The 56,270-nt window shown below is 58.1% G+C and carries 54 protein-coding genes and 2 pseudogenes (2 of these 56 only partly in view); 31 read left to right on the plus strand and 25 right to left on the minus strand.

The window, feature by feature from the left end; translation table 11 throughout:
• The 3 genes from abgT to AC1UKS_RS03675 all read right to left on the minus strand — a co-directional run.
• Window positions 1–1,210: the 5' portion of a p-aminobenzoyl-glutamate transporter gene (gene abgT / locus AC1UKS_RS03665; protein ID WP_265909576.1), read on the minus strand. Its footprint begins 323 nt before the window's first position; the window shows 1,210 of its 1,533 coding nt (coding positions 1–1,210); it begins with the start codon at window positions 1,208–1,210; its stop codon lies beyond the left edge, outside the window.
• 86 nt (window positions 1,211–1,296) lie between these two features.
• Entirely contained in the window at window positions 1,297–2,745 is a 1,449-nt protein-coding gene (locus AC1UKS_RS03670) for a M20 family metallopeptidase (RefSeq protein ID WP_482435814.1), read from the minus strand.
• Entirely contained in the window at window positions 2,745–4,061 is a 1,317-nt protein-coding gene (locus AC1UKS_RS03675; protein ID WP_482435816.1) for a M20 family metallo-hydrolase, read from the minus strand. The genes AC1UKS_RS03670 and AC1UKS_RS03675 overlap by 1 nt, the downstream gene beginning before the upstream one ends.
• Before the next feature lie 270 nt (window positions 4,062–4,331).
• On the opposite strand from AC1UKS_RS03675, the gene AC1UKS_RS03680 reads away from it, so the two are divergent.
• Window positions 4,332–5,255 (plus strand): LysR family transcriptional regulator, encoded by a 924-nt coding sequence (locus AC1UKS_RS03680; protein ID WP_482435818.1) that lies wholly within the window; start codon window positions 4,332–4,334, stop codon window positions 5,253–5,255.
• Between the two features lie 93 nt (window positions 5,256–5,348).
• Here the strand turns inward: AC1UKS_RS03680 and ftnA are convergent, their stop codons facing one another.
• Window positions 5,349–5,858, minus strand: a complete 510-nt coding sequence (gene ftnA, locus AC1UKS_RS03685) for a non-heme ferritin (RefSeq protein ID WP_482435820.1) — start codon at window positions 5,856–5,858, stop codon at window positions 5,349–5,351.
• Between the two features lie 289 nt (window positions 5,859–6,147).
• Window positions 6,148–7,047 carry a sugar-binding transcriptional regulator gene (locus AC1UKS_RS03690; protein WP_265909572.1) on the minus strand — a complete coding sequence of 300 codons (900 nt, stop codon included), beginning with the start codon at window positions 7,045–7,047 and terminating at the stop codon, window positions 6,148–6,150.
• 269 nt (window positions 7,048–7,316) lie between these two features.
• On the opposite strand from AC1UKS_RS03690, the gene AC1UKS_RS03695 reads away from it, so the two are divergent.
• The 7 genes and pseudogenes from AC1UKS_RS03695 (at window position 7,317) to AC1UKS_RS03725 (ending at window position 12,462) form a co-directional block, all read left to right on the plus strand.
• Complete coding sequence (locus AC1UKS_RS03695) at window positions 7,317–8,258, plus strand: tagatose-bisphosphate aldolase (protein WP_265909571.1); 942 nt, start codon at window positions 7,317–7,319, stop codon at window positions 8,256–8,258.
• The gene (locus AC1UKS_RS03700; RefSeq protein ID WP_482435822.1) at window positions 8,251–8,844 is read left to right on the plus strand and encodes a P-loop nucleotide/nucleoside kinase family protein; all 594 of its coding nucleotides are present in this window, start codon (window positions 8,251–8,253) and stop codon (window positions 8,842–8,844) included. Before AC1UKS_RS03695 ends, AC1UKS_RS03700 begins: the two co-directional genes overlap by 8 nt.
• 229 nt (window positions 8,845–9,073) lie before the next feature.
• On the plus strand, window positions 9,074–9,517 hold the full coding sequence (locus AC1UKS_RS03705; protein ID WP_482435824.1) for a PTS sugar transporter subunit IIA: 444 nt from the start codon (window positions 9,074–9,076) through the stop codon (window positions 9,515–9,517).
• A 12-nt stretch (window positions 9,518–9,529) separates the two neighbouring features.
• On the plus strand, window positions 9,530–10,522 hold the full coding sequence (locus AC1UKS_RS03710; protein WP_482435826.1) for a 6-phosphofructokinase: 993 nt from the start codon (window positions 9,530–9,532) through the stop codon (window positions 10,520–10,522).
• A gap of 10 nt (window positions 10,523–10,532) precedes the next feature.
• Complete coding sequence (locus tag AC1UKS_RS03715; protein WP_013203800.1) at window positions 10,533–10,832, plus strand: PTS sugar transporter subunit IIB; 300 nt, start codon at window positions 10,533–10,535, stop codon at window positions 10,830–10,832.
• A gap of 48 nt (window positions 10,833–10,880) precedes the next feature.
• Window positions 10,881–12,125, plus strand: a pseudogene (locus AC1UKS_RS03720) (PTS sugar transporter subunit IIC); the annotation flags it as partial.
• Window positions 12,126–12,156: 31 nt separating this feature from the next.
• Window positions 12,157–12,462: a hypothetical protein gene (locus AC1UKS_RS03725; RefSeq protein ID WP_482435828.1), complete on the plus strand. Its 306-nt coding sequence runs from the start codon at window positions 12,157–12,159 to the stop codon at window positions 12,460–12,462.
• A 200-nt stretch (window positions 12,463–12,662) separates the two neighbouring features.
• Here the strand turns inward: AC1UKS_RS03725 and AC1UKS_RS03730 are convergent, their stop codons facing one another.
• Window positions 12,663–12,881 (minus strand): helix-turn-helix domain-containing protein, encoded by a 219-nt coding sequence (locus tag AC1UKS_RS03730; protein WP_013203797.1) that lies wholly within the window; start codon window positions 12,879–12,881, stop codon window positions 12,663–12,665.
• 125 nt (window positions 12,882–13,006) lie between these two features.
• Between AC1UKS_RS03730 and AC1UKS_RS03735 the strand changes: the two genes are divergently transcribed.
• Window positions 13,007–13,219 (plus strand): helix-turn-helix domain-containing protein, encoded by a 213-nt coding sequence (locus AC1UKS_RS03735; protein WP_013203796.1) that lies wholly within the window; start codon window positions 13,007–13,009, stop codon window positions 13,217–13,219.
• 79 nt (window positions 13,220–13,298) lie between these two features.
• On the opposite strand, the gene AC1UKS_RS03740 is transcribed toward AC1UKS_RS03735, so the two are convergent.
• On the minus strand, window positions 13,299–14,513 hold the full coding sequence (locus AC1UKS_RS03740; RefSeq protein WP_482435830.1) for an MFS transporter: 1,215 nt from the start codon (window positions 14,511–14,513) through the stop codon (window positions 13,299–13,301).
• A 96-nt stretch (window positions 14,514–14,609) separates the two neighbouring features.
• Here AC1UKS_RS03740 and AC1UKS_RS03745 point away from each other — a divergent pair, with 96 nt between their 5' ends.
• Window positions 14,610–15,545, plus strand: a complete 936-nt coding sequence (locus AC1UKS_RS03745) for a LysR family transcriptional regulator (RefSeq protein WP_346595819.1) — start codon at window positions 14,610–14,612, stop codon at window positions 15,543–15,545.
• 32 nt (window positions 15,546–15,577) lie between these two features.
• Here AC1UKS_RS03745 and AC1UKS_RS03750 read toward each other — a convergent pair whose 3' ends face one another.
• The 8 genes from AC1UKS_RS03750 to AC1UKS_RS03785 all read right to left on the minus strand — a co-directional run bounded on the left by AC1UKS_RS03750 (window position 15,578) and on the right by AC1UKS_RS03785 (window position 24,380).
• A complete protein-coding gene (locus tag AC1UKS_RS03750; RefSeq protein WP_482435832.1) occupies window positions 15,578–17,239 on the minus strand; it encodes a methyl-accepting chemotaxis protein in 1,662 nt (553 codons plus the stop codon).
• Window positions 17,240–17,302: 63 nt separating this feature from the next.
• Window positions 17,303–19,930, minus strand: coding sequence for an insulinase family protein (locus tag AC1UKS_RS03755; protein WP_482435834.1), 2,628 nt, complete (start codon window positions 19,928–19,930; stop codon window positions 17,303–17,305).
• Window positions 19,930–21,069 carry a pyrroloquinoline quinone biosynthesis protein PqqE gene (gene pqqE / locus AC1UKS_RS03760; RefSeq protein WP_265909561.1) on the minus strand — a complete coding sequence of 380 codons (1,140 nt, stop codon included), beginning with the start codon at window positions 21,067–21,069 and terminating at the stop codon, window positions 19,930–19,932. The genes AC1UKS_RS03755 and pqqE overlap by 1 nt, the downstream gene beginning before the upstream one ends.
• A complete protein-coding gene (gene pqqD / locus AC1UKS_RS03765) occupies window positions 21,056–21,340 on the minus strand; it encodes a pyrroloquinoline quinone biosynthesis peptide chaperone PqqD (RefSeq protein ID WP_013203789.1) in 285 nt (94 codons plus the stop codon). The genes pqqE and pqqD overlap by 14 nt, the downstream gene beginning before the upstream one ends.
• A complete protein-coding gene (gene pqqC, locus AC1UKS_RS03770; RefSeq protein ID WP_265909560.1) occupies window positions 21,340–22,107 on the minus strand; it encodes a pyrroloquinoline-quinone synthase PqqC in 768 nt (255 codons plus the stop codon). The genes pqqD and pqqC overlap by 1 nt, the downstream gene beginning before the upstream one ends.
• Window positions 22,108–22,117: 10 nt before the next feature.
• Entirely contained in the window at window positions 22,118–23,029 is a 912-nt protein-coding gene (gene pqqB, locus AC1UKS_RS03775; RefSeq protein ID WP_265909559.1) for a pyrroloquinoline quinone biosynthesis protein PqqB, read from the minus strand.
• A 55-nt stretch (window positions 23,030–23,084) separates the two neighbouring features.
• Window positions 23,085–23,156 (minus strand): pyrroloquinoline quinone precursor peptide PqqA, encoded by a 72-nt coding sequence (gene pqqA / locus AC1UKS_RS03780; RefSeq protein WP_071822147.1) that lies wholly within the window; start codon window positions 23,154–23,156, stop codon window positions 23,085–23,087.
• 183 nt (window positions 23,157–23,339) lie between these two features.
• Window positions 23,340–24,380 carry a dipeptidase gene (locus AC1UKS_RS03785; protein WP_482435837.1) on the minus strand — a complete coding sequence of 347 codons (1,041 nt, stop codon included), beginning with the start codon at window positions 24,378–24,380 and terminating at the stop codon, window positions 23,340–23,342.
• A 162-nt stretch (window positions 24,381–24,542) separates the two neighbouring features.
• Between AC1UKS_RS03785 and AC1UKS_RS03790 the strand changes: the two are divergent.
• Window positions 24,543–24,988 (plus strand): annotated as a pseudogene (locus AC1UKS_RS03790) (dienelactone hydrolase family protein).
• A 16-nt stretch (window positions 24,989–25,004) separates the two neighbouring features.
• On the opposite strand, the gene AC1UKS_RS03795 reads toward AC1UKS_RS03790, so the two are convergent.
• Complete coding sequence (locus tag AC1UKS_RS03795; protein WP_482435839.1) at window positions 25,005–25,976, minus strand: AraC family transcriptional regulator; 972 nt, start codon at window positions 25,974–25,976, stop codon at window positions 25,005–25,007.
• A 110-nt stretch (window positions 25,977–26,086) separates the two neighbouring features.
• Between AC1UKS_RS03795 and AC1UKS_RS03800 the strand changes: the two genes are divergently transcribed.
• Window positions 26,087–27,283, plus strand: coding sequence for an MFS transporter (locus AC1UKS_RS03800; protein ID WP_482435841.1), 1,197 nt, complete (start codon window positions 26,087–26,089; stop codon window positions 27,281–27,283).
• Between the two features lie 41 nt (window positions 27,284–27,324).
• On the opposite strand, the gene AC1UKS_RS03805 is transcribed toward AC1UKS_RS03800, so the two are convergent.
• The gene (locus AC1UKS_RS03805; protein WP_265909555.1) at window positions 27,325–28,539 is read right to left on the minus strand and encodes an MFS transporter; all 1,215 of its coding nucleotides are present in this window, start codon (window positions 28,537–28,539) and stop codon (window positions 27,325–27,327) included.
• A gap of 213 nt (window positions 28,540–28,752) precedes the next feature.
• Entirely contained in the window at window positions 28,753–29,034 is a 282-nt protein-coding gene (locus AC1UKS_RS03810; protein ID WP_482435843.1) for an Rdx family protein, read from the minus strand.
• Window positions 29,035–29,297: 263 nt separating this feature from the next.
• Between AC1UKS_RS03810 and AC1UKS_RS03815 the strand changes: the two genes are divergently transcribed.
• From AC1UKS_RS03815 to AC1UKS_RS03835, 5 genes are read left to right on the plus strand one after another with little or no spacing between them, the layout of a single operon-like run.
• Entirely contained in the window at window positions 29,298–31,697 is a 2,400-nt protein-coding gene (locus tag AC1UKS_RS03815) for a TonB-dependent receptor domain-containing protein (RefSeq protein WP_482435844.1), read from the plus strand.
• Window positions 31,698–31,754: 57 nt separating this feature from the next.
• Entirely contained in the window at window positions 31,755–32,789 is a 1,035-nt protein-coding gene (locus AC1UKS_RS03820) for a hemin-degrading factor (RefSeq protein WP_482435845.1), read from the plus strand.
• On the plus strand, window positions 32,786–33,604 hold the full coding sequence (locus AC1UKS_RS03825; protein ID WP_482435847.1) for a heme/hemin ABC transporter substrate-binding protein: 819 nt from the start codon (window positions 32,786–32,788) through the stop codon (window positions 33,602–33,604). The genes AC1UKS_RS03820 and AC1UKS_RS03825 overlap by 4 nt, the downstream gene beginning before the upstream one ends.
• Window positions 33,605–33,636: 32 nt before the next feature.
• Window positions 33,637–34,602: a FecCD family ABC transporter permease gene (locus AC1UKS_RS03830; RefSeq protein ID WP_422570714.1), complete on the plus strand. Its 966-nt coding sequence runs from the start codon at window positions 33,637–33,639 to the stop codon at window positions 34,600–34,602.
• A complete protein-coding gene (locus AC1UKS_RS03835) occupies window positions 34,595–35,374 on the plus strand; it encodes a heme ABC transporter ATP-binding protein (RefSeq protein WP_482435849.1) in 780 nt (259 codons plus the stop codon). The genes AC1UKS_RS03830 and AC1UKS_RS03835 overlap by 8 nt, the downstream gene beginning before the upstream one ends.
• Window positions 35,375–35,411: 37 nt before the next feature.
• Here the strand turns inward: AC1UKS_RS03835 and AC1UKS_RS03840 are convergent, their stop codons facing one another.
• The 3 genes from AC1UKS_RS03840 to AC1UKS_RS03850 form a co-directional block, all read right to left on the minus strand.
• Window positions 35,412–37,565: a putative bifunctional diguanylate cyclase/phosphodiesterase gene (locus tag AC1UKS_RS03840; RefSeq protein ID WP_482435850.1), complete on the minus strand. Its 2,154-nt coding sequence runs from the start codon at window positions 37,563–37,565 to the stop codon at window positions 35,412–35,414.
• A gap of 189 nt (window positions 37,566–37,754) precedes the next feature.
• Window positions 37,755–39,650: a penicillin-binding protein 2 gene (gene mrdA, locus AC1UKS_RS03845; RefSeq protein ID WP_482435851.1), complete on the minus strand. Its 1,896-nt coding sequence runs from the start codon at window positions 39,648–39,650 to the stop codon at window positions 37,755–37,757.
• Between the two features lie 167 nt (window positions 39,651–39,817).
• A complete protein-coding gene (locus AC1UKS_RS03850) occupies window positions 39,818–40,330 on the minus strand; it encodes an SRPBCC domain-containing protein (RefSeq protein ID WP_482435852.1) in 513 nt (170 codons plus the stop codon).
• A gap of 136 nt (window positions 40,331–40,466) precedes the next feature.
• Between AC1UKS_RS03850 and AC1UKS_RS03855 the strand changes: the two genes are divergently transcribed.
• Together AC1UKS_RS03855 and AC1UKS_RS03860 are read left to right on the plus strand one after the other, a co-directional pair.
• Window positions 40,467–41,360, plus strand: a complete 894-nt coding sequence (locus AC1UKS_RS03855) for a LysR family transcriptional regulator (protein WP_482435854.1) — start codon at window positions 40,467–40,469, stop codon at window positions 41,358–41,360.
• 145 nt (window positions 41,361–41,505) lie between these two features.
• On the plus strand, window positions 41,506–42,606 hold the full coding sequence (locus AC1UKS_RS03860) for an NADH:flavin oxidoreductase/NADH oxidase (RefSeq protein ID WP_482435856.1): 1,101 nt from the start codon (window positions 41,506–41,508) through the stop codon (window positions 42,604–42,606).
• Between the two features lie 96 nt (window positions 42,607–42,702).
• On the opposite strand, the gene AC1UKS_RS03865 is transcribed toward AC1UKS_RS03860, so the two are convergent.
• The 3 genes from AC1UKS_RS03865 to AC1UKS_RS03875 form a co-directional block, all read right to left on the minus strand.
• Entirely contained in the window at window positions 42,703–42,966 is a 264-nt protein-coding gene (locus AC1UKS_RS03865; protein ID WP_265909539.1) for a hypothetical protein, read from the minus strand.
• Between the two features lie 558 nt (window positions 42,967–43,524).
• The gene (locus AC1UKS_RS03870) at window positions 43,525–43,866 is read right to left on the minus strand and encodes a hypothetical protein (protein WP_482435857.1); all 342 of its coding nucleotides are present in this window, start codon (window positions 43,864–43,866) and stop codon (window positions 43,525–43,527) included.
• Between the two features lie 108 nt (window positions 43,867–43,974).
• Window positions 43,975–44,895 (minus strand): DMT family transporter, encoded by a 921-nt coding sequence (locus AC1UKS_RS03875; RefSeq protein WP_482436874.1) that lies wholly within the window; start codon window positions 44,893–44,895, stop codon window positions 43,975–43,977.
• 256 nt (window positions 44,896–45,151) lie between these two features.
• On the opposite strand from AC1UKS_RS03875, the gene AC1UKS_RS03880 reads away from it, so the two are divergent.
• Genes AC1UKS_RS03880 through AC1UKS_RS03890 form a run of 3 tightly spaced genes read left to right on the plus strand, consistent with a single transcriptional unit; the run spans window position 45,152 to window position 47,688 of the window.
• Window positions 45,152–45,991 (plus strand): ABC transporter substrate-binding protein, encoded by an 840-nt coding sequence (locus tag AC1UKS_RS03880; protein ID WP_482435858.1) that lies wholly within the window; start codon window positions 45,152–45,154, stop codon window positions 45,989–45,991.
• Between the two features lie 9 nt (window positions 45,992–46,000).
• Window positions 46,001–46,705, plus strand: a complete 705-nt coding sequence (gene pxpB, locus AC1UKS_RS03885; RefSeq protein WP_482436876.1) for a 5-oxoprolinase subunit PxpB — start codon at window positions 46,001–46,003, stop codon at window positions 46,703–46,705.
• Window positions 46,702–47,688, plus strand: a complete 987-nt coding sequence (locus AC1UKS_RS03890) for a 5-oxoprolinase subunit C family protein (protein ID WP_482435859.1) — start codon at window positions 46,702–46,704, stop codon at window positions 47,686–47,688. Before pxpB ends, AC1UKS_RS03890 begins: the two co-directional genes overlap by 4 nt.
• Window positions 47,689–47,747: 59 nt before the next feature.
• Here AC1UKS_RS03890 and AC1UKS_RS03895 read toward each other — a convergent pair whose 3' ends face one another.
• Window positions 47,748–48,950 carry a pyridoxal phosphate-dependent aminotransferase gene (locus AC1UKS_RS03895; RefSeq protein ID WP_482436877.1) on the minus strand — a complete coding sequence of 401 codons (1,203 nt, stop codon included), beginning with the start codon at window positions 48,948–48,950 and terminating at the stop codon, window positions 47,748–47,750.
• A gap of 353 nt (window positions 48,951–49,303) precedes the next feature.
• On the opposite strand from AC1UKS_RS03895, the gene nac reads away from it, so the two are divergent.
• The 9 genes from nac to AC1UKS_RS03940 all read left to right on the plus strand — a co-directional run.
• Window positions 49,304–50,227 (plus strand): nitrogen assimilation transcriptional regulator NAC, encoded by a 924-nt coding sequence (gene nac / locus AC1UKS_RS03900; RefSeq protein ID WP_482435860.1) that lies wholly within the window; start codon window positions 49,304–49,306, stop codon window positions 50,225–50,227.
• A 103-nt stretch (window positions 50,228–50,330) separates the two neighbouring features.
• Window positions 50,331–50,762 (plus strand): acetyl-CoA carboxylase biotin carboxyl carrier protein, encoded by a 432-nt coding sequence (locus AC1UKS_RS03905; protein WP_482435862.1) that lies wholly within the window; start codon window positions 50,331–50,333, stop codon window positions 50,760–50,762.
• Window positions 50,759–51,556: a LamB/YcsF family protein gene (locus AC1UKS_RS03910; protein WP_482435863.1), complete on the plus strand. Its 798-nt coding sequence runs from the start codon at window positions 50,759–50,761 to the stop codon at window positions 51,554–51,556. The genes AC1UKS_RS03905 and AC1UKS_RS03910 overlap by 4 nt, the downstream gene beginning before the upstream one ends.
• A gap of 117 nt (window positions 51,557–51,673) precedes the next feature.
• Entirely contained in the window at window positions 51,674–52,426 is a 753-nt protein-coding gene (locus AC1UKS_RS03915; protein WP_134822715.1) for an SDR family oxidoreductase, read from the plus strand.
• A 26-nt stretch (window positions 52,427–52,452) separates the two neighbouring features.
• Complete coding sequence (locus AC1UKS_RS03920) at window positions 52,453–53,148, plus strand: amino acid ABC transporter permease (RefSeq protein WP_482435864.1); 696 nt, start codon at window positions 52,453–52,455, stop codon at window positions 53,146–53,148.
• A gap of 4 nt (window positions 53,149–53,152) precedes the next feature.
• Window positions 53,153–53,902, plus strand: coding sequence for an amino acid ABC transporter permease (locus AC1UKS_RS03925; protein ID WP_265909529.1), 750 nt, complete (start codon window positions 53,153–53,155; stop codon window positions 53,900–53,902).
• Window positions 53,903–53,915: 13 nt separating this feature from the next.
• Window positions 53,916–54,653: an amino acid ABC transporter ATP-binding protein gene (locus AC1UKS_RS03930; protein ID WP_013203754.1), complete on the plus strand. Its 738-nt coding sequence runs from the start codon at window positions 53,916–53,918 to the stop codon at window positions 54,651–54,653.
• 180 nt (window positions 54,654–54,833) lie between these two features.
• Window positions 54,834–55,922, plus strand: a complete 1,089-nt coding sequence (locus tag AC1UKS_RS03935; RefSeq protein ID WP_053144682.1) for an ABC transporter substrate-binding protein — start codon at window positions 54,834–54,836, stop codon at window positions 55,920–55,922.
• 83 nt (window positions 55,923–56,005) lie between these two features.
• Window positions 56,006–56,270, plus strand: partial view of an ABC transporter permease gene (locus AC1UKS_RS03940; RefSeq protein ID WP_482435866.1) — the 5' portion only. Its footprint extends 1,505 nt past the window's final position; 265 of the gene's 1,770 nt are visible here — the first part of the coding sequence; the start codon lies at window positions 56,006–56,008; its stop codon lies off the right edge, out of view.

Genomic DNA, 56,270 nt, shown 5'->3' on the forward strand with positions numbered 1-56,270 from the left:
CGCTGGCGATAAACATGCACAGGAACGCCGACAGGAACATCAGCCCGATAAAGGCCGGCGCACCGGTCATCCCGGCGGACTCCAGAATATCGGTCAGCCCCACCGCCATAAACTTGCCCATGTTGCTCCAGTTAAAGAACGCCACGAACTGCGACAGCGGGAACACCATCACGATAAAGCCTGCCATGCTCTTCATCGGTTCGATCAGCTGCTGCGGAATATCGTCCGGGCGCTGGATCTGTTTGGTCACCACGCCGTAGGTAATCGCCACCACAAAAAAGAACAGAATGATCAGCGGTACGATGCCCTGAATAAACGGCGACGGGATGATTGAGCCGGTGCCCGGCTGACGCAGCGGCGAGCCTTCCGGCACCACCAGCAGCGCCACCAGTGCAACAAAAATTAGCCCGGCGATGCCGCTCATCATCAGCCCGCGATTCTGGATCGGCGTCAGCGTGGCCAGCTGCTCATTGCTGTTGCCTTTCCATGCCGGCAGGCGCGGTTCAACAAACTTATCGGTCAGCAGACCGCCGGCAAGGGTCAGCACCACCACCGATGAGGCCATAAAGAACCAGTTATCGACCACGCTGACGTGCACCGTATCACTGACGGCTTTGGCCGCTTCGGTGCTGATGCCGGAGAGCAACACGTCGGTAGTGACAATCAGCAGGTTGGCGGTAAAGCCGGAGGCCACACCGGCAATGGCGGCCAGCAGGCCAGCCACCGGATGACGACCCACCGCGATAAACATCAGCGCGCCCAGCGGCGGCATCACCACCAGCGCGGCATCGGAAGAGATATGGCTGAAGAAGGCGATAAACAGCACCATATAGCTGGCATAACGGGCGCTGACAAATGACGCCATCTTATGCATCAGCGCCTGCAACAGGCCGACTTTTTCCGCCAGTCCGGCACCGATCATCAGCGCCAGAATCGATCCCAGTGGCGCAAAGCCGCTGAAGTTTTTGATGATATTCGGCAGGATCCACTGGATCCCCGCGACGCTTAACAGGTTCTTAACGTGGATGATCTCGCCGTTGGCCGGGTTCTTCACCGACACGCCCAGCCAGGAGATGACTGCGGTCGACACCATCAGCACTACGATCAGGTAAACGAACAGCAGGAAGGGATTCGGGATCTTATTGCCGACCCGCTCAATCCAGTAAAAAATCTTGCCTGGGCTTTTCCCCGGGCTGGTTGCTTCACTCATGCTTTACCCTCGGTCTTGGTTGTGTTTGCTTAGGCTTATAATTTTTGGGCTGGGATCGAGCCCAGCCTCAGGGTCGGACGGTGGAACTAAGCCAGGGGTGAGGGTTTCACACCCGCCGGGATCGGACAGTGGTAAGGTTGTTGTTCGCGCGCCTGGCGGAACTCCTGTTGTGCGTTTTCCAGCAGCGCGCTATCGCTGAGCAACGCAATCGCGGTAGCGGCCAGGGTTTTACCTGCAAGACACATGCCTTTATGGGCAATCGGCGTGCGGCCTTGCGCCACCAGCTGCCAGGTGTGCAGCGGCGTACCCAGCGCAAAACAGGGGGTGAAGCACTGCGCGGTTGGCGCAATCCAGCTGACGTCACCGACATCGGTTGAGCCGTACATCACCTCGTCGGATTCACAGTAAGGTGCCACCTCGTCCATTAGCTGCTTGTCACCCAGCGCCGCCACCCAGTCCTTGCCTGCCGCGCCGCCGGTGCGGGCGATGTTCAGCTTAGCGTTCTGCAAATCTTCCTTGCTGAGGGTCTGACGGATCTGGTGCGCGAACTGCCGCTCGCTGGCGCTGTAATCAGGAATGCCGTACTCGCACAGGTAACCGTACATCACCCTTTCCAGCGCCCGGTTGGGCACGTAATTCGAGCAGGCTTTATCAAAGCGCAGGGTCAGGGTGGTGTCGGTCATCAGCGCCGCGCCCCTGGCGATATTGATCACCCGCTGATAGATGTTTTCTGCCTGATCAAGCTCGGGCGCGCGGATCAAATAGAGCACTTCGGCATCGGCCTGCACCACATTGGGGGAGCTGCCGCCGGTATTGGTCACCGCATAGTGCAGTCGGGCTTCCTGAATGATGTGCTCGCGCAAGAAGTTCGCGCCGGTGTTCATCAGCGTCACCGCATCCAGCGCGCTGCGACCGAGGTGAGGGGAGTTAGCCGCGTGGGCGGCGACCCCTTTGAAGTGGAAGGCGGCCTGAATATTGGCCAGCGTGCTGGTATTGAACATGCCGCTGAAGCCTTCCGGGTGCCAGGTCAGCGCAGCATCGACGTCATCAAACAGCCCTTCGCGCACCATAAAGGTTTTGCCGGAACCGCCTTCTTCACCCGGACAACCGTAGAAGCGCACGGTGCCCGGTATGCCTTGCTGGGTCATCCAGGCCTTGACCGCAAAGGCACCGGCCAGCGCGGCGGTGCCCAGCAGGTTGTGACCGCAGCCGTGACCGTTGCCATTTTCGACCAGCGGATCGGGCGTGGCGCAGCCTGACCGCTGGCTTAATCCGGCCAGCGCATCGTATTCGCCCAGCAGCGCAATCACCGGCTTGCCGCTGCCAAAACTGGCGATAAACGCGGTGTCGATGTTGCCCACGCCGCGCGCGACGGCAAAGCCTTCCTCTTCCAGCGCCGTCGCCAGCAAATTAGACGAGAAGGTTTCGGTAAAGCGGGTTTCGGGATGATCCCAGATGGCATCGCTCAGGGCGGTGAAGCGGGACTGGTTGCTGTCGATATAGTGCGCGACAAAGGCGCTGAATTCGTCAGACATTACGCCTCCTCCCTGAAGTCCTGAATATTGAGCGCCAGCGCGGCGAGGGTTTTCACCGCCGTGGCCATCACCTGCTCGTTAAAGTCGAATTTCTCGTTATGGTGCCCGGCGCTCAGTTCGGTGCCGAAGATGATGTAGGAGGCCTGGCCGCCCAGCGCCTTTACGCGCTCCATCATATAGGTCGCGTCTTCGGATCCGGCGGCCTGCCCGCGCTGGTCGACCAGCGAGGTCAGTTCAGGAATGCGGCTGGCCTGCTGGCGAATATAGTTGACCCACGGCTGGGTCGGCTTGCTGCTGCGGGCCGCACCCATCAGCGTCACCTCGTGCTGCACGCCATACATCGCCGCCGCGCCCGCCAGTGCCTGCAGGGTTTTCTGGTAGATAAAGTCGTTAATGTCGTTGGTTGCGCCACGGGTTTCCACCTTCATAAAGGCGCGATCGGCCACCACGTTACGGCCGGTGCCGCCCTGCAGCACGCCGACGTTGATGCGCGAGCTGCCGCCGCTGTGCTGCGGTAAGGTATGCAGCGCCAGCGTGGCCTGAGCCGCCGCCAGCAGGGCATTGTTCCCTTCTTCCGGCCGTGCACCGGCGTGGGAGGCGACGCCACGGAAGGTGACATCGAGCTTGGTAGTGGCCATAAAATTATCGCTGCCGCAGACCAGCTCTCCGGCCGGGACGCCGGTGCCGATATGGATGGCGGTAAAGAAATCGACGTCATCCACCACGCCGGCCGCAACCATCGATTTCGCACCGCGCGTGCCTTCTTCGGCCGGCTGGAAAATCAGCTTGATGGTGCCGCACAGCTGGGACTCAAACTGCTTCAGCACCTGAGCCAGCCCCAGGCCTATCGAGGTGTGACCATCGTGGCCGCAGGCATGCATCATGCCCTCGTTGCAGGAGGCAAACCCGTCGGCGAACGGGCGGTGTTCTTCCGCCTGCAGCTCAATCACGTCCAGCGCATCCATATCCACCCGAAAAGCCATCACCGGACCTGGGCGGCCGGTGTCTAAGGTGGCGACGATGCCACAAAAGCCGCCGGAAAAATGTGACAGCCATTGCGGCAGGGCGCCCTGGCTGAGCGCCCGCTGCTCCTGCTGCGCCAGCACCTCGGCAGACGGCAGGCCCATGCGGGCGTCAGCGTCGATCACCTCTCTGCCCAGCTTGAGCGGGTATCCCAGCCGGTGCAGCTCTTCGGCCACCAGGGTGGCGGTGCGGAATTCTAACCAGCCGGACTCGGCATATTTGTGCAGGTCGCGTCGTCGGGTTTGCAGGGTGGGGGCGATTTCACGGACGAAATCAGCAACAGCTTGTTCCATTTTCTCTTCCTCAGAATGACAGGATAAATTTTGCAGGCAGCAAAACGGGCCCGAAATTTATCAGGGACGGGTAAACAGGTGTCTGGATACGGGCGCAAAAAGCCGCGCCGGGTCAGTCAAAAACGATGTTGCCGGGGGTACCAAATGGCCAACAGAAGGGCCGGGTGGAGAATGTGTCTTTTTTTTGACTGTACACATTGGCAGCAGGGGGAAGAAGATGCCAATATCTTTGCCTTGATAAACACCGGTTATCACCACTGTCGAGGTTTTATGCCTGCTTCCATTAAGCTTCATCAGCTCCGTGCCTTTGTCGATGTCACCCGGTCGGGCAGTATCCGTGCCGCCGCCCGCGCATCCAATTTGTCTCAGCCGGCGTTAACTAAATCGATTCAGGAGCTGGAGGAAGTCCTTGGTGCGCGGCTGTTTATCCGCCGCAGGCAGGGGGTTGAGTTGACCGATGTCGGCGATAATTTCTTTCAACATGCCAGCCTGATCCTCGAAGAGTTACGGGTGGCGCAGGAGGATATTCAGCAGCGGCTGGGCCATGCCGGCGGGTCGGTCAACATTGGCGTGGGCGGAAGTATTGCCCGCACCATTATGCCGCAGGTGATAACTCAGTTTCATCGCCAGTACCCCAAGGTGAAGGTCAGAATTGTTGAAGGTCAGCTGGTGTCGATGATCCCCGAACTGCGTCAGGGCGAGCTGGATTTCACCATCAATACCTATTATCAGAGCCATCTGGATAATGAACTCAGCTACGAGCGTCTTATGGAGCGGGAATATCGGGTGGTGGTGCGCAAAGGGCATCCGCTGGAACACGCTACCTCGCTGGCGGAGTTGCAAGATTGCGACTGGACAATGCCGACGCCGAAGGGCAGTTACTACCGCTTGCTGCACGAGCTGTTTACCGATATGGGCATGGCCCCGGCGATCAGCGTCACCTGCGAAACCTTTATGGCCTGCACCAGCCTGGTGGCGCAAAGTGACTTTGTCAGCATCCTCTCGCTGGATGTGATTTCCGATCCGATCCTCGGCAATCATCTGGTGGCACTAAAGATTAAGGAGCCGCTGCCCAAAGCGACCTTCTATTTAATTCAACGCAAGGACACCACGCTCACCCCAATGGGCGCGCACCTCGCCAGGCTGTTCAGGATGCATTGCCAGGGCGTCAAATTCCCGCTTGAAGAGCAGTAAGCCCCGTTTTCCCTGCCGCTGAAAAGCAAAACGCCTGACAAATGCTGTCAGGCGTTTTTTTAGCTTGGGCTATAGCGCCCAAACTGACGCGGCTTAAGCCTGTGGGGTGCTGGTGGTGCTCATCTTCATCAGATCTTTATCAACGAAGAACATGCCCTGTCCACCGGTGCCAACCAGCGCCAGTTTATCCAGCACGGATTTGAACAGCTTCTCTTCTTCGTGCTGCTCGGAAACGTACCACTGCAGGAAGTTAAAGGTTGAGTAGTCCTGAGTGGTCATTGAGGCGTGCGCCAGCTCGTTGATCTTGCCGGTGATCAGCTTCTCGTGCTCGTAAGCCTGCTCCAGCACTTCGTTCAGCGAGTTAAAGGTTACCGGCGGAGCCGCAATGCTGCCCAGTACCGGCATCGCGCCGGTGTCGCTCAGGTAGTTAAACAGACGCTGCATATGCTGCATCTCTTCTACGGAATGTTCACGCATAAAGGCCGCAGCCCCTTCAAAACCTTTGTCAGCACACCAGGCGCTCATCTGCAGATACAGATTGGCAGAGTAGAACTCCAGGTTTAATTGATCGTTCAGTTTGGCGGTCATGTCGGCAGTCAGCATAAAGGCTCCATTAGCGATGATGGGATATTATTAGAAGTGTCATTGGGCGCAATTATGCACGCATGTTGCCTAAATAAAAACCGTTACTTGCGGCTTTTATCTTATTATTTGCTGTTCGTAACATTATGATAGTTAAGTGATAACTATTCTCGCCTTAATACCAATTATTCAATTTTCCAAATGGTTTTGATAACCATTCTTATTGTTATTTGCGCGGAAAGATAATTCTGAAAAACGCATAACATGCTGATAAAAATAACGCCCCCGAATAAATCAGGGGGAATTATTATCACTCCACCATCAAGCGGTCGAGGATTGCCTGGGCGGTGGTGACATCGGTCACCAGCGCGTTGATCATCCCGGAGCGCACCGCGCCAATGATGCCAGCCGCTTTTTCCGGCGTGGCCGCCACGCCAATACTCAGCGTGGTATTGCGCAGCTGGGCGGTGGAGGCGGCGATCATCCGCTCTTCGCCATCCCAGTGCAGGATCTCACCGCTTTCGGTGACGTAATGCCGCAGCACGTCGCCCGCCGCCTGGCTTAGCGCCTGCTCATTGGCAGTGGCAGTGGTGGTTTCTGACGGGGCGGGCAGATGATGGGTTAAGCCCACGCCGACAATCGCCACGTCGAGATTATCCCACAGTGAAATAATTTGCTGTACGCCCGCATCAGCCAGAAATGCCTCCCGCAACATTGGCGAGGTCAGGTAAGGCGCATGCAGGAAATGCGGCACGCCGCCCATCTGTTCCGCCGCCTGACGGACAAATTCATTGATCTGAAAATGTGCCGCCGCCTGCTGCATCCCGCCATTCATCGCGACCGTCATCACGCCAGGGATTTTGGGCAGGCCGCCCATCGTCACTTCCCGCACCGCGCGGCCCCAGCCAATGCCAATCACCGAACCGGCCGCCAGATCGGCCTGCTGCAGCAAGCCCGCCAGCGGCGTGGCCAGCGAGCCGAGGATATTGGTCGGCGGTGGCTCCACCACGGCGGCGCTTTTCAGCCCCAGCCGCTGGATAAGATCGGCGGTGATCTCTTCAGGCGACGTCAGTTCCACCACCTCGATCCGCACGATCCCCGCCGCGCGGGCTTTGTTCAGCAGCCGCGAGATGGTGGCGGTCGATACGCCCAGTTTTTTAGCAATGTCCACCTGAGCCATGTCTGACTGATAGTGCAACTTTGCCACCATATGCATCATCGCCCGCGTTGTCGCGGCGTCTTGTAAAAGAGGTTCTTTCAGCTTGAAATTCCTTTCTGCAATGTATTACACTCAGTTCATCGATTGAAGGATTATTGCGCAACACCCCACAAATTGCAATGCGTATACCCGGCAACAACCCTGACAGGACGCCGCATCAGCACTGATGCTACAGGGGGGATCGGGTATGAAGTCGCACACTGAAAAATGAGGCTGTAACCGTGTTCTAAAACTGAAAAACTGTCCAGGAGACAAAAATAATGTCACATATGTCAACGTCAGAACTGCGTGGTTATCAACAGATCTGCGGCAGCAACGGCGCAATGCTGGTCATTGCCTGCGATCAACGTGGTGCAATGCGCAGCCTGCTCTCATCCGACCCGGATCAGCAGAAAGCCATTTCCGAACAGCAGCTCGGTCGCATCAAGGCGGATATCACCCAGTATCTGGCAAGCCAGGCCTCATGCGTGCTGGTGGATCCGGTCTGTGCGGTCCCCGATTTGGTAGATGACGGCATCATTGCCCGCGACACCGCGCTGCTGATTGGGCTGGATGCCTCAGGCTGGGATACCACCGCCGAAGGCTACCGCAATTCACGTCTGGTGGAAGGCATCAACGCCCGCCGCGTGCGTGAACTGGGCGGCAACGGTGGCAAAATCATGGTCTACCTGCGTGCCGATCGTCCGGAGGCCAACGACCACAACCTCGCTATTCTCCGCCATTGTATTGAAGACTTCAGCAAAGAAGATCTGCTGCTGGTGGTCGAGTTTCTTACCTATCAGTTAGAAGGCGAGAGCGATGCGGACTATAAAAGCAAGGTCCCGTCGCTTATCTTTGAAGGCACCAAACTGTCGCTGGATTGCGGTGCGAAAGTGCTGAAAATTCCTTACCCAGGATCGCCTGCCGCCTGTGCCGCCATCACTGAAATTTCCGGCGATGTGCCGTGGGCCGTGCTCTCCGCCGGTGTTGACCACGCAACCTTCCTCGGCCAGGTGGCCGATGCCATGAGCAATGGGGCTTCCGGTGTGATTGCAGGCCGTGCATTATGGAAAGATTGCATCTCGCTGGACCGCACGGTGACCCGTGAAAAGCTGGAAACCTTAGCGGTGCCAAGACTGCGGGAGATTCAGGCGGTTATCGGGAAATATTTTACCGCCGCCCCGGCGGAAGTAAAAAGCGAGGAGCAGGTCAATCATGTCTGATGGAAGGGCAACCGCCAGCCACGCCGCCCCGGTCAACACCGGTAAACGCGTCGTGATGGTTAACGGCATCCCCGCTTCGGGAAAAAGCAGCATCGCGCGGGCATTATCGCAGGCAACCGGCTGGCCCGTGTTGTCGGTGGACGGCATTAAAGAACCGTTTATGCAGCAGTTCGAACAGCTGGATCGTCCGCTTAATCGTCGGCTGGGCATTGCCAGCTATCAGGCCATTTGGTCTGTGATTGCCGCAGCGCCACAAGGCTGCACCTTTATTGTTGATGCGTGGTTTGGCTTCCAACCCAAAGAGAGTCTGGTGAATTACTTACAGCAGGCGAACGTCAGATCCCTGGCCGAAATCTGGTGTCAGCTTCCCGGCGAACTGGCGGCGCAGCGTTATGCGGCCCGGTTGGGCGATCGTTTACCCGGTCATCCCGGCGCCGAATATATTCCTGAATTGATTGCTCTGGCTGAACGTGCCGGGCCGATGCAGTTAAGTCCGGTTTATATTGCCGACCAGAGTAAGGTTATCAACAATGAAAATATTATTGCCTGGACCAGAGAGGTTTTAACCACAGTTAATTATAACTGATAACTTTTCCGCCGGAATTAATGGCAGGAACGATCTCAATATCATTTATTATAAATGAAACTTCACTGGTTTTTATTAAATTACCAGCGTGATCTTATTGCTTTATTTTTCAATCTCTCTTTAGGCTAAATTATTTTTATTTAATTTTAAAATAGGTGACTGGATCACGTTTTAACCCCTGGCTGGAAAGTATATTGAATTAACGCTTATTTTCTAAATAAGGAACACTATGCTGACTGACTGGATTAACGAAAGTAATCTTTCACTGTTCACCCATGTTAATGATTGGCAACACGCGGTGAAAATGGCCGTGCAGCCGATGGTGGACAACGGTTCCGTAGAGCCGCGCTACCTGAACGCCATCTATGATATGCATCGGGAAATAGGGCCCTATTATGTGTTAGGTGAAGGCATCGCAATGCCCCATGCCAGACCGGAAGAGGGCGTGATTAAAACAGCACTGTCGCTAATCATTATTTCCGAAGGCGTCAGTTTTAATAGCCCTGATAACGATCCTGTTTATGTGGTATTTGCCCTGGCGGCCATCGACAGTCATTCACATATTGAAATGATTGCCAGCCTGTCCCGGCTTTTTTGCGAGGACGACGTGCTGGATAAATTAAAGAATGCCCGAAGTAAACACGCCGTACTGGATATTCTCAGCCAGTTTTAAAAGAGCCCGATCATGAAGCGAAAAATTGCACTGATTGCCAGCGGCGGAGATGCCGTAGGGATTAATTCGGCTATTTTGCCGCTGGTTCAGCACGCGGAATCATTGCTGGCGTTTCATGGCGGCTATGACGGCATTATTCATCACGCGCCTTTTATGCTGAATGAAACCGAGGTCAGGCTGGCGGTCGCCAGCAACCGTAACGTTTTACGCAGCGCCCGCAGTCAGCTTGCCTGGCAACCGGCGGGAAGGGCCAGCATCCGCAGGCGGTTACGGGAACTTGATGTGGATCTGCTGCTGGTGTTCGGCGGCGGCGGTTCGCTGCAGGCGGCAAGGTGTTTGCAGGAAGAGGGGCAGCCAGTCCTGCTGATTCCGATGACGGTAGACAATGACATCCCCGGTCTGGATGACACGCTGGGCTTTAGCAGCGCGGTGGGGGTGATTGCGCAGGCGCTGGACCAGCTGCACGGTACGGCGCACAACATGCCGGGGCGGATTTATCTGCTGGAAGCGTTCGGTGCAGGCTGTGGGCATCTGGCGCTCAGCGGCGCATTGGCCGGCGCGGCACATGCGGTGTTAATCCCGGAGATCCCGCCGGATATGCACTGGTTGCAGCAGCGCTTACGCCACTGTCTTAGCGCGCCTTTCGGCTACGGCATCGTGGTGTGTGCCGAAGGCGTGGCAGGCAGCGAAAGGGTCATGGCAGGAAGCCAGGGTGGTGCGGTGGCGTTAGGGCAGCAGCTTGAAGCGACGCTCGATCTGCCGGTGCGTTACACCCTGCCGGGATATTGTCAGCGCGCGGCGACGCCGGTGACAGCCGACCGGTTACTTGCCTCCGCTTCAGGTCAGCAGGCCTTGCAGCTTATTCAGCAAGGTGAAAGCGGGCTGGTGATTGGCATGGCACGGGGACAAACAACATGTATCAGGCTGCAGGCGATCGCAGCAGGTAAAAGACAACCCGATCCGCGTTTAGTGGTAGCGGCAAGAAACTTACAGATGATCAACTAAGGAATACCTGATGAAAAAGTTATCTATTCTTGCAGTGTGTGGCGCAGGGCTGGGCAGCAGCTTTGCGTGCGAAATGAGTATTGAAGCGGCCTTAAAGGATCTGGGCATTGAAGCCGATCTCTCGCATTGTGATATCTCCAGCGCCACCTCCTCCCGCGCCGACATTATTATGACCGGTGAGAACTTCCGTTCACAGTTTCAGCATTACACCATTAACGCGACCGTTATTTATCTGAAGCGTCTGGTCGATAAAAATGAAATTAAAACCAAGCTTGAGCCGATACTAAAAGAAAAAGGCTACATGCTCTGATCCATTTTTAATCCTATCCGTTTACTGTGACAGAAACAGGGGACTACCATGTCTTTCCTTAACTTTATTGTCCATGATGTGCTGGGACAAGCGTCAATACTGATCTCATTGATCGCCATGATCGGTCTGATCTCGTTGAAGAAAAGTCCGGGCCAGGTGATTACTGGCACCTTAAAAACCCTCTTGGGCTTTTTGGTCATTCTGGCGGGTGCCAATATTATTGTCGGCACCTTAACCTTCCTGGGTGAGATATTCCAGAAAGGCTTCCATATGCGCGGTGTGGTTACCGACGTCGGTTCGATTGCCGGTATCGCCCAGCAAACGCTGGGCAGTGAGACCGCATTGATTATGGTGATCGCCTTTATCGTCAATATCGCCATTGCCCGTTTCACCCGCTACAAATATATCTTTCTGACCGGGCAGGCGTCGCTGTGGATGGCGACCGTCTGTTCGGTAATTGGGTATATGGGCGGACTGCGTGGCGTCGAGCTGATCGTGTTGGGCGGGGTGATTGCTGGAATGATGGCGGTGTTTATGCCGGCGCTGGCTCAGCCGATTGTCCGCAAGATCACCGGCGGCGATGATTTCGCGCTCGGCCATTTCTGTACCGTCGGCTATATCGTGCAGGCTGGCGTGGCCAAAGTGACCGGCGACGTCAGTAAAAGTACCGAGGATCTGGAACTGCCGCAGGCACTCTCTTTCCTGCAGGATACCTACCTGTCGATGATGGTGGTGATGATCCCGATCTACCTGATCCCGGCGATCGTTGCCGGCCCGGAAGTGGTCGCCGCCTCATCCAATGGCGTTAACTTTCTGGTCTATTCCTTCCTGCAGGCGATTCAGTTTGTGGTTGGGGTATATGTGCTGCTGTCCGGGGTGCGTTTACTGCTGGCCGAAATTGTTCCGGCGTTTCGCGGCATCGCGCTGCGTATCGTACCGAATGCCGTTCCGGCTCTTGACTGTCCGGTACTGTTCCCGTATGCGCCAAACGCGGTGATTATCGGCTTTATCTCCACCACCATTGGCTCGGTGATCGGCATGCTGCTGTTCCCGTGGGTCGGTCTGGCGATGATCCTGCCGGGCATGTTAACCAACTTCTTTGCCGGCGGGACTGCCGGGATCTTTGCTAATGCGGTGGGCGGACGTCGCGGGGCGATCATCGGTGGCGTTTTCCACGGGCTGTTTATCACCTTACTGCCGGCGCTGCTGCTGCCGCTACTGGGGCAATACGGTATGGCCAACGTCACCTTCAGTGACTCCGATGTGATCAGCGTCGGGCTGATCTTTGGCCACATTCTCAACTTCTTCCATTAACGGAGGCGTTATGGACCAGGCAATAGACGACATCATGCAACAGGGACTTCCGGCGAAAGAGTGCGCCACTGCGCTTAACGAGTTGGGGACACGTTTCCTGCAACAGCAGGACAGCGACCGCGCGATTGCCTGTTGGGAGCAAAGCGTGACCTGTTACGGTAAACCCGGTTTTGCTCAGGCACAGCTGATGAAAGCCTACAACGTGAAACGTCGGGAATGTTCACAGGCGGGAGACGGGGCCGGTGTGGAGTTGTATTCATTGAAGATAGATGGATTAATGCAGCAAAGTAAGGATGCCATTCGCTACGGATTTTAGAGCTGACAGAACGAGCGGCCAGCGTGCCGCTCAGTTTTTTAAAAAAAGGTGACGGGTAAAATCCGAAAAAATTAATTCTTTTCGTGAGTAAAAACTGAAAAAGGCTTTTTTAACGTTTTAGAAATGTTTTATTTTGGTGCTGACTTGCAACCGGATGAAATAGCTCAGTATAAAAAATAAAAAATATTTTACTTATGCGATTAAAACTCAATCAAATTTTTAAGTTCAATTCCCAAACCTTTCGCCAGTATGGCAATCACTTCCAGCGTCGGGTTGCGTAAACCTCGCTCAATTCCAGACACATAGGTGCGATCCAGCCCGCATTTATGTGCGAATGCTTCTTGCGACAAGCCTGCCTGCAGTCTGAGTTGTTTAACTCTTTTTCCAAAAAGAACTTTAGTGGTGTTTAGCTTTTCCATACGCTCAGCATTACGCTTTGCGGTCTATTAGTCCACGGACTATTAGTCACATTAGGAAAATAACGTGATATGATTGTGACTCATCGTCTACAAGTGAGACTTTTATCTGCAGGTTGGGGAAGGCAATGAACAAAGATGATTGGCATCCCGCAGACATTATTGCGGCGTTAAAGAAAAGAGGCACGAATTTGTCGGCTTTATCCCGGGAATCCGGACTGGCCTCTTCAACCCTCTCCAATGCCCTGCGCCGTCCCTGGCCCAAAGGCGAGCTGCTGATTGCCGCCGCCCTGGATGCCCGGCCTGAGCAGATCTGGCCCACGCGTTACCGAAAGAAATAACGACCAGCGTTTTCTTACTGACCGCTTCATTTTTACCCGCAGACGATGCCTGCGAGAAAGGCTCGTCCTGAATTTGCCCTCAGTCCGCCTTTTGATGTAAGCCTTTACTCATCCAGCGCACCACCATGCTGCCCAATCCGGCCAGGGTTAACAGCGCGACCACGCCCTGCCAGCCCGCATGTTCCAGAATCACACTGCCCAGCGCCGAACCCACCGCCATGCCGATAAACACCCCGGTAAACATCAGCGCATTCAGCCGACTGCGTGCTGCCGGTTCAAGACTGAAGATAATCGACTGGTGAGACACCAGCGTCGACTGCACGCCAAAGTCGAAGCCGATGGCCGAGATCACGATCAGCGCCAGCTGATAAGGCGCAGGCAACAGCGGTAGCAAAAACATCAGCGCGAACGAGACGGTGGCAAGCCCGGTGCCGATGCGGGTGACCAGCTCCGGGCCACGGCGATCTGCCAGCGAACCGGCTAACGGCGCGGCCAGTGCACCGGCGGCACCGGCCAGACCGAACATGCCGGCGGTGGCACTGCCCAGCTGATAGACGTCATGCAGCATCACCGCCAGCGTCGACCAGAAGGCGCTGAAGCCAACGGACAACAGCGCCTGTGCCAGCGTGGCTCTGCGCAGCGGTTTGTATTCGGTCCACAGATGACGCATCGAGGCCAACAGCGCCGGATAGCTCATGGTGGTGCTGGCCGGGATGGCAGGCAGGCTGCGCCAGATCACCAGCGTAATTGCCACCACCATCACCGCCGCCGCGCCAAACATGCTGCGCCAGCCGAAGTACTCCGCGACGAAACCGCTCAACACCCGGGATAGCAAAATGCCCAGCAGCAGGCCGGTCATCACCGTGCCGACCGTTTTGCCACGCTGGGCCGCAGGCGAAAGCGTGGCGGCGGCCGGCACGATATCCTGCGCCATCGTCGCCGCGATGCCCACCGCCAGGCTGGCAACCAGCAACATGCTGATGCCGCCACTGAAGGCGCTCAACAGCAACGCCGCCGTGAGCAGCATGCCTTTCAGAATAATGATCTGACGGCGATCGTGGCGATCGCCCAGCGGGGCCAGCAGCAAAATGCCCAACGCATAGCCAATCTGGGTCAGCGTCGGCACCAGCCCGACGGTGCTGACGCCCGCATGCAGTTCGTTAACCAGGATGCCGAGCATCGGCTGGCTGTAATAGATAGAGGCGACGGAAAAGCCCGCGCCGGTGGCGAGCATCAGGACCGTGCGGCCGGTGATGCCTTTTTCGTGGGTGTTGGCAGTCTGTGTTATGGACATGTTGTTAGCTCTGTTGTGCGATGATGATCACATTTTTACCGGATTGGTGATCAAAGGGTAGTCTCCCGATCGGTAAAACTGTTATACGTTTAACGTATGAAAGAATCCCTTCTGTCAGGCATTGACCGTATAGAGTTAATGCACACCTTTGTGCGCATCGTTGAATCAGGCAGTTTGTCTGCGGCTGCGCTGCGTCTGAGCACCACCCAGCCGACCATCAGCCGCCGGCTGCAATCCCTTGAGCGACTGCTCGGCGTCAAGCTATTGCAGCGTACCACCCATGTGATGAAGCTGACCGACGACGGCGAGCGCTGTTTTGCTCACGCGCAGGAACTGGTCGAGCGCTGGCAGGCGATAGAGGACGACCTGCGCGGCGCGGCGGAAGAGCCGAAAGGCGTGCTGCGGGTGCTGGTGCCTCATGCCTTTGGTCAGGATCAAATGATCGCGCCGCTGCAGGACTATCTGCAACGCTATCCGAAAATGACCATCGAATGGATGCTCAGCGATCGTCGCCCGGACTTTATCGCCGAAGGGATCGACTGCGCGGTGCACGTTGGCGCGCTGACCGATCCGTCGGTGGTGGCGCTGTTAGTGGCGGAAGTGCCGCGTATTGTGGTGGCCTCCCCGGCGCTTGCAGGTCTTGCATCCGACACCGACTCTCCGGCGGCGCTGGCCGAATTACCCTGGGTGGCGTTAAGTACCTTTTACCGTCAGGAAGTGGTGCTGAATAGTGAACAGGGCAATACGCAGCGCATAGATATTCGTCCGCAGCTGCTGACCGACAGTTTATATGCCTTACGCAATTCGGTGCTGGCAGGAATGGGGGTGGGGATTGCCTCGTCATGGGCGGTGAAAGAGGATATTGAACAGGGCCGCTTGCGCCATCTCTGTCCGGACTGGCACGCGGCGCCGCTTCCGGTGTATCTGGTTTACCCGTATGCGCGCTTTTATCCCGCCAAGCTGCGGCAGTTTCTGGCGCTGATGCGCGAGGTGCTGCCGGTAATTGGCGGCACGCAGCGCCCGGCAAAATAACCGGCCCCGGAGTGAGGCCGGACTGTCACAGCTTAAAAGGTTTCCCAATTACCCTGATCGCTGCTGACGCTCAGCGCCTTACGGGGCAGGGTGGCTATCGCTTTCACCGGCTGGCTGACGGCGGGCAACAGCGTTTGCTGACCAATTTTAAACACCGCAACCGCCTGAGACAGGCGGCTGGCCTGCTCTTCCAGCGAAGCGGACGCCGCCGCAGATTCCTGCACCAGCGAGGCGTTCTGCTGCGTCACCCGATCCATCTCGGTTACCGCCAGACCAATCTGATCGATACCGCGACTCTGTTCATCGGACGCCGAGGCAATTTCCCCCATAATGTCGGTGACGCGAACCACCGCGTTGACGATATCGTGCATGGTTTCGCCGGCCGTTTCGACCTGCAAAGAGCCTGCATTGACGCGGTTAACCGAATCTTCGATCAACGTTTTGATCTCTTTCGCCGCCTGGGCGCTGCGCTGGGCAAGGTTACGCACTTCGCCGGCCACAACCGCAAAACCGCGCCCCTGTTCGCCGGCGCGCGCCGCTTCCACCGCGGCGTTCAGCGCCAGAATATTGGTCTGGAAGGCGATACCGTCGATCACGCTGGTGATATCGGCGATCTTCTTCGAGCTTCCGGCAATTTCGCTCATGGTTTTCACCACGCCATCGACCACCTTGCCGCCTTTTCCGGCGGTTTCGGAGGCGCTTTTCGCCAGCTGTGACGCCTGACGGGCATTCTCGGCATTCTGTTTCACCGTGGCGGTTAACTGCTCCATGCTGGCTGCGGTTTCTTCCAGTGACGCCGCCTGCTGCTCGGTACGGGAAGAGAGGTCGTTGTTGCCGAGCGAGATTTCGCTGGCCCCGGTGAAGATGGCGTTGGAGCTGTCGCGCACGTGGCCGACGGTGACAATCAGTGACTGCTGCATCGCCGTCAGATTACTCGCCAGCATCCCCATTTCGCTGCGGCCTTCCACCACCAGGGTTTCAGACAGATCGCCCGCCGCGATGCGCTGGATATGCGCCAGCACCTGTTTTAGCGGCGTCAGCAGCACGCGTTTAATTACCACCCAGACCGCCACAACCAGCAGCAGCAACACCACCACCACGGTCGCCAGCGTCCACATCATATGGCTGAAGCCCTGCTGGTTTTCGATCATACCCACCGCCAGCAGCTGGCGGTTCTGCGTACGCCAGCTCTCGTAACTGTTTTCCAAATCGTCCTGGGCTTTCTGCGCATCCAGATTGCCGTAGGCTTCATAATTATTGGCACCCAGATACTGGATCGACATTTTCATCGTGTCGTACATCTGCTGATAATTATTGGCCACGGTGGTGGCGAGCTCGGCATTCTGACCGCTCTGCTGAGGGGCTTTTTTATAATTGGAAAAATGATACGCCGCATCGTCCAGCGTCTCGCTGGCGGTGGCCAGCAGCTTGGTGATCCCCGCCAGTGACGCCGGATCGGTCTGTTTTTTCAGGATGCGGATGGCGGCACGGTTAATGGTAACGCGGGTTTTAATCAGCGTCTGCCAGGCATCGCTCAGCTGCCCCTGTTGCTCGGTCAGCACGCTGGCGCGGACGAAGTTATCTTTGTCCTGGTGAATGGCGTTAAAGGAGAGTCCGCTGGAGAGCAGCAGTAACGCACTGAATACAATCAACATAATGATGATGCTGGTGACGACCTTAATATTTTTAAGCATAGCGCGCACTCTGTAGGGAAGATAAGCCTGGTAAAAGGGTTATCGGTACAAAGTGAGTTAACTTTAAGCAGCCCCTGACGCGTTGTCAGAGGCTGAGGGGAAGGGACTGTTATTGAGCCAGAACCAGCGGTGATTTTCGGTGGCGAGCGCGAGGTAATACTGTTGCATTTTTTCCACTGACAGGGCGGCGAAAATACCCGCCGTCAACGGCGGTAAATTCAGTTGCTGCTGCTGCCAGCGATCGAACACCTGAGTATGCGACTGCGGGGCGCTGGCGGGCAGTGCGTCAATCAGCATGGCGGATTTCTCCCGCACGTCATCATCGGTTATTTTATCGATAACGTCGGCCATATCGGCAATAAAATCGACGATATGCTGTGAAAGCTGTTGATGGCTTAAGGTCGGCGATTGCAGGGCAAACAGCATCCCGGCCACGCCAGCAGACTGATGAAAACGGCAGCTCACCACATAGCCGATATTCAGCTCTACGCGTAGCTTCTGGAAGAAGCGCGGTTCAAAAAGCGACGCCAGCCATTGCCAGGCGGCCAGGCAATCCGCGCTGTTTTCTGCCAGCGGACAGAACAGCAATAATGCCGCCTCGTCACTCTCAGTTGGGAAGGAAAAGGGCGGGCGTTGAGGCAAAAGGCCCGGCTTGAGCCCGCCATCAGGGCACGGCATGAGCCTGCCATCAGGGTACGGCATGATCCCGCCAGGCCAGAGAGACAGAAGCTGAGACAGCGCCAGCTGCAGACCGTTATCGCCACCGTAAAGCGTTGCCTGCCACGGCGTACCGCCGAACCCCGCCGTGGCCGCCTGCCACTGCGGGGCACTTAACCGGTCAACTGCGTCCAGCGTCAGAGACGAGCCGTTCAGCCCTTCCGTTGATGTCAGCGGCTCAGACTTGGAGCCGTTCAGCACCTCTGGCAGCCGTCCCAGCAGCACGCGGATGGCAATCTCCGCACGCTCTGAACGCAGCGCTTTACGGTACAGCCGGTCGCCTTGCGCGATAACCGCCGCGGTCGGTGAGCTAAGCGCCTCAATCATCGCCGCCACGCGATTCTGCATCAGGCTGGCGCTGCCGCTAAGCTGGATCAGCCAGATGCCCTGGCGTTGCGTCAGGCTTAGCTCGCCGCCAAGATGTTGGCAAAGGCCGATAACCGGTTGCAGCGCGGCTTCAAGCAGCGCCGCATCCCGGCGGGAAAATGGCTGACCGGCCTGCGGGATCAGCAACAGCAACGGCGCGCAACTGGTGTTAATCCGTTGCAGCGCAGCCGTTTCAACCGGCAGTGCCGGCAGGCTGAGCGGCTGGCCGGGGGCGTAAAAGGTCATCTGCGCGGCGTCGCAAGGCGCTTCAGGCCAGCTGAGTTCGCTGGTGTCCAGCGTGAATCCCTGCACCGCTTTACGACTGACTTCGACCCCAGGCGTCACCCACAGCCGGGTGAGGGCTGCCGGTTGCATCGCCGCGCGTAACGCCCGCCAGCCTTCCAGCAGGTTTACCGACCGCTCAGCAGGCGCAAAACCGAAGGCACGCGCGCGGAGCCGATCGAGGCCGGAAAGCTGATCGACATGCCGCTGGGCCAGCCTGGCATAATGCGCCAGCGCGTCATGACTCAGGCTGGCCGACTGGCGTAGCCACTGACTGAATACCGCTTCAACCCTCGCCGGACTGGCCGATTCGCACAGTTCGAACTGCAATGAAATCAGCGACTGCTGCGGGCTGCGATAGGGCTCCAGCAACGAAACGCCATCGCACAGGTTGAGTTTGCTGAGCGTCGCCAGCAGGCTGCCTGCCGCTTTATCGGTTAACAGCTGGCTGAACAGCGCCAGCATCTGCCGCTCGGCAGCCGGGATGACAATGCTTAACAGCAGGCGATGGGTTGAAGGCAAGCGCAAAGCATAATGGCGCAGGTCAGTGAGCGTCAGGGGGGAAACCTGTTCAGGCCGCTGAGGCACAGCAATCTGCTCAGCATTCTGAAGCCTGGCGGCGGGTGGCTGCAGCAAACCGCTGCGGCCGTTATCGCCGTCAGCAAGTGCTGTGAACGCGGCCGCGACCTGCTCCGCCAGCTGCCCCAGCGCGTCCAGCGACTGCGGCCCGTGCAGCCACAGTTCCAGATTGGGCGCGCGGAAAAATTGCTGATGATAGCCGCGCAGCGCCTGCTGCAGCGCGCCAGTATCCTCGCCAAACGCCGACCGATTGCCAACATGGAAATCATGCAGGCGATGCGGCGCCGCCACCGCCTGGCTCAGGGCGACCTCACACAGGCTGTCGCTATGGCGGGTCAGCATCTGGAACTCGGCGTCGATCACCGTCGCTTCCTGAGCAATCGATTCGAGGTTTAATAACGGCCTGGCGAGCATATCCACCAGCCGCCGCAATCCCGCGTCGAGGCGCGTTGGGTCGATATCAAAAAACCAGGCGGTGTGATGTGCAAGGGTGGTGGCATTCAAGCGGGCACCGTTCGCCGGTCCCCAGGCCATCAGCCTTTGATCGTCACGGTAATTTTCGCTGCCGGCAAACAGCACGTGTTCCAGCAGATGGGCCAGTCCGGGCCACTGTTCAGGGGCCTGATGGCTGCCGGCGGAGAGTTGGAGCAGAGCAGCGGCCCGGCTGGCCGACGGGTCGTGGATCAGATGGATCCGCAAACCGTTGGCTAAGGTGCGATGGTGTTCGCCGGGCGCTGCCTGACTCATCAGGCCTCAGTCTTGAAGATCAGCTGAGAGTTGGTGCGGTTACGGAACTGCAGATGGCTGATCTGCATATTGGTGCAGTTCGCCTGCTCGCGCGCTTCCAGGATCTTGCCATGATGCGGCGATTTCGAGCACACCGGATCGGTATTGTCGGCGTTGCCGGTCAGCATAAAGGCCTGACAGCGGCAGCCGCCGAAATCCTTCTCTTTTTCAGAGCAGGAGCGGCACGGCTCCGGCATCCAGTCAAACCCGCGGTATTTGTTAAAGCCGAACGAGTCGTACCAGATTTCCTGCAGCGTGTTTTCCAGCACCGACGGGAATTCCACCGGCAGCTGGCGCGCGCTGTGGCACGGCAGCGCCATGCCTTCCGGCGTGACGCTTAAGAAGATCGCTCCCCAGCCGCCCATGCAGCCTTTCGGCCGCTCTTCGTAATAATCCGGGGTAACGAACAGCAGGTTGGCGAGGTTGCCGCTGGCGGTCATCTTCTCGCGGTACTGATGCACCACCGCTTCGGCGTTGGCGATCTGCTCACGGGTTGGCAGCAGGCCTTCACGGTTGAGCTGCGCCCAGCCGTAGAATTGACAGGTTGCCAGCTCGACGTCGTCCGCTTCCAGCTCGATGCACAGTTCAATAATGCGATCGATCTGATCGATATTGTGGCGATGCAGCACAAAGTTCAGCACCATCGGATAGCCGTGCGCCTTCACCGCTTTGGCCATTGCCAGCTTGGTCTGGAAGGCTTTTTGCGATCCGGCCAGCGCGGCGTTCAGCGTTTCGTCGCTGGCCTGGAAACTGATCTGGATATGATCCAGCCCGGCTTCGGCAAACGCATCGATCTTTTTCTCGGTCAGGCCGATGCCGGAGGTGATCAGGTTGGTGTAAAAACCGAGATCCCTTGCGGCGCGGATCAGCTCAGGCAGATCCTTACGCACCAGCGGTTCGCCGCCGGAGAAGCCCAGCTGAACGGCACCCATCTGGCGGGCCTGCTTAAACACCTCAATCCATTGTTCGGTGGTCAGCTCTTTCTCCTGCTGAGCAAAGTCCAGCGGGTTGGAGCAGTAAGGACACTGCAGCGGGCAGCGGTAGGTCAGCTCAGCCAGCAGCCAGAGCGGCGGATTGACCGAAGGGTTAAGCGGGTTCACGGAAAATTATCCACTTTTGTTCGTAAGCCTGACCAAAGAACTCTTTGACGTCGTCGTCCACGCCACCGGCATCCGGAAACTGCGCGTTCAGTTCAGCGATCAGGGCAGCCACAGAGCGTACGCCATCCACGAGTTGCAGAATGGCGGTCGCACTCTCATTCAGTTTTGCCATGCCTTCCGGGTAAAGGATCACATGGCAGTCCTGCGCCTGTTCCCACTGCAGGCGATAACCACGGCGGAAAGCGGGGATCTGCTGTTCGGTGATGAGCATTACAGTAATCTCTCTTTGTGCCAGGCCATTTTATCGGTCACGGTGTGGTAAGGCGGGCGATGCAGCGTATAGGCCATGGTCATCGCATCCAGCATGCTCCAGAGGATATCCAGCTTGAACTGCAGGATCTCCAGCATACGTTCCTGCTTCTCAACGGTGGTGCAATATTCCAGCGCCAGCTGTAAGCCGTGCTCAACGTCGCGGTTGGCCTGGCTTAAACGGCCACGGAAATAGCCGTAGCCTTCGGCTTCAATCCACTTGTAGTGCTGCGGCCAGCTGTCGAGGCGTGACTGGTGGATTTGCGGCGCAAACAGCTCGGTCAGCGAGCTACAGGCGGCTTCCTGCCAGACGGCGCGGCGGGCGAAGCTGACGTAAGCATCAACGGCGAAACGCACGCCCGGCAGCACCATCCGCTCGGACAGCAGCACGTCGCGGTCCAGGCCGACCGCTTCACCCAAACGCAGCCAGGCTTCGATACCGCCTTCGCTGGCGTCGTGACCATCGTGATCCAGAATACGCTGCACCCACTTGCGGCGGGTTTTTGGATCCGGGCAGTTAGCCATGATCGCCGCATCCTTCAACGGAATGCTGGTCTGGTAATAAAAGCGGTTGGCGACCCAGCCCTGGATCTGCTCACGCGTGGCCTGACCGTTATGCATCGCAATATGGTACGGGTGATGGATATGGTAATACGCGCCTTTGTCGCGCAGCGCCTGTTCAAAGGCTTCAGGCGTCATCGGCTGGGCCGGGAAATTATCGGGTTTCATCTGCGTCTCGCTAAACCTCAATCACCATGCCGTCCCAGCTGACTTCAATGCCCAGCGACGTCAGCATCTGACGTTCCGCGGACGCTTCATCGAGGATCGGGTTGGTGTTATTGATATGAATAAGAATTTTACGTTCTGCCGGCAGTGAGGCCAGCAGCGCAATCAGCCCCTGTTCCTCTGCCAGCGCCAGGTGCCCCATATCCTTACCGGTATTGCGGCCGACGCCGGTGTTAGCCAGCTCATTATCCTGCCACAGCGTGCCGTCAATCAGCAGGCAGTCGGCTTTGTGCAGCCAGCCCAATAGCTCGCTGTCCGGTTCACCCAGGCCGGGCGCGTACATCAGCGTCTTACCGGTGCGGGTGTCTTCAATAAACAGCGCGATATTGTGGCCAGGCAGGGGCTTACCGCGATACGCCGAATAGGGCGGTGCGTTGCTCAACAGCGGGATCGCCGTAAATTTCAGCGCCGGACAGACCGCCACCGAGAAGGCTTCACCCGGCGTAATGCCGTGATGGATCAGCCCGCCGTTCCAGTGGGTCAACATGGTGAACACCGGGAAGCCGGTGGTCAGGTCGTCATGCACTTCAGGCGTGCACCACACCTGATGCGGGCAGCCTTCGCGCAGGCTCAACAGCCCGGCAGTATGGTCGATCTGGCTGTCGGTCAGAATAATCGAACCGATAGCGGTGCCGCGCAGCACCTCTTTTTTACTCAGCGCAGGCGTGGCCGCCAGCTGATGAGCAATGTCTGGCGAGGCGTTGCACAGCACAAAATTGATGCCATCGTCACTGAGGGCAATGGAGGATTGCGTACGGGCTGAGGTTTTCAGGGTGCCATTACGCACGCCCTGACAGTTCCTGCAGTTGCAGTTCCACTGAGGGAAGCCACCACCCGCCGCAGAACCGAGAACGTTAATCTGCATGTGTAGACCAGCTAAAGAAGAGAAGATGCCCACAGCAGGCTGTGGGCATAAAGGATTAACGGTTGGAGATGTACAGCGTCACTTCCAGACCTAAGCGCAAATCAACAAATTTAGGTTTAGTCCACATGGTGGGATCCTCACGGTGTTTATGAAAAATACAGGACTCTGCTCGTTAAGTTCGGCAGGTAATACGCTTGTTGTCAAATATCGAAAGATTTGGCGCGCAAATGTTGCGCCTAAGCTTTTGCGATATCAACCCTGTAAGCAGCAGGGATATTGAGAGAACAGTCACCCGAACGTTCCAGGTGGTTCATTCTCCCCATGTTTTCTGTAAAACCGCTAACCAGTTGCGCCAGCTAATTTTTTCGATCAATTGTTGCGAATAGCCCGCAGCGCGCATGGCATCGACCAGACGCGGCAGTCCGGCCGCATCTTTCAGCGTCTCCGGTACGCTGATGCCGTCGAAATCCGACCCCAGACCCACGCGATCCTCACCCAACACCGCCATCAGCCCTTCAAGGTGGCGCAGGATGTCGCCGAGCGGCGTGTCGCTGTTGCGTTTGCCGTCGCTGCGCAGGAAGGCATTGCCGAAATTCACGCCGACAAAGCCGTCGCTTTCGGCAATCGCCTGCAGCTGGCTGTCGGTCAGATTGCGCGGCTGCGGGCAAAGGGCGTGCACGTTGGAATGGGTGGCGACCAGCGGCGCGCTGCTGTGTTTCGCGGTCTGCCAGAAGGCTTTCTCATTCATATGTGACAGGTCAATCAGCAGCTTTTTCTGGTTGCAGGTGCGTACCAGCGCCAGGCCCAGCGGCGTCAGCCCGTCGCCGGTATCGGGTGAGCCGGGGAAACTGCCGGTAACGCCGACACCAAAGCGGTTCGCCAGATTCCACAACGGGCCGATGCTGCGCAGACCGGCATCAATCCAGCGATCCAACTGGCTGAGCTGGTCATCCAGCGCCCCGGCACCTTCAATATGCAGCACCATCGCCAGCACGCCCTGTTCAATACAGCGCTGGATCTCGCCCGCCGTGCGGCAAATTTTTGCCCGACCAGCGGACTCCGCTTCAATCCTGTGCAGCAGCGCAATCTGCGCGTCGGTGATGGCTAACGGGTCATGCACGGCCTCGCTGTAAGCCTGATTACTTTGCTGCACAAACTCGACCGGCGGGATAAATACCGCAAACAGGCCACCGGCGAATCCGCCCTGAATGATACGCGCCATATCCAGATGACCGGGCAAGGTGCCGTGCAAAAACTGCGTCACCGGATCCTGCTCAGCAGGCATCCACAGGCGCAATAGCAAATCGTTGTGGCCGTCAAAAATCGGCGTCAGGGAAGCAGTTTCAGTCATGGCAGGGCTCAATGGCGTGAACAGCTGACGATCATACGCAGTTTAGCGCCCGCTGCGTCGTTAAAAAGTGCTCTACGGGCCTTGAGGCTTGACGACGTGGGCAATGTGCCTGACTGTTACTGAGCATCATTTCCCCTTCTCTGGCGTGTAAGGAGCATTGATATGTCCCGTTTGACCGCGAAAGATTTCTCCCCCGAACTCCTCGAAATTTATGACTACTACGTACACGGCAAAATAAATAAGCGCGAATTTCTGTCGCTGGCGGGTAAGTTTGCGGTGGGCGGCCTGACGGCGGCGACGCTGCTGACCTCGCTCAGCCCCAACTATGCGCTGGCCGAACAGGTGGCGTTTACCGATCCTGATATTCTGCCGGAATACATTCACTATCCTTCGCCCAACGGCAATAAAACCGTGCGTGGCTATCTGGTGCGTCCGGCGAAGGCCAGCGGCAAGCTGCCGGCGGTGGTAGGGGTGCATTGTATGAAGCACACATTTACCCGGAGGTGAATCACGGCTTCCACAATGACTCTACACCGCGCTACGACAAGAAAGCCGCCGATCTGGCCTGGGAAAGAACCCTCGGCTGGTTTAATAAGTATCTGGCGTAACGGTAAAAAAAGGTGCTCAGGCGGCGCCCTGCGTCAGCCGTTGCGTTTCCCCGGTGCGAAGCGCGCCGGGGGTTTTGCCGACGGTGCGCTTAAAGGCACGGCTGAAGGCGGCCAGCGAGCCGTATCCCAGACGCCAGGCCACCGTTTCAATCGCTTCGCCATCGCGGCCGATCCATTGCACCGCCAGCTGCATACGTAATTCGGTCAGATAGCGCACCGGCGTCATGCCGGTCACTGCGAGGAACCGTTCGGCAAACACCGAGCGCGAACTGCCCATCTCGGACGCCAGCAGCGCCACCGTCCAGTTTTTGCCCGGCTCGCGATGCAGCGCCACCAGCGCCTTACCCAGACGCGGATCGCGCAGCGCTTCAAGCCAGCCGCCGGCCTGTCCGCATCCCGATTCCACCCAGCCGCGCACGATAAACGACGCCACCACATCCGCCAGCCGGGACAGGATCCCCGCGTAACCCGCTCTGCGGCTCAGCGACTCGCGCTCCATCGCATCGAGCATCGGCTGAACTTCCGGGTATTTGTGGATCAGCGTATCGGCCAGCAGCACTTCCGGCATCGCGCTGATGAGCATCTGCATGCCGCCCAGATCGAACTCCATGCTGCCGCTGAAAATCAGCACCGACGCGGCGTCCGGCACCTCGGACGGGCAGGCCTTCACGCAGCGAACGTTGCCGCACACCGGCGTCGATTCAAACGACCGTACGTCTTTGCAGGGCACATCCGGCGAGGAGAGCAGCATATGATCGGTGCCCTGCGGCAGCAGCAGCGCATCGCCGGTATTCAGCGTATACAGATTGCCGCCCTGGGTTTTCAGCAGCACCGGCCCACGGCTGACAAAGTGAAACTGCGCCTGACCTGGCGCATTAATAAAGCCCACGCCGAACGGCGCCGCCAGCTCAATCCGCTTGTACTGCACGCCCATCAGGCGCATTCCCAGCAGCAGCTCGCTGGCAAGATCGTGGGTTTCTGTGATCATGGTGGCTATCCTTCCGGACGGATAATCAATAAATACGGATTTAACATCATAGACCATCCGGGGGCAGCCCACTACTCTGTACACTCACTTCTTCTTACGGAAAGCATGCAATGAACACACTCAAACAGGCCGGCATGGCAGAGGAAAAGCCCCAGTGGGGCGCGGTATTTTCGATGGCGCTTGGCGTGTTTGGACTGGTGACGGCAGAATTTCTGCCCGCCAGCCTGCTGACGCCAATGGCCGCCAGTCTTGGCGTAACGGAGGGCGTAACCGGGCAGGCGGTGACCATTACCGCGGTGTTCGCACTACTGACCAGCTTTTTCAGCGCCTCAGCCACCCGTAATCTGGATCGCCGCTGGGTGATGCTGATGTTCTCGGTGATGCTGATCGTCTCCAATCTGCTGGTGGCCTTTTCACCGAACCTGGGCTTTATCCTCGCCGGCCGCGTGCTGCTGGGGATTGCCATCGGTGGCTTCTGGACGCTGGCGGCGGCGACGACCATGCGGCTGGTGCCGGAAGCGATGATACCCCGCGCGCTGTCGATCGTCTTTAGCGGCGTGTCGGTTGCTACTATCGTTGCCGCGCCGATGGGCAGCTACTTTGGTCATCTGATTGGCTGGCGAAACGTGTTTGTCACCGCCTCGGTGATTGGTTTGCTGGCGCTGGCCTGGCAGGTTGCCGCGCTGCCGAAAATGCCGTCGACGCAGGTGGGAAAAAGCAGTTCCATGTTTGCGTTGATCCGCCGTCCCGGCATGCAGACCGCGTTGCTGGCGATCATTCTGGTATTCTCCGGCCACTTCGCCTTCTTCACCTATTTACGTCCGTTCCTCGAAAGCGTCACCGGAGTCGGCGTCAACGGGCTGTCGGTGATCCTGCTGGGCTTTGGCGTGGCGAACTTCGCCGGAACGCTGATTGCCGGCATCCTGCTGGAGCGTAACCTGCACCGCACGCTGATCGGTATGCCGCTGGCGATGGGCCTGCTCGGTGTCGGTCTGGTGGTGATGGGATCGGCTCCGTTGGTGGATGCGGTGCTGGTGGCGCTGTGGGGCATGGCGTTTGGTGCCGTGCCGGTAGGCTGGTCTACCTGGATCACCCGGACCATGCCGGATGAGGCAGAAAGCGGCGGCGGTCTGCTGGTGGCGTCTATTCAGCTAGCGATTACCATCGGTGCGGCGGCAGGCGGCGTGATCTTCAATATTACCGGGGCGAAAGGGGTATTTATGGGCAGCGCCATGGCGTTACTGATTGCCACGCTGACGATTTATGCCGCCTTGCGAACCAAACCGGTTGTGGCGGAGAAAGCGTAAAACAGTGAATGGCCAGGCAGGGCGCCTGGCCATTGTCGACATCAGATCAAATCGGTCGATCCCACGCCGGTATTTTTACGGTCAGCCACTTCTTTCAGCAGCGCCACCATAAAGATCATCATGCCCAGCACCGGCAGGATGGCCCCGTAGGTGGCGGTCTGCGTCATCGGATAACCCTGCTGCACCACATACGCTCCCAGGAAGGCACCCAGCGCGTTGGCGATGTTAAACGCCGAATGGTTCAGCGTGGCGGCCAGCGTTTGCGCTTTGCCCGCCACCTGCATCAGACGTACCTGCAACGGGGCGCACAGGGCAAGGTTAGTGCCGACCAGGAACGCGCCAAGCATCAGGCCGGTGAGGGTGCCAATCAGCAGGGGGAAGATAGTCAGCACCACCACGCTCCACGCCAGGATGCTGAAGATCGACAGCATGATTTTGCCGTCAGCCATACGGCCACCCGCCAGATTGCCAATCACCATGCCCAGACCAAAGGCAAACAGCACAAACGGCAGCCAGAAGGTGGAGAGATGCGCCGCCATGGTCAGGATTGGCGTGATATAGCTGATCACCGCAAACATGCCGCCAAAGCCAATCGCCGCAATCCCCAGCGTTAACCACAGGCGCAGGTTCGCCAGGCCACGGATCTCTTTCAACGGCGAGCTCTGCTCCCGCTCTTTCTGCACCGGGAACAGCTTGTAGATCAGCAGCGCATCAATCACGGTCAGCACCGAGACGCAGGCAAATGCCCAGCGCCAGTCGAGGTGTTCGCCGAGCATGGTCGCCGCCGGGTTACCCAGCAATGACGCCAGCGTCAGGCCCAACATCACTCTGCCCACCGCCTGTCCACGGCGATTCTCTTCCACCAGTGACGCCGCAGCCAGCGCGGCTACGCCAAGGAAAGCACCATGCGGCAGCCCGCTCAGGAAGCGGGAAATAACCAGCATATGCGCATTGCTGGCCAGCATGCTGCTGAGGTTGCCGACCAAAAACAGCGAGATGAAAATCATCAGCTGATGTTTACGGCACAAGCGCGCGGTGCTGAGGGAAAACAGCGGGGCGCCAACCACCACGCCGAGCGCGTAGTAGCTGATAAATTTGCTGCCTTCCGCCAGGCTGACGTTCATCGCGCTGGAAACCTGCGGCAGCAGTCCCATAATCACGAACTCACTCAGGCCGATGGCAAAGGCGCCCAGCGCAAGGGAAAAGAGCAGCGGGCCGACGCCACGCACGGGTGTAGCTGAATCTAACGTATCCATAGAAAAGGGTGCACTTAATTAACGATGAGAAGTTACTCCAGCCACAGGCGGGAGCGCAGGTCTTCAGGCAGGGCAGGTAAGTGAGGGGTGTTTCTTGTTATCGGGCCTGTTCCGGCCCTTGTGTCATCTTTCTGCCAGCAAGGGCAGTGATGCGGCGCTAAGTTTAGCGTGAAGCCGCCGGATGACACAAGGAGGACGCCGCCCGCGCAGGGGTTATTTCGTGTCGATATGTCCCAGTTCCCGCTCCGGGAAGCAGAAGTTCCGCACGCGCTGCTTCAACTCTTTGGCTTCCGGGAATCCGCCGTCGGCTTTACGGTCCCAGATAATGTGCTCATCAATCAAGATCTGATAAATGCCGCCGGTGCCGGGTACCAGGCTTACCGAGGCTAAATCGGTGCTGAACGTATGCAGTAATTCTTGCGCCATCCAGCCGGCACGCAGCAGCCAGTTGCACTGCGAGCAGTAGTGAATGGTGATGGCAGGAGCGGTTTTCATTGCGATGTCCTTCTCTAAAAACAGGCGATCATCTTCCGGCGTCGATTGCTTCACTGTCAAGTGGGCGTTGCTGACGCTTTATTTACATTGTGAATTAATTGTGGAGGTTGTTGATATAGAGAATCGATCTCATTATCATTCGCATTTGGCAGTCGTCATGGAATGACCTACATAGCGCCGGATGCGTATGGAGTTTTCGCAATCTTGTTGGATTGCGGCCGCAATGTATGAGTCGATACTAATAAAGAATAAAGGCTTACTAAATGCGCAAATCTTTCAATTCTCAGGGCTTTATCCAGAAGTCCGTGCTGTTCGGCACGCTGGTTACCACCGGTTTTAGCATCGCTGCTGAAACACGCACCACCGCACCACTTCCTGAAGCCAGCACCTCTGGCACGCCGCTGGCGATCTCCGGCAAGAAAAGCCAGTCGGAAGCTGTTATGACGGTCACCGCGCCCGAACCGGAAAAACAGGCGGGCAGCAAAACCACCATCACCGCCGCAGAAATGCAGCAAAAGGGCACCAACGACTTTGGCTCGGTGATGCGCTATGAGCCGTTAATCAGCGCCACCGGCGTCAGCGGCGGATCGTCCGCAGGCAAAAGCGGCTTCGACCGCAGCGGCTATACCGGCTACAACATTCGTGGTCTGGAAAGCAACCGGGTGGGACTGGATGTGGACGGCATTCCGCAGCCGGATGCCACCGGCCGCAGCTACGTCAGCCGCGCCGGATTAAACACCTTCGGCATTGGCCGTGACTATCTCGATCCCTATATGTACGGTCAGGTAGACATTGAATCCGGTGCAACCTCAACGGCGACGGCCAATACCGCCATTGGCGGCGCGGTCTCCTTCCAGCCGAAATCCGCCGACGATTACCTGTCGCCGTACAAAGCCACCTACTTTGGTTATCAGTCTGATTACGACTCGGCCAACCGCAGCTGGCATAACGGCATTACCGCCGCCGCCGGCGACGAAACGCTGCGGGGCGTGTTTGTTTACAGCCGCCGTGATGGCCAGCAAACCCGTAATAACAGCGGCACCATCGATGCCTATCCGGCCAACTGGCACTCCAACGCGTTGATGACCTCGGCGATCTGGCAGCCGAATGACGAGCACAAGCTGACCGGTACCGTCGATTATTACGACAAGACCAACCACACCCATTACGACACCTGGAACTCGGCGGGCAGCAGCATTCTCGGCACCTCGCAACAGCAGAGTAATACCCGCCGCTGGGGCGTCAGCCTGAAGGATGAGTGGACGCCAGCCAATGCGTTTATCGATTCCCTTAGCAATAAAGTCTATTACCAGCAGACCCAGGCGCACGACAATACCTGGATGCCAATCAGCACCAGCAGCAAAGAGCGCGTTTACTCGAACTACGATGTGGATACTTACGGCTTCGAAACCCAGCTGAGCAAGGCGCTGGGTCGCCATGAGTTGAGTGCCGGTCTGAACGGCCGCATTACCGAGACGAAGCGTCCATTCCGTGAGGATCCGACCCCAAGCGCCTGGTCGGTGATCATGCAGCCGGAGTCCGACAGCCGCAGCTATGCGCTGGGTGCCTTTGTGCAGGATGCGATCCAGTTCGATCTGGATGGTCATGGCTTCTCTATCGTGCCGGGCGTGCGTGTGGCGCATCAGACCACCAAGCCACAGAACCTCTCCAGCCTGACCACCGGCAGCACCGTGCTGGACGAGTCCGAACTGAACACTCTGTATGGCAAAGAGAATTCGGATACCCAGGTTCTGCCATCGTTGAGCTTCAACTACGACATTACGCCATCGCTGATGACCTATGTTCAATACAAGCGCGGCGCGCAATTCCCTAACGCCAGCCAGCTGTACGGCTCGTGGAATCTCGGTTCAAGCTATGCCGGTACCGCGCAGTACGCGTTGATTGGTAACAGCGATCTGAAAACCGAAACCAGTAACAACCTGGAATGGGGCATGAAAGGGCAGGTGGTGGATGGCATCACGCTGAAAACCGCCGTGTTCTACAACACCTACGAAAACTTTATTGCCTATACGCGTTATACCCGCGCCGGCAGCCCTGCCCGCTTTACCAACGTGCCGTCCAATATCTACACTGTTTACCAGGCAGAAAACCGCGATAAGGCCTATATCTATGGCGGTGAAGTGACCACCAAAGTGAACTTTGGCACCTGGTTTGAACAGGTTAACGGCCTGAGCGCCACCTTCGCACTGGGTTACAGCGAAGGTAAATCGAAGTCCAGCTACTCCGGCGACAGCTATGTCGATCTGGACAGCGTCGCGCCAATGAAAGCCATTGTAGGCGTGGCCTGGGACGATCCGGCCAAACGCTATGGTGCCGCTGTGACCGCCACCTTTGTGAAAGGGAAGCAGGCCACCGCCACCAACCGTGAAAGCTACACCAACGCGGCAGGCAGCACCTTGACCGATTCCAGTGAAGAATATATGCGCGTACCGGGTTACGGTATGGTGGATATGACCGCTTACTGGCAGGCGACGAAAAACGTCAAGGTCAGCGGCGGGATCTATAACCTGACCGACCGCAAATACTGGGATTATCTCAGCAGCCGCGAGCTGACCAACACCACTAACCAGGATGCGTACGACAACGCGCTGGCGGTGATGCCTGGCCGTACCTTCCAGCTGGGTGTAAACGTCGACTTCTGATTACCCTGTTTTATTACCCATTGCCCTGCACCGCGTGCAGGGCGTCAAGGAGAGCAAATGGAACTGAATACCCTCTATCAGCGTTATCAGTCGTTAAAAGCTGAACACCCGAAAAAGTATGCCCGCGAGCTGGCGGATCTGATGAACATCAGTGAAGCGGAGCTGACCCAGGCCAGAACGCTGAACGATGCGGTGGCGCTGCGTCCGGACTTCACCGCGCTGCTACCGGCGCTGGAAGCGGTGGGCGAAACCCAGTCGATCACCCGTAACGCTTACGCAGTTCACGAGCAGGTAGGACGCTATGAGAACCTGCATCTGGGCGGCCATGCCGGACTGATCCTCAACCCGCGCGCGCTCGATCAGCGCCTGTTCCCGTCCCAGTGGAAGAGTGCGTTTTCGCTGGTAGAAAAAACGGCGCGCGGCGAGCGTCACAGCATCCAGATTTTTGATGCACACGGCGATGCGGTACTGAAGATTTACACCACGGCGGCCACCGACAAAGCGGCGTGGGATGCGCTGATTGCCGCCTTCACCCTGGAGGAAACCCCGGCGCTGAATCTGACGCCTGCGGTGCCTGTCCAGACCAGCGATGCCGATGCGGCGACGATCGAGCAGGAATGGCGGGCGATGACCGATGTGCATCAGTTCTTCGGTTTACTGAAACGCCACAATATCTCCCGTCAGCAGGCGTTCCGCGCGGTTGCCAGCGATTTGGCGCTGAAAGTCGATAACAGCACGCTGAACGCGCTGCTTAAACGGGCGCAGCATGACGGCAATGAAATCATGATTTTCATCGGCAACCGTGGCTGCGTGCAGATCTTTACCGGCGCAGTTGAGAAGCTGGTGCCGGTGGACAACTGGATCAATATCTTCAACCCGACCTTCACCCTGCACCTGATGGAAAACACCATCAGCGAAAGCTGGATCACCCGCAAACCCACCGCTGACGGCTTTGTCACCAGCCTGGAACTGTTTGCTGCTGACGGCACGCAAATCGCCCAGCTGTACGGACAGCGCAGCGAAGGTCAGCCGGAACAAACCCGCTGGCGTGAGCAGCTGGCCGAGTTAATCGGATCAGGAGAAGCGGCATGAAACTGTGGCTGATTGCGCTACTGGCGCTGCCTTTTTCACTGCTGGCCGAAGAGCGGGTGGTGTCGATAGGTGGCGACGTCACGGAGATCATCTATGCGCTGGATGCGCAGCAAAATCTGGTCGCCCGTGATACCACCAGTCTGCAACCAGCCGTGGCGACTAAGCTGCCCAATGTGGGCTATATGCGCCAGCTGAATGCCGAAGGGATTCTGGCGATGAAACCCACGCTGGTGATTGCCAGCGAGCTGTCCAAACCGTCGCTGGCGCTGGAGCAGGTTGAACAGGCCGGGGTTAAGGTGGTTACCGTCACCGGCAAGCCTGAACTGAGCGCCATCCACAGCAAAATTGCCACCATCTCCGCCGCGCTGCATCGCGAAGAACAGGGCAAACTGCTGGAGGAGAAGCTGGATAAACAGCTGGCTGGCATTTCGGATAAACCGCTGCCGGTGAAGGTGCTGTATATCCTTAACCACAGCGGGATGAAAGCGATGGGCGCAGGCAGCGGCACCTCGGCCGATGGCGCGATCCGTGGCGCCGGGCTGCAAAATGCGCTGGGCAATATTCCGCATTATCAGCCGCTGACCCAGGAAGGGATTGTGGCCAGTGCGCCGCAGCTGATTGTGATTGGTGCGGACGGGCTGAAGGGCATGGGCGGCGAAGAGAATTTGTGGCAGCTGCCAGGTCTGGCGCTGACCCCGGCCGGTAAGCAGCAAAATGTGCTGGTGGTCGATGAAATGGCGCTGCTGGGCTTTGGCCTGCAAACGCCAGGCGCGATTGCCAAACTGCGTAAAGCGGCGGAAGCCCTCGCGCAATGAACGGACAGCATATTCAGCGACGCTTAGTGCTGATGGTGGTGCTGATGGTGGCCATCGTGGTGTTTGCCGCCAACATTGGCGCGATGCGCCTGTCATTGCCGATGGTCTGGCAGTCAACCCGCGACAGCATGGTCTGGCAAATCTGGTGGAATATCCGTTTACCGCGCGTGTTGCTGGCGGTGCTGGTCGGCTCGGCGCTGGCGTTATCCGGCGGCGTAATGCAGGGACTGTTCCGCAATCCGCTGGCCGATCCGGGCCTGTTGGGCATCAGCAGTGGTGCCGCGCTGATGGTGGCAATTTCGGTGGTGATCCCACTGAGCCTGCCCGCGATGTTAGCGTTGTGGTGGCCAATGCTGGCGGCCTTTATCGGCAGCCTGGCGGTCACGGTGGTGATCTTTACCCTCAGTCGCTCCGGCAGCGGCACCCTTTCACGTCTGCTGCTGGTGGGCATTGCCATTAATGCCGTCTGCGGCGCGGCCGTGGGCGTCCTCTCATGGATCAGCAACGATCAGCAGCTGCGCCAGCTCTCCTTATGGGGAATGGGCTCGCTGGGGCAGGCGCAGTGGTCCACGGTTATCGCCAGCGCGGTGATTATCCTGCCCGCCATGGTCGCCACCCAGTGGCAGGCCCGGCGGCTGAACCTGCTGCAGCTGGGTGATGAAGAGGCGCATTATCTGGGCGTGGACGTCAAACACACTCAGCGCATTTTGCTGGTGCTGAGCGCGCTGATGGTGGCGGCTTCGGTGGCGGTGAGCGGGGTGATTGGCTTTGTCGGGCTGGTGGTGCCGCATCTGATGCGCATGTGCATTGGCAGCGATCACCGCTGGATGTTACCTGCCGCGGGCCTGGCCGGGGCGATCCTGATGCTGATTGCCGATACGCTGGCGAGAACGGTGGTCGCACCGGCGGAAATGCCGGTGGGGTTGCTGACCAGCCTGCTGGGTGCGCCATGGTTTTTGTGGCTGATTCTGCGCCGCCGGGAGGGCCGTTATGACTAAGTTACTGCAAGGGCAAAACCTCAGCTGGCGCGTCGGTCAGCGGCTGCTGATTGATGATGTCTCGCTGAGTTTGCGCGCCGGCGAAATGGTGTCGCTGATCGGGCCAAACGGCGCCGGGAAATCGACGCTGCTGCGTTTACTGACCGGCTATCTGCCACCGGCGGCGGGGGACTGCCTGCTGGAAGGCAAACCGCTCGGCAGCTGGTCGCGCGAGCATCTGTCGCAGACCCGCGCGGTGATGCGTCAGCAAAGCCACGTCGAGTTTCCGTTGCCGGTCAGGGAGGTGGTGGCGATGGGCCGTTCGCCGTGGCCGGGCCAGCGCACCAAAGCGGTGGTGGACGCGGTGATGGCCTTAACCGGCAGCGATATCCTTGCTGACCGCGACTATCGCCATCTGTCCGGCGGCGAGCAGCAGCGTGTTCAGCTGGCGCGCGCGCTGGCCCAGCTCTGGCACGATGACGGGCCGCGTGGCTGGCTGTTCCTGGATGAGCCAACCTCGGCGCTGGATTTGTATCATCAGCAACACGCGTTGCGCCTGTTGCATCAGCTCACCCGCAAAGGGCAACTGACGGTGTGCTGCGTGCTGCACGATCTGAACCTGGCGGCATTGTGGTCTGACCGGATGATGTTGTTGCATCAGGGGCGGTTGGTCGCCGAGGGCACGCCCGCCGAGGTGATGACCGAAGCCACCTTAACCCGCTGGTATCAGGCCGATCTGCATATCCATCACCACAGTCAGGATGCGGTACCGCAAATCGTTCTGCGTCGTTAATGTTACTGCCTTGTTGAGGCTAATCTTGCTGCCCCGGTTACACGGCCTGGGCGGCAAACAGCACTTCTGCGGGTTGCGGGCGGCTGAGCAGGAAGCCCTGCAACTTGTCGCAACCGGCGGCGGCCAGCGCCAGCCGCTGCTCCTCGGTTTCTACCCCTTCCGCCGTCACCGAAAGGCCCAGCGAGTGGCCGAGCTTGATCACCGACGAGACGATGGTGTTGGCCTGCGCCTGAATACCCAGCAGTTGGGTAAAGCAGCGGTCGATTTTGAGGGTATCCACCGGGAACTGCGTCAGGTAGCTCAGGCTGGAGTAGCCGGTGCCGAAGTCATCCAGCGCAATGCTAAACCCCGCCGCCCGTAAGGTTTGAATGGTATGCAGCGCCTGCTGCTTATCTTCCAGCATCACGCCTTCGGTCACTTCCAGCTCAATCTGCCTTGGGTTAACGTCATGCTGTTGCACAATCTCATTCACGCGGGCAATAAAATCACCGGCGAGGAATTGCAGCGGTGAGACGTTGATCGACATCTTCAGCTGCGGACAGGTTTTCGCCCGCTTCACGGCCTGCTGCAGCACCCAGTCGCCCAGCGGGATGATCAGCCCGGTTTCCTCGGCGATGGGAATAAAATCGGCAGGGGAAACTGGCCCCAGCGTCGGATGCTGCCAGCGTAGCAGCGCCTCAATGCCGAGCATTTTTGTGCCGCTGATATCCATAATCGGCTGATACCACAGCGCCAGCCCGCAGGTGTTTTCCAGCGCCAGCCGCAGTTCTTCCGCCAGCTGCTGCCGTTTGATCAGCGCGTCGTCCAGCGCCGGAACAAACATATGGTAGCGTCCGCGTCCCTCGGCCTTGGCCGCATACAGCGCGATATCCGCCTTGCGCATTAACTCCTGGCGTTCCGTGCCATGCTGCGGCGCCAGCGCAATACCGATGCTGACCCCCACCCACAGGCGATTGCCCTGTATGGTCATCGGCGTGGTCAGGCAGGCAATAATCTGCTGACACAGCGCGGTGATCTGCCTTTCGTCCTGCAGATGATTGACCACCACCACAAATTCATCGCCGCCCAACCGGCCCACCGCATCTTCCGGCCTTAACAGCGCCGACAGCCGCTGACCAATTTCCACAATCAAATCGTCGCCGGTGTGATGGCCATAGGTGTCGTTAATCATCTTAAAGCGGTCGAGATCCAGCAGCAGCAGGCCAATATTTCCGCCCGCTGCGGACAGGTTGCTCAATCGCTGCGTCAGCTGTTGTTCCATCGCCGCGCGGTTGGGCAAGCCGGTCAGCACGTCGTGCAGCGCCAGCTGTTGCGCGTGCGCTTCGCTGGCTTCCAGCTTCTGCATTGATTCGGAAAGCTTCAGCGACGAGGTCCACAGCCGGCGGGTCATCTTGATGCACATCAGCGTAATCGCCAGCATCGCCAGCAACACCAGCGGGCCGGTCACCAGCAGCATCTGACTGCCGGGCCGCATCGGCTGCCAGGAGACGTAACTGACCGGGATATTAAGGCGGGATTGCAACAGGAAACCGGCGCTGTTGGCACCGTCAGTCGAGCTGGGCGTAAAGCGGAAGGCGTTCACCACACCTCGGTGTTGCAGGAAGTCGACAAAGTTATAATGCAAATAGCGCAGGAAAATCAGTTTATCGCCACCGCTTCCTGGCACCTCTCCCAACGCAACTTCGGCGACACGCCCATTGACCCGGATAAAGTCGCCGGTAAACGCCGGGGACGCCGTGCGAGAGAGGCGTTGCAGACTGTCGAGCCACGGCAGCAGTGAGTTTCTGACTTCAAGGTATCGCGCGTTAGTTACCCGTTCCCCTTCAAGCCACACCGATTGCGGACGGTTTTGCGCATCCAACAGGTACACTTCATCATCACCGGCCAGGGTATTCAGCCAGCGTCCAAAGGGATTACTCACTGCAGGCGTGGCATTCAACTGCTGCAGCAACGCAGGCCAGGCCAACAGGCTTTGATGTTGATGCAGATATTCAGCCAGGTGCTGAGCAAAAATATTACTGATGACCTGCTGCTGTTTTTCCTGAGCCTTTGCGTTGCTGATGGTGGTGACCCACCAGGCGGTAAATCCGCAGGCGAGGAATGTGAACAGCACCACCAGAATCATTGGCGTGACGACATTACGGATAAAGTGGCGTCGCAGCCCGTTTAACAGGCTAAGTTCGTTAGTCATTTACTTTCCAGCAAAATCGATTCAGTCGCCAATAAACGCTGGCCTCACGAAGATAAGACATTACCTCATTGTCGTTTATCGGCAAGGGGTAACGCCTTCTTTAACGAAGAATTTATGTCTGAATGTTTTTTGGAAACTACGGGAATATATCGCCCCACCCGCAAACGCGCTGGCAGGGCAATAAACGGCTTACTGGGCGGTAAAGTTGCTGGTCGGATCGGCGGTGACCGGCATCGGGGCCACATCCGGCGGCAGGAAGATGTGGTCGAGAATATTCCTCGCCAGCGGCGCGGCGGTGACGCCGTTGACGCCACCGTTTTCAAGGATGATCGCCATCGACACTTTCGGGTCGTTAAACGGCGCAAAGGCGGTATAGAAGATATGGTCGCGCAGACGGATCGGGATCATCCTGGCGTTATACACCTGGTTTTGCCGCAGGCCGAACACCTGCGAGGTCCCACTCTTCGCCGCAATGCCGTAGGGCGCGGTGTGGAAGTATTTATAGCCGGTGCCGTTTGGCGCATTGGCCATACCGAACATGGCGTGGCGCACCAGGCTCCAGTAAGGCGATTTGGCATCGCCAATCTGTTGTTCCGGCAACGTCTGTTTCCACGGGGTGATGCTCTTGCCCTGTTTGGCTTCATACAGCAGGTGCGGCTGGATCACCCGACCGTTATTAATCAGCGTATCCAGTGCTTTCACCATCTGGATCGGCGTGGCAATCCAGTAACCCTGGCCGATGCCGACCGCGACGGTATCACCCTGGTACCAGCCCTTTTTATGCACCTTCTGCTTCCACTCGCGGCTTGGCAGCAGGCCGTTGTACTCTTCATTGAGATCGATGCCGCTCGGTTTGCCGTAGCCGAACTGGCTGAGCATGGTGTGAATGCGGTCGATGCCCATCATAAAGGCCACCTGATAGAAGAAGGTATCCGCCGACTCTTCGATGGCGCGGGTGACATCCAGCGTGCCGTGGCCGCTTTTTTTCCAGTCGCGATACTTACGATCGGTGCCCGGCAGCGTCCAGGTCGCTGCACCGAAGAAGGTGGTTTGCGGCGTAATCACATGGGTCAGCAGGGCGGACATCGCCATATACGGTTTTACCGTTGACGCAGGTGGATACAAACCTTGCGTCACGCGGTTAATCAGCGGCAGGTCTTTGTTGGCTAACAGTTCTTTGTAGGCTTTATAGCTGATGCCCTTCACAAACGGATTGGGGTCGTAGCTCGGGCTGGAAACCATCGCCAGCACCTGACCATCTTTCGGGTTCTCGATCAGCACCGCCGCACGCTGACCGACCAGCTGCGTTTCGACATACTGCTGAAGGTGCAGGTCCAGCGTTAAGTAGAGGTTTTTGCCCGCCACCGGCGGCACTTCTTTCAGTACGCGGATCACCCGACCGTGGTTATCCACCTCGACTTCCTGATAACCGGTTTTGCCGTGCAGCACCGACTCATAATAGCCCTCGATGCCCTGCTTACCGATGTTGTGGTCGGCGGCATAGTTCTCGCCAACCCCTTCTTTATCCAGGCGTTTGTAATCGTTGTCGTTAATTTTCGACACGTAGCCGATCACGTGCGCCAGGTCCGGCCCATAGGGATACTGGCGGTCTTCGTAGCTGCTGACGTTAACGCCGGTAAAGCGGTACTGGTTCACCGAGAAGCGGGCGACTTCTTCATCAGACAGCTCGGTTTTCAGTACCACCGGTTTATAACGGCTACCGGCATGCAGCGCGCGGGTAAAGGTATCGATATCGTCAGGCGACAGGTCGACAATCGGCGTCAGTTCAGTCAGCAACGCCTTCATGTCCTGGATTTTATAGGGAATGATTTCAATGTCATGCCAGGTCACGTTTCTGACCAGCGGGATGCCATTGCGATCGAAAATAATCCCTCGCGTCGGGGCGATAGGGATCATTTTGATGTCATTTTGATTGGAGCGGGTCTGGTAATACTGATTCTGCTCAATTTGCAGGTGGTACAGATTCACCACCAGCGTAATAAACCCTGCCACTACTATCCCAAAGGCGACTAAGGCCCTGCGAACAAAAAGCTTTTCTTCTTCTTCAAAATTTCTGAATTTCATTAACCGGCAATCGCATTATTTTTAGTCGTTTTCTGGTCTCATGATAGAGATTACCGGCCAAATCACGACACGAAAGATGCATATGCGGGCACTAAAGTGTGACATTTGTTGAAGATGTTACAGAAAAGACATCTTAGCTAAGCCAAACTTTAGCGCCATGTTGCTGTTTATTGGGCTTTTTGCGCGGCCGATGCCAGTCCGTCGATCCATTCCTGATGCGCATTCAGCATCGGGTTAGGGCGGGTTTGCGCCAGTTCCTGCGCGGGTTTCCCGATCTGCGTTTCCTGGGTCAGGATGCGCACGCGGTTGCCCGGCAGATCCTCAAACAGCCAGGCATGATGCACATCCAGACGCGAATCCGCATCGCCTTCCACCCAGCCATGCCACGCAATGCGCGCCGCTTCACCGGCCACCGGCGGCACGTATTCCGTCACTTCCGCTTCAACCGGGAAGCCAAAGGTGGTGAAGCGAAAGCGTGCGCCGGCGCGTAATTCCGGGCCGGAGCCATCGTGAAAACGGATATCGTCGGCATTGCTGTAGTAGCTGGCCCACAGCGCAGTGTTATTCAGCTGCGCCCAGACCTGAGCCGCAGTAATGCCGGCGACGATGATTTCATTGGAGACGCTGTTATCGGTGGTGCCTGGCAGATAGCCTTCAGGCCAGATGATGGCGTTAAGCATGGGAATTCCTGTGTTCAGTGGTGAGAGAGTCACCCGCTGGCGGCGCAACGTTTCTGCGTGCAGCGAGTGGATAACCCACAGCATGCGTGTCAGACTGACATAAATCTAATCACCGTTTTTTATTTTGGTTATCACCATGGCTGATATCAGAACGCTGGATCTGAACCTGTTAAAAGCCTTCTCCGCCCTGCTGGAGGAGCGCAACGTCACCCGCGCCGCCCGTCGCCTGTCGCTGACGCAACCGGCGGTCAGCGGCATGCTGGCACGACTGCGCGAGAGCTTTAACGATCCGCTGTTTGTCCGCGCGCCCCACGGCATCGTGCCGACGCCGCGTGCGCTGGAACTGGCGGAGCCGGTGGCAAAAATCCTGCGGGATATCGACGGGATGTTGCAGCCCGCGGCATTCGATCCGGCGCACAGCGAGATGCAGCTGACCATCGCCTCGACGGACTATGCGCTGCGGGCGGTGGTGGTGCCGTTTCTCGCCCGGTTGCGCACGCTGGCGCCTGGGCTACAGATCGCCGTCAGGCCGGTGGAGAACCGCCAGTTGCAGCAGCAGCTTGAACGCGGGGAAATCGATCTGGCTATCGTCACGCCGGAGAGCACGCCGGCAGAGCTGCACGCGCGTCGGCTGTTCGATGAAGAGTATGTCTGTATGCTGCGGGAGGGGCATCCGGCGGCGGCGAAAAAGCTGACCTTAACGCGCTTTTGCGCATTGGATCATGCGCTGGTTTCCTACGAGGGCGAGATGTTTTCCGGCGTGACCGACAGTGCGTTGCTGGCGTTGGGGCTGAAGCGCAAGGTGACGCTGTCGGTCACCAGTTTTCTGGTGCTTCCCGAAATCCTGCGCGACAGCGATCTGATTGCGGTGGTGCCAAAACGGCTGGCGGTGAATACCCAGGGGCTGACGCTGCTGGCGCCGCCGCTGGCGATCCCCGGCTTTACCAAAACCGTTGCCTGGCATGAACGCACCCATACCTCGGCAGGCCACCGCTGGATACGGCAGCAGCTGTTCGAGACGTTCTCCTGAGTGGGGTGCTATCCGCGTCGAACACGCCTTTGATCCGATCTACAGCCACTGCCGCCGATGGCATTTGGTGCTACAGGGCGCAGTGCCATTGGGCGTTATGGTATCCCGCTATTTTCTGAGTTTGTTTTCGACTACTGAGGTTTCTATGCCAGGGCTATTTTCCCCGTTTGAATTGAAAGACGTGACGTTACGTAACCGTATTGCCGTGCCGCCTATGTGCCAGTACAGCGCTGTTGATGGTGTCAGTAATGACTGGCACCGCGTGCACTACAACAGCCTGGCGCGCGGTGGTGCGGGGCTGGTGATTGTGGAAGCCACGGCCGTTTCGCCAGAAGGCCGCATCACCCCGGGCTGTTTAGGTCTGTGGAATGACCAGCAGGCGGAAAAGCTGGCGCAGATTGCCCGCGAAATCAAAGCGGCCGGTGCCATCCCTGGCATCCAGATTGGTCATGCCGGACGTAAAGCCAGCGCCAACCTGCCGTGGGAAGGTGACGATCATATCGTTAAAACCGATCCGCGCAGCTGGGAGACCATTTCCCCGTCCGCCGTGGCCTTTGGTAGCAACCTGCCGCAGGTCCCGCAGGAAATGACGCTGGCCGATATTGCCCGCGTGCGCAACGACTTTGCTGAAGCCACCCGCCGCGCGCGTGAGGCCGGTTTTGAATGGCTGGAGCTGCATTTTGCCCATGGCTATCTGGCGCAGAGCTTCTTCTCGGTTCACGCCAACCAGCGTGAGGATCAGTACGGCGGCAATGCCGAAAATCGCGGGCGCTTCCTGCTGGAAACGCTGGATGCCGTGCGTCAGCAGTGGCCGGAAAATCTGCCGCTGACCGCCCGTTTCGGCGTGATTGAGTACGATGGCCGCGATGAAGAGACGCTGAACGAAGCCATCGACCTGACCAAAAAGTTCCGCGCCAACGGCCTGGATCTGCTGAGCGTCAGCGTTGGCTTCTCCACGCCGGACGCAAACATTCCATGGGGACCGGCTTTCCTCGCCCCGGTTGCGGCCCGCGTGAAGCGCGAAGCGAACATTGCCGTGGCGTCCGCCTGGGGCATTGATGCACCGCTGATTGCCAATCAAACCATTGAGCAAGGCGAGCTGGATCTGGTGATGGTCGGCAAGGCGCATCTGGCCAACCCGAACTGGACGTACCAGGCCGCACGCGACCTGAAGAAAGAGCAGGCGTCATGGGTGCTGCCCGCACCGTATGCGCACTGGTTGGATCGTTACCGCGTCAGTCAGTAACGCGTTACGGGCAGGCGATCCCCCGCCTGCCCGTGTTCAGGCGCAAACCGGTTGCATCGCCCTGATGAAACCGGCCCGTATTGACCTGAAAGTGCGTTATTTTCCCGAATGGTGCCGGGCGTGCATCTTGTCGGGCAGCGGCTTGTTCGCGTCATTTTGCGGGCGGCAACAGATGAAACAGGCTTTAACCCTCGGCCCCACGCGCATTTTTGCCACGGTCATGGCCTGAGAGGCATCGTACAGGCTGCCAATAAAATGCAGCGTCTCCTTTCTGGGCAGGGAAGGACATCCCGCCCGATGCAGCATATAAAAATCTGAATTATCTTTTTGCTGTGTCACATAATAATATTCGGCAGGCATTTTATCGCCTCCTTCATAAAAGGGTCTGAATGACATGTCAGTTATTTTTAGTGGCTATTGTTTAACTGACATTCTATATCGCGCAGTCTGTCCGGCCAGATTTTACAGATTATTCCCTGACGCCGTGGTTAAGCATGAGTAATGATTTCGTCTTATTCTGATTTAGCTTGCTGATATTTCATCCAACCCTTCAGCGCGCAGCCTGCCGTAACGCATCATGCGTAAGCCACTGAAGTGTGAAGCTAATAAAGAAATCTCCGGTATGGCAGTGGCGGGTTTTTTCTGATTACTGCAAGACGGGGTAACTGAATTATAAGGAATTAAACATAATGCACGGCGAGTAATTACGCCCAGCGGTTACTAATGATTTGGCGCTAATATTGAATAAATAGCCGGCTTTATCCTGGATGGCCAAAAACATCACTGTTTATTGCTATTGATAATATTCCTGAAACGCGGTCTTAATGCAGTAGGACTTTAATACTAATAAATTATATTTATGTCTCTGAAATAAAAATGACAGGCCAGCGAAATTGGCCTGTCATTTAACCTCAACGATTACGGCCTGGCGGCGGGCAGCATCACCGCCAGACAATCATCCAGACTTTTCCGGGTTTCGGCCAACTGCGCCGGGCTTAACGCGTAGTAACGCTGGCTGGCACCCTGCGCCGAATGGCGATCGAATTCCACCTTATCAAAGGCATAGGACGCGTTTTCATTGACGATCACCGCCTGCAACTTCGCCATAAATTCATCCGGGTTTTTTGGCTGTCCGATATCATTGATCATCACGCAGGCAGCCGCATAGTAGTGCGGATTCTGTGGGTGAGGCTTCAGCGCGAGGTAAAGACCAATGGCGATAACGACGAGGATCAGGATGGCGAGCAGTTTGGTTTTCATGGCGATCGGTTCTGGCTGTAAAAATTTGCGCAGAGCTTAACGTGTGACCTGGCGCGCTGCCAGTAAAACCTGCGCGATAAGCGGTAAATGACCGAACGCCGGAGGAACTCAGGTCAGGGTGCGGATCATCATCAGCTTGCGCTTGCGCCTTTCGCTCCAGACGGTGAAGATCCCGGCCGAGGCGACAATCACCGCGCCCACCAGCGTTGACGCGCCCGGCAGGCTGTTAAGAAACAAATAGCCAATCAGCATCGACCACACCAGCGTGGTGTAATCAAACGGGGCCAGCAGCGAGGCGTCGGCATAGCGCAGGCTGAGGGTGACCAGGATTTGCGCCATGCCGCCAAAGAAGCCGCAGCCCACCAACAGCAACAGCTGGGTGCCATCAGGCACCGCCCAACCGAAAAACAGCGTCGACAGGCCAATCAGCATGGTCATCAACGAAAAATAAAACACAATCGCGCCGGGTTTTTCAATGCCGTTCAGAAAGCGGATCTGCACCAGCGACACCGCCGTGCACAGCGCGGCCATCAGTCCCAACAAAATTCCCAATCCGGCGGACAGGTTTAAGACGTTACCGGCCAGCAACGAGCCGCCGTCGTTCAGATGCGCGGACAGCATCACCAGAATGCCGGAGAAGCCGATGACCACCGCCAGCCAGCGATAGAGCTGAACGGTCTCTTTTAACAGCACCGCCGCCAGAATCACCGTGAACAGCGGCGCGGCGTAGCTGATGGCCGTGGCGTCGGCGAGTGACAGATAGACCAGCGCCATATAATTGAAATACATGCCGCCGGTGCCGGAAAAGCCGCGAATTAAATGGCCGAAGATATTCCGCGTTTTGATTTGCGGCAGAATATTGCCCTGCATTTTCAGCCAGATCAGCAGCGGAAACAGGGCGACGAACGAGCGGAAGAAAATGACTTCACCGGTCGGAATGGTGCCGCTCAGCCCTTTGACGCAGGCCAGCATTAATGTCGCGCAGAGGGCTGACAGTAATTTCAGCAACACACCCAGTTTGGAATTCATCATTACCTTCGCTTTTCATCGTGCAACCCGGTTCCCGCCACGGGGAAGTCCGTTTTACCTTAGAGCGTGCAGGTCATTTTCTGTCATATAAAATGCCTATCCCTAAACAGGGTTTCCCTCTTATACAAGGCAAAACGCGGCTTATATAGTCGCATCAGGGTGCCGAAAGCCGCCACCGTAAGAACGCCGCCAAACCCATAATTTTTGCTCATTCTGAGCCAGGGGACGAAAGTCATCACCGACCGGGGAATTACTGATGAAACTGAAGCTACTGTCTTGTTCCGTACTTGCACTGCCATTAATGATGGCGTTTTCTTCCGCTAATGCCGATGCCCTGTCCGATATCCAGGCGCGCGGCCAGTTGAACTGTGCCGTTTACTCAGACGTTCCTCCGTTTTCATCACCGGACCCGAAAACCCGCCAGCTGGTGGGAATGGATGTTGACCTTTGTACCGCGCTGGCACAGCAGATGGGGCTGAAGCTCAACCTGATGCCGACCTCGATTGAAGCCCGTATCGCGGTGATTGCCACCGGCCGTGCCGATGTGTTGATTGCCAACCTGGCGTACACCAAAACGCGCGGCAAGCAGATCCAGTTCAGCGACCCGTACTACGTGGCGAAAGAGATGCTGGTAGTGAAAAAGCCGGACGTCGACAAAACCAAGGCCGACTTTAAGGGTAAGCGCATCAGTGCCACCAAAGGCACCACTTCCGAGCAGTCAATCCATCTGGCGGGCGCCAAAGCGGTGACCTTCCAGGATGCGGCCTCGGCGTTTCTCGCACTGGAGCAGAATAAAGCCGTCGGCTTTGTCACCAACACCATGACCGGCATCAAGATGATTACCCAGGCCGGCAAAGACGGCATCGAGCTGGGAATGATCAAAGAGCCAATGGCGCTGGAGCCGATTGGCATTGGCATGAAGCAGGGCGAACCCGCGCTGCTGGCCAAAGTGAATACCAGCCTGAAAGCGATGGACGATGACGGCACCATCGACAAAATCTGGGACAAATGGATTGGCCCCAACACCGACTACAAAATGGTGCGCGAAGAGAAGGTGCAGCCGCTGTCCAGCCTGAAATTCGAACCTCTGGAATAATCGATGACGATGCGGTTACGTGAGGCGCCTTCGAGCGCCTCTTTTCATCTGCACGGCCATGGCGATCGGGTGAAGATCTCGACCATCGGCAGCCGCGCGTGGCTGGTGGAAGCGCCGGGTGCCTTTGATTTGCCGGCGCAACGGCGGATCTGGTCGCTGGCGGCCTCGCTCAGTGCCCGCCCGGACGTTGACTCGCTGATCCCCGGCGTCACCAATCTGCTGGTGGTGTTTGTGCAAACGCCGACCGATTACGACGCCACGCTGCGGATGCTCAGCGAGCAGTGGGACAAGGCCGAAGCGGTGGATCCCAACGGCAAGCTGATCGAAATCCCGGTGATTTACGGCGGCGAACATGCCACCGATCTTCAGGCCATCTGTCAGCACACCGGCTTAACGGCGGCGGAAGTGGTGCGTCGTCATGCCAACGGCCATTACACGGTGTTCGCGCTGGGCAGCGCGCCGGGCTTTGGCTATCTGCACGGCCTCGATCCCTCGCTGGCCACGCCACGAAAAAAAGTCCCCTCGCTGCATATGCTGAAAGGCACGGTGACCATCGGCGGCGCGCAGGCGGGCGTCTCCGCGCTGACCGGGCCGAACGGCTGGAACGCGCTGGGGTTTGCGGAGCTTAACGTCTTCGATCCCCATGCAGAAAATCCTGCGTTGATGGCACCGGGCGACAGCGTGCGCTTTATCCCTGCGAGGATTGAACTGTGATTGAAATTACTCAAACCGGCGCGCTCAATACCGTGCAGGATCTGGGGCGCAACGGCTACCGCCATATCGGCGTCTCGGTCAGCGGCGTGATGGATCCGCTGGCGTTACGGGCGGGCAATATCCTGCTGGGCAATGATGAGAACGCCGCCTGCATTGAGGTGCAGATGTTCCCGTTCCGCGTGCGCTTTCTGACCGACACCAGCATGGTGCTGACCGGCGCAGACTGCCGAGCGCAGCTTGATGGCGTTGACTTGCCACCGTGGTGGGGATGCGCGGTGCGCGCGGGGCAGGAGCTGGAGTGCCGCTTTCCCCGACGGGGCGCGCGCAGCTATCTGTGCGTAGCGGGCGGCATTGATGTGCCGCTGGTGATGGGCTCGCGCAGCACCGCGCTGCGTGGCAATTTCGGCGGTCATGAAGGTCGACCGTTGCAGAAGGGCGATCGGCTGCCGCAGGGCGAGACGTTTTCACTGGCGTTGCCGGAGGCCGGAATGGGGATTGAGCCGCCTGCGGTCGCCATGGCGCACGCGTTTCCAACCAGCGCCAGCGGCGTGGTGCAGCTGCGTGCCATTCCGGCCGGTGAATATGCGCTGTTCGTCGCCGATCATGCCCGCTTCTGGCAGCAGAGCTGGAAGGTGTCGATGCAGAGTAACCGCACCGGCTATCGTCTGGCGGGCGAACCGATCCTGCCGGAAAAAGTGGTGGAAATGCGTTCCTACGGGTTGGTGCCGGGCATTGTGCAGGTGCCGCCAGCGGGCGAACCGATTATTCAGCTCAGTGACGCCAATACCGCCGGTGGCTATCCGAAAGTGGCCGGGATCATTGAAGAGGATTTGTGGCGTCTGGCGCAGGTTCAGCCCGGCCAGTGTATTCAGCTGGTGAAGAGTGATGCGCAGGAAGCGATTGAGGTGGCCGCAGAGATCGCCCGCTGGCTGACGCGCCTGCGAAATTCCTGCCTGCCGATGAAACGCGCCGTCGGGCTGTAAGCGACAAAAAAAGCGGGCACCCCCAACAGGTTGCCCGCTTTTTTATTGCTGTTCAGCGCTTAACGCATGCCCGCGCAGAAGGCGGCAAGGCGGTCGCAGCCATCCTGTAGCACCTCCATGCTGGTGGCGTAAGACAGGCGGAAATAGGGGCTCATACCATAGGCGGCACCCTGAACGGTGACGACATGCTGCTCTTCGATCAACGCCAGCACAAAGTCGGCATCGTTGCTGATGGTGCGGCCGCCGGCGGTGGTTTTGCCGATAAATGCGGCGATATTGACGAACAGATAGAACGCGCCCTGCGGCTTATGGCAGCGTAATCCGTCAATGGCGGTCAGACGCTCCAGCACGTAATCACGGCGCTGGCGGTAGATTGCCGCCCGCTGTTTCAGCAGATCCTGCGGGCCCTCCAGCACCGCCACCGCCGCCGCCTGGGTCAGGGTGGTGACGCCGCCGCTGTTCTGGGTATTGACGTTGCTCATGGCGTTTATCAGCGCCTGCGGGCCGCCGCAGAATCCCAGCCGCCAGCCGGTCATCGAGTAGGCTTTCGAGACGCCATTCACCGTCAGTACCCGGTCAAACAGCGCAGGCACCACTTCGGCGAGGGTACAGAAGGTCACGTCGTCGTAGATCAGATGTTCATAGATATCATCGGTCATGATCCAGATCTGCGGATAGCGCAGCATCACCTCGCCAATCGCCTGTAACTCCTGCCGTGTGGCGACGGAACCGGTCGGGTTGCTGGGGTAATTGAGCAGCAGCCATTTGGTTTTGTCGGTGATCGCCGCGTCGAGATCGGCCGGATAGGGCTTAAAGCCGTTCTCCTGCGGACAGGCCACCGGCACCGGCGTGCCGCCCGCGAACTTAACGATATCGGCGTAGCTGATCCACGACGGCGACGGGATGATCACCTCGTCGCCGGGATTGATGGTGGCCAGCATGGCGTTAAAGATGATCTGCTTGGCGCCACCGGCGGTGAGGATCTGGCTCAGGGCATAGTGCAGGTGATTATCCCGCTGGAATTTTTTCTGGATGGCGGTGCGCAGCGCGGGCGTGCCGTCGGTCGGCGGATAGCGGGTATCGCCACCCAGCGCGGCAGCATAGGCGGCTTCGATGGCGTGCAGCGGCGTCGGGAAATCAGGCTCGCCGGTCGACAGCGCCACAACATGCACGCCTCCGGCCGCCAGATCGCGGGCTTTCTGGGTCATGGCGACGGACGCAGAGACGGAGACGTTCTTTAAACGGTCGGCAATATCAGGCATGGCGCTTAGGTTCCAATAGTAGGGCCAGAACGATCGCCATGCGTGTGGCCTGGCCATCTGGCTGAAAAGGGGAGCGGACCCCAGCAGGGTAATAATGATTGGCGCAGCCAGGCCAATAGCGCTTTGTTGTGGTGACATAACACAAAACAATAATAGCCCGCCGCGCGGCAGCCTTATGCACTGGTATGGTGCGTAACGGCCTGCAGGGCCGAAAATCGGCAGGGTGCCCTGAACATGAACGCGACGCTTCAGGCGGTAAAGGTCGGATAAGCCGCACAATTTGTGCATTCAGCCTGTGCCTGGCATCAATTTTGCTTATATCAGACTCTGTTTCGCATTTTGAGGACGCGGTGATGAATCTCCGTCGGCTGAAGTACTTTATTAAAATTGTCGATGTCGGCAGCCTGACCCAGGCGGCTGACATTCTGCATATTGCTCAACCTGCGCTGAGCCAGCAGCTGGCAACGCTGGAAGGGGAAGTTAATCAGCAACTGTTGATCCGCACCAAGCGCGGCGTGACGCCCACCGAGGCCGGCAAAACGCTGTATGTTCACGCGCAAACCATTCTGCGGCAGTGCGAGCAGGCGCAAAGCGCCATCGACGGTTCCGGCCTGGCGCTCTCCGGCAGCGTGTCAGTGGGCCTGGCGCCGGGCACCGCAGCGCAGCAGCTGGCGTTACCGCTGATGGAAGAGGTGCATCGCCAGTTCCCCGGCATCATTCTCTACTTCAATGAAAACTTCGGCACCACCCTCAGCGAGCTGATCATGAATGGCCGGATGGATATGGCGGTGATCTACGGCAACCGCGAAATCCACGGGCTGCGCTTTATGCCGCTGATTAAGGAAGACCTCTATTTTGTCTGCCCGCACAGCCTGGCAAAACCGGCGAAAACCGTCAGCCTTGCGGAGGTCGCTAACGCCGAACTGTTCCTGCCGCGCATTTACAACATCATGCGCAAGGTGATCGATGAGGCCTTTATCCATCAGGGGCTGGCCTACCGCGTGAAGTGTGAAATCGAGTCGCAAACCACGCTGAATGCCGCGCTGGCGGCAGGCCTCGGCTGCACGGTGATGCCGGAATCGGCCGCGCGCGCGATGTTAAAAGCCTCCGATGCGTGGATGGCGAAGATTGAACAGCCGGATATCCGGGTCTCGCTGTCGTTCTGCATGTCCGATCACCTGCCGCTGTCGCAGCCGGCGGAAGCGGTGAAAGGCATTCTGCTGTCGCTGATGGCTAACCGCACGGTGGACAACCGTCCGCTGACGCTGGTGGGGTAATAAGTCTGCCTTATTACCGTAAAGCGAAACGCTCTTACCAGGCGCCGGGACGGCCAGGCTACAGTGATCCCACGGTTTAGTCAGTCTTCCCGGCGGGATGGAAATGGAAAACAGAACTCTAGCACTCCGCGATATCCGTCAGATCGCCCACAAGATGCGGGCGTCTGGCCTCAGCAGCATTGAACTCACCGCTGGCCATTATCGCCTGCGGCTGAAAACGTCACCACGGCCTGTGCTCCCGCCCTCTGCGGCGGTGCCTGCGCCTGCGGCCACGCCACAAAAAACCGAATCCCTGTGCGCGCCGATGCCTGGCGTGGTGCTGTTGCAGCATCCTTTAGCCGATCGGCCTTACATCTCTCCCGGCGCGCTGGCGGAAAAAGACGCGCTGCTGGGGTTGCTGAAGGTCGGGCCGGTCTATCTGCCGCTGCGCAGCCCGGTAAAGGGCGTGGTGGCGTCGGTGGCGATTGCTCAGGGCGAATGCGTGGAGTACGGCGAGCCGATCTTCACGCTGCTTCCCGCTGAGGAGGCCGCATGAAATGTCTCGATTTAAATGCCGACATCGGTGAAGGCTACGGCGATTACCAGATTGCCGATGATGCCACGCTGATGCCGTTAATCACCTCCGCCAATGTGGCCTGTGGTTTTCATGCCGGCGACGCGGCGATCATGGCGCGCACGGTGGCGCTGGCGAAACAACACGGGGTGGATTTGGGGGCGCACGTTGGCTTCCCGGACCTGCTGGGCTTTGGCCGCCGCCGCATGCAGATTGAGCCGGAAGTGATGGCCCATTACGTCACCTATCAACTCGGTGCGCTGGCGGCCTTTGCCGCAGCGGCGCGCTATCCGCTGACGCATATGAGCTTTCACGGCGCGCTCGGCAACATGGTGTCCGAAGACGAGGCGCTGGCGCGCACGCTGCTGCAGGCGGTGAAAACCTTCGATGCCAATATGATTATCAGCACCATGCCGGGCAATGCGGTCGATCGCATGGCGCAGGCGCTGGCGCTGCCGGTGATCGGGACCTTTCTCGCCGATCGCGCTTACGAAAGCGATGGCCTGCTGGTCAGCCGCAGCAAGCCCGGTGCGGTGATCCACGACAAAGATCAGGTGCGCAGTCGCGTGCGTCAGCTGCTGCTGGACGGCACGGTGCAAAGCATTGATGGCGTGACGCTGCCGGTGAATGCCAGCTCGATTCTGGTTCATGGCGACACGCCGGAATCGATCGCCATGGTGCACACGCTGCGGGAACTGATGGCTGAATTAGCCATTCCGCTGCTGCCGCCCTCCCGGCAATTACGGCAGCACAGCACGGAGAACCCGCCGTTATAAGTCCCCCTTATTGCCTCACACCGTTTATGTCTTATGCCGGTTGGGGATTACTGGATAGAGTCAGATTTATTGCTAAACCCGGCGAAATGGTTGGCCGGGAATGACAGGAGAGGCGAGATGCCATTTTCAGATTATAAGATCGCACTGGTGACCGGCGCTTCCGCCGGAATGGGTGAAGCCATTGTTGAACGTCTGTGCCAGGAAGGGATCACCGTCCATGCCGTGGCCCGCCGCGCAGAGCAGCTGGCGGCGCTGGCTGCCCGCACCGGCTGTATTCCCCACGCGCTAGACGTGGCCGATTTAGACGGCATCACCCGTCTGTGTAACGAGCTGGAAGTGGATATCCTGGTCAATAACGCCGGCGTGTCCCGTCCGGGATCGATTCTGGATGCCGACGAAGAGGGCATTGATACCCAGGTGGACGTTAACCTGCGTGCGGTGCTGCACCTGTGCCGCCTGCTGGTGCCGGGCATGATGAAGCGTGACCGTGGCCATGTGATCAACATTACCTCGATTGCCGCCATCTATAACTTTAACGGCAACTCGATTTATCACGCCACCAAGGCGGGCGTGCATGCCCTGTCGCGTCAGCTGCGGGTTGATTGCTACGGCAAGCGGGTGCGCGTCACCGAAATCTGCCCTGGCCGCGTCGCCACCGAGATCTTCGGCAACGTGATGGGCGACCAGGAAGAAGCACGCCGCCGCTTTATCGACGGTTTCGAACTGCCGCAGGCGAAGGACATTGCTGACTGCGTTGCCTTTGCGCTGTCGGCTCCGGTCGCCGTCAATATCGGCAACATCGAAATCACGCCAACGCTGCAGGTGCCGGGTGGACTTTCCACCATGCGTCCCGGCGACCGCGCTGAATAACAGCTTTCACGAGGGGTGAACAGACGATGACACTTGATTTCAGTGCCGTCCTGACCGGCCAGTTTGGGCAGATGATCGTCGACGGCACGCTGGTCACCCTCAAGCTGGCGCTGGGGTCGTGGCTGCTGGCAATGGCCCTGGCGTTGCTGCTGGTGGTGATCCGCCTGACCGATAAACGCCTGGCGGTGTTTCTGGTCTCGGCGTATGTCTCCTATCACCGCAACGTGCCGACGCTGATCCAGCTGATGATGTGGTACTTCGCCATCCCCACGCTGCTGCCGGAGTCGGTGCAGATGTGGGTCAATGATTTTAACGCCGAATTCCTGTTCTCAATGTGCGCGCTGGGCCTGTGCCAGGCGGCTTATTTCTCCGAGGATATTCGCAGTGGCCTGCGCGCCATTCCTGACGGCCAAAGCGAAGCCTCGCGCGCGCTGGGCATGAGTTATGTGCGCTCGATGCGTTCGGTGATCCTGCCACAGGCAACCCGCAATGCGCTGCCGTCGCTGCTTAACCACACCGTGCTGCTGTTTAAAAATACCAGCCTGGCGATGGTGATTGGCGTGGCCGAACTGACCTACGTCACCCGTGATATCGAGAACCAGACCTTCCGTACCTTCGAAGCCTACCTGGTGGCCTCCCTGGGCTATCTGTTCTTCTCACTGCTGTTGATGGCCGCGGGGGCGTTGCTGGCCCGTCGCTTCCAGCGGGCTTACGCGAGGTAATCCGATGTCTGATTTCTTCACCATTCTGCACGATAACGGCATGCTGCTGCTGATGGGACAGTATCCCAACGGCCCGCTCGGCGGCGTGCTTTGCACCTTATTGATTTCGGTACTGGCGGTGCTGCTGGCTTTCCCGATCGGCGTATTGCTGGGCCTGGCGCGGATTTCTCCGTGGCGCTGGTTTAGCTGGCCCGCCGCCTGCTGGGTGTACGTGCTGCGCGGCATCCCGCTGTTGATGGTGGTGTTCTGGACCTACTTCTGCGTGCCGTTGCTGATTGGCCATAACATCAGCGGCTTCGCCACCATGCTGTGTACGCTGGTGATTTACGAGAGCGCCTATATCGCCGAAATCGTGCGTGGCGGCATTCAGGCGTTGCCGGGCGGCCAGTATGAAGCGTCCCGCGCGCTGGGGATGAGCTATCTGAAAACCCTGCGGGTGGTGATTTTGCCGCAGGCGCTGTACAACGCGCTGCCGAGCCTGGTCAGCCAGCTGGTGTCGATTATCAAAGACAGCACGCTGGGTTACGTAATCAACGTGCCGGAGCTGACCTATGCGGCCAACCAGGTGAATAACCAGCTGCTGACCAAACCTTTCCAGGTGTTTGCGATTGTGGCCATCAGCTATTACCTGATCTGCTTCAGCCTGACCTGGCTGGCAAACACACTGGAAGAGCGCATTGCGCGTAAGCGTCGCAATGTGACGCCCGATGCCGTGCAGACCGCGCAGGTCCTGCTTCTGACCAAGACTGACTGATTAAGGAAGGCAAATGAGACCCATGATATTGTTCAATCAGGTCAACAAGTGGTACGGCGAGTATCAGGCCCTGACCGATCTGAGTGCGGAAATTCAAAGCGGCGAGGTGGTGGTGGTGTGTGGCCCGTCCGGCTCCGGCAAATCGACGCTGATCCGCACGGTAAACCGCCTGGAGCCGATTGAGCAGGGCCAGATCCTGTTTGACGGCACCGATATTCACGGCACCAGCACCCGGCTGAATCAGCTGCGCACGCGGATTGGTTTTGTCTTCCAGAACTTCAATCTGTTTCCGCACGTTTCGGTGCTGGAGAACATCATGATGTCGCCAATGAAGGTGCTGGGCGTTAAGCGCTCTGAAGCCAAACGCCACGCCGGCGAACTGCTGGAAAGGGTCGGGCTGTCGCACAAGGCCAATGCCTATCCGGCGCAGCTCTCCGGCGGTCAACAGCAGCGGGTGGCGATTGCCCGCGCGCTGGCGATGAAGCCGCCGGTAATGCTGTTCGATGAACCGACCTCGGCGTTGGATCCCGAAATGGTCGGCGAAGTGCTGAACGTGATGCGCGGCCTGGCGCAGGAGGGCATGACCATGATGTGCGTGACCCACGAGATGAACTTTGCCCGTGAAGTGGCCGACACCATCTGGTTTATGGATCAGGGCAAAATCCTGGAGAAAGCCAACCCGGAGCGCTTCTTCAGCAATCCGCAACACGAGCGCGCGAAGCGTTTCCTCAGCGATTTACGCCAGCACTGATCCACCTGCTTTCGCCCTGCCTGCCTCCGCAGTGCAGGGCTGCCTTCCCTGCCTTTCGGTCATAAAACCGCCCCGAACCTCACAAAACCGAAAGATAAGCCGCCATGTTGATTGCACCTCGCCGCGCAAGGGCTATATGTTGGGATAAGGTTTTCCAAATGTAACCATGAGGTTAAATTTATGTCCGTAAAGTTGAGTGCGATGATGGTTTCCCTGGCAGCCGCCTGTGCTTCTCCGGTGTTCGCCGATCTGCCACAGGGCTATCCGGCGGATTACCAGAAGCTGGTCGAGGCCGGGGTCAAAGAGGGCAAAGTGGTGATCTATTCCACCACCGATACCAAGGCGGCCGCCCCGCTGATCAAAGGGTTTGAGGCCACCTATCCCGGCATCAAAGTCGAATACAACGATATGAACAGCACCGAACTCTATAACCGCTATATCAGCGAGCAGGCGTCCGGCGGCACCAGCGGTGACGTGGTCTGGAGCTCCTCGATGGATACCGGCCTGAAGCTGGCCACCGACTATGCGGCGGAATATGCCTCGCCGGAAATCAGCAAGATCCCCAAATGGGCGGTCTGGCAGCAAAAAGCCTATGGCACCACCTACGAACCGGTGGTGTTCATCTACAACAAACGGCTGATCCCGCAGGGCGACGTGCCGGATTCCCATGTGGCACTGGCGAAACTGATCGCCAGCCAGACCGACAAATTTAAGAAGAAAGTCACCACCTACGACATCGAAAAATCGGGCCTCGGCTTTATGCTTTCCGTACAGGACAGCAAGGCCGATGCGAACTATTTCAAAACCCTGGCCGACGTGGCGAAAGGCGGGATGGCGGTGCAGTCATCCACCGGCACCATGATGGAAAGGGTCTCGTCTGGCGAAAACCTGATTGGCTTTAACATCCTTGGCTCCTACGCCGAAGCGCGCGCCAAAGGGGATCCGTCGTTAGGCATTTCCTACCCGAAAGATTACACGCTGGTGCTTTCCCGCGTCTCCTTTATCAGCAAGGAAGCGGCGAACGCCAACGCCGCCAAACTCTGGCTGGATTATGTGCTGTCGGAAAAAGGACAAACCATTCTGGCCAGCCAGGCCGACATTCCCTCACTGCGTAACGATATTGAAGGGACCAACGATATCGACGGCATGACCAAACGGTTGGGCAACGCGCTGAAGCCGATCCCGGTGGATGAATCCCTGCTGGAATACCTGCAGCCGAAAAAACGCCTTGAGTACATCAAACAGTGGCGCGAAGCCGCGGCGAAATAAGCTCCTGTCCAGGCGCGCGCTGTGCTGGCGCGCCTGCGTTTCCGCGTCCGGCCAGTCTTAGCCGACCAACCAAGGGATGACTGATGATAGCATTGCGCAGAAAGTGGCAGGGCCTGCCGCGTAGCATCGTGGTACTGATAACCGCGCTGGTTATCTATGTGCCGCTGCTGTTTATTGTGGTTCAGAGCTTCCTCTCGGCCCCGTTCTTTTCCCCTTCGAAAGCGTTCAGCTTCGAATCCTTCGGGTTTATCTTTACCGATCCCGATTTTTATAAGGCGCTGAAATCCGGCTTCATTCTGGCTTTCGGCCTGGTGATTATCGCCATTCCGTTAGGCGGCATCCTTGCTT

The organism is Erwinia sp. AK-PDG3-5 (assembly GCF_056821705.1).

Excerpts from the sequence above, each read along its gene's own strand:
- AC1UKS_RS03670 (WP_482435814.1), bottom strand. The coding sequence starts at position 2,745 with ATGTCTGACGAATTCAGCGCCTTTGTCGCGCACTATATCGACAGCAAC.
- AC1UKS_RS03675 (WP_482435816.1), bottom strand. The coding sequence starts at position 4,061 with ATGGAACAAGCTGTTGCTGATTTCGTCCGTGAAATCGCCCCCACCCTG.
- AC1UKS_RS03680 (WP_482435818.1), top strand. The coding sequence starts at position 4,332 with ATGCCTGCTTCCATTAAGCTTCATCAGCTCCGTGCCTTTGTCGATGTC.
- ftnA (WP_482435820.1), bottom strand. The coding sequence starts at position 5,858 with ATGCTGACTGCCGACATGACCGCCAAACTGAACGATCAATTAAACCTG.
- AC1UKS_RS03690 (WP_265909572.1), bottom strand. The coding sequence starts at position 7,047 with ATGGTGGCAAAGTTGCACTATCAGTCAGACATGGCTCAGGTGGACATT.
- AC1UKS_RS03695 (WP_265909571.1), top strand. The coding sequence starts at position 7,317 with ATGTCACATATGTCAACGTCAGAACTGCGTGGTTATCAACAGATCTGC.
- AC1UKS_RS03700 (WP_482435822.1), top strand. The coding sequence starts at position 8,251 with ATGTCTGATGGAAGGGCAACCGCCAGCCACGCCGCCCCGGTCAACACC.
- AC1UKS_RS03705 (WP_482435824.1), top strand. The coding sequence starts at position 9,074 with ATGCTGACTGACTGGATTAACGAAAGTAATCTTTCACTGTTCACCCAT.
- AC1UKS_RS03710 (WP_482435826.1), top strand. The coding sequence starts at position 9,530 with ATGAAGCGAAAAATTGCACTGATTGCCAGCGGCGGAGATGCCGTAGGG.
- AC1UKS_RS03715 (WP_013203800.1), top strand. The coding sequence starts at position 10,533 with ATGAAAAAGTTATCTATTCTTGCAGTGTGTGGCGCAGGGCTGGGCAGC.
- AC1UKS_RS03725 (WP_482435828.1), top strand. The coding sequence starts at position 12,157 with ATGGACCAGGCAATAGACGACATCATGCAACAGGGACTTCCGGCGAAA.
- AC1UKS_RS03730 (WP_013203797.1), bottom strand. The coding sequence starts at position 12,881 with ATGGAAAAGCTAAACACCACTAAAGTTCTTTTTGGAAAAAGAGTTAAA.
- AC1UKS_RS03735 (WP_013203796.1), top strand. The coding sequence starts at position 13,007 with ATGAACAAAGATGATTGGCATCCCGCAGACATTATTGCGGCGTTAAAG.
- AC1UKS_RS03740 (WP_482435830.1), bottom strand. The coding sequence starts at position 14,513 with ATGTCCATAACACAGACTGCCAACACCCACGAAAAAGGCATCACCGGC.
- AC1UKS_RS03745 (WP_346595819.1), top strand. The coding sequence starts at position 14,610 with ATGAAAGAATCCCTTCTGTCAGGCATTGACCGTATAGAGTTAATGCAC.
- AC1UKS_RS03750 (WP_482435832.1), bottom strand. The coding sequence starts at position 17,239 with ATGCTTAAAAATATTAAGGTCGTCACCAGCATCATCATTATGTTGATT.
- AC1UKS_RS03755 (WP_482435834.1), bottom strand. The coding sequence starts at position 19,930 with ATGAGTCAGGCAGCGCCCGGCGAACACCATCGCACCTTAGCCAACGGT.
- pqqD (WP_013203789.1), bottom strand. The coding sequence starts at position 21,340 with ATGCTCATCACCGAACAGCAGATCCCCGCTTTCCGCCGTGGTTATCGC.
- pqqC (WP_265909560.1), bottom strand. The coding sequence starts at position 22,107 with ATGAAACCCGATAATTTCCCGGCCCAGCCGATGACGCCTGAAGCCTTT.
- pqqB (WP_265909559.1), bottom strand. The coding sequence starts at position 23,029 with ATGCAGATTAACGTTCTCGGTTCTGCGGCGGGTGGTGGCTTCCCTCAG.
- AC1UKS_RS03785 (WP_482435837.1), bottom strand. The coding sequence starts at position 24,380 with ATGACTGAAACTGCTTCCCTGACGCCGATTTTTGACGGCCACAACGAT.
- AC1UKS_RS03795 (WP_482435839.1), bottom strand. The coding sequence starts at position 25,976 with ATGATCACAGAAACCCACGATCTTGCCAGCGAGCTGCTGCTGGGAATG.
- AC1UKS_RS03800 (WP_482435841.1), top strand. The coding sequence starts at position 26,087 with ATGAACACACTCAAACAGGCCGGCATGGCAGAGGAAAAGCCCCAGTGG.
- AC1UKS_RS03805 (WP_265909555.1), bottom strand. The coding sequence starts at position 28,539 with ATGGATACGTTAGATTCAGCTACACCCGTGCGTGGCGTCGGCCCGCTG.
- AC1UKS_RS03810 (WP_482435843.1), bottom strand. The coding sequence starts at position 29,034 with ATGAAAACCGCTCCTGCCATCACCATTCACTACTGCTCGCAGTGCAAC.
- AC1UKS_RS03815 (WP_482435844.1), top strand. The coding sequence starts at position 29,298 with ATGCGCAAATCTTTCAATTCTCAGGGCTTTATCCAGAAGTCCGTGCTG.
- AC1UKS_RS03820 (WP_482435845.1), top strand. The coding sequence starts at position 31,755 with ATGGAACTGAATACCCTCTATCAGCGTTATCAGTCGTTAAAAGCTGAA.
- AC1UKS_RS03825 (WP_482435847.1), top strand. The coding sequence starts at position 32,786 with ATGAAACTGTGGCTGATTGCGCTACTGGCGCTGCCTTTTTCACTGCTG.
- AC1UKS_RS03830 (WP_422570714.1), top strand. The coding sequence starts at position 33,637 with ATGGTGGTGCTGATGGTGGCCATCGTGGTGTTTGCCGCCAACATTGGC.
- AC1UKS_RS03835 (WP_482435849.1), top strand. The coding sequence starts at position 34,595 with ATGACTAAGTTACTGCAAGGGCAAAACCTCAGCTGGCGCGTCGGTCAG.
- AC1UKS_RS03840 (WP_482435850.1), bottom strand. The coding sequence starts at position 37,565 with ATGACTAACGAACTTAGCCTGTTAAACGGGCTGCGACGCCACTTTATC.
- mrdA (WP_482435851.1), bottom strand. The coding sequence starts at position 39,650 with ATGAAATTCAGAAATTTTGAAGAAGAAGAAAAGCTTTTTGTTCGCAGG.
- AC1UKS_RS03850 (WP_482435852.1), bottom strand. The coding sequence starts at position 40,330 with ATGCTTAACGCCATCATCTGGCCTGAAGGCTATCTGCCAGGCACCACC.
- AC1UKS_RS03855 (WP_482435854.1), top strand. The coding sequence starts at position 40,467 with ATGGCTGATATCAGAACGCTGGATCTGAACCTGTTAAAAGCCTTCTCC.
- AC1UKS_RS03860 (WP_482435856.1), top strand. The coding sequence starts at position 41,506 with ATGCCAGGGCTATTTTCCCCGTTTGAATTGAAAGACGTGACGTTACGT.
- AC1UKS_RS03865 (WP_265909539.1), bottom strand. The coding sequence starts at position 42,966 with ATGCCTGCCGAATATTATTATGTGACACAGCAAAAAGATAATTCAGAT.
- AC1UKS_RS03870 (WP_482435857.1), bottom strand. The coding sequence starts at position 43,866 with ATGAAAACCAAACTGCTCGCCATCCTGATCCTCGTCGTTATCGCCATT.
- AC1UKS_RS03875 (WP_482436874.1), bottom strand. The coding sequence starts at position 44,895 with ATGAATTCCAAACTGGGTGTGTTGCTGAAATTACTGTCAGCCCTCTGC.
- AC1UKS_RS03880 (WP_482435858.1), top strand. The coding sequence starts at position 45,152 with ATGAAACTGAAGCTACTGTCTTGTTCCGTACTTGCACTGCCATTAATG.
- pxpB (WP_482436876.1), top strand. The coding sequence starts at position 46,001 with ATGCGGTTACGTGAGGCGCCTTCGAGCGCCTCTTTTCATCTGCACGGC.
- AC1UKS_RS03895 (WP_482436877.1), bottom strand. The coding sequence starts at position 48,950 with ATGCCTGATATTGCCGACCGTTTAAAGAACGTCTCCGTCTCTGCGTCC.
- nac (WP_482435860.1), top strand. The coding sequence starts at position 49,304 with ATGAATCTCCGTCGGCTGAAGTACTTTATTAAAATTGTCGATGTCGGC.
- AC1UKS_RS03905 (WP_482435862.1), top strand. The coding sequence starts at position 50,331 with ATGGAAAACAGAACTCTAGCACTCCGCGATATCCGTCAGATCGCCCAC.
- AC1UKS_RS03910 (WP_482435863.1), top strand. The coding sequence starts at position 50,759 with ATGAAATGTCTCGATTTAAATGCCGACATCGGTGAAGGCTACGGCGAT.
- AC1UKS_RS03915 (WP_134822715.1), top strand. The coding sequence starts at position 51,674 with ATGCCATTTTCAGATTATAAGATCGCACTGGTGACCGGCGCTTCCGCC.
- AC1UKS_RS03920 (WP_482435864.1), top strand. The coding sequence starts at position 52,453 with ATGACACTTGATTTCAGTGCCGTCCTGACCGGCCAGTTTGGGCAGATG.
- AC1UKS_RS03925 (WP_265909529.1), top strand. The coding sequence starts at position 53,153 with ATGTCTGATTTCTTCACCATTCTGCACGATAACGGCATGCTGCTGCTG.
- AC1UKS_RS03930 (WP_013203754.1), top strand. The coding sequence starts at position 53,916 with ATGAGACCCATGATATTGTTCAATCAGGTCAACAAGTGGTACGGCGAG.
- AC1UKS_RS03935 (WP_053144682.1), top strand. The coding sequence starts at position 54,834 with ATGTCCGTAAAGTTGAGTGCGATGATGGTTTCCCTGGCAGCCGCCTGT.